Source organism: Mesorhizobium sp. XAP4, assembly GCF_029269325.1.
Taxonomy (GTDB): domain Bacteria; phylum Pseudomonadota; class Alphaproteobacteria; order Rhizobiales; family Rhizobiaceae; genus Mesorhizobium; species Mesorhizobium ciceri.
On sequence record NZ_JARIXW010000006.1, the window covers coordinates 422,501 to 478,652 of the forward strand.

Here is a 56,152-nt window from a genome sequence, read left to right on the forward strand (position 1 = left end):
TTCTGAGCCAGGATCAAACTCTCAAGTTTTGAAACTTTGATTGGCTTTTATCTGGTCACGCTTTGAATTGACGAGAACATTCACACCTAGACACTCACGTGTCTTGGTAGACTTTATTCTCTCAAAACGTGTCCGCCAAAGTCTCGTTCGAACCTCATACCCCTGGCGGGATAAGAGGTTCAGCAGGACTCTGCCGCCCACGTTTCTCTTTCTTCATTATTCAATTTTCAAAGAACAGACATCACTTCACGCAATGTCGTGGCCCGCTTCGCTTTTGGCTCCGGGGCCGTCCGAGTGTCGCTTACGCGGCTCTCTTGAATTTCGCTAAGGGCAGGCTTAGAAGCAAACTTCTTCGTCGCCAGCGGCGAGCCGCCCTCGTTCGTGAGGCGTATATAGTCGCCACCAACGACAACTGTCAACACACATCGAGAATGTTTTTGAACTTTTTGCGACAGAAATTTCGGACCCGATCTGTCGATAGCCAACTGCCCCAGGGGAACGCTGGCAACATGCGTGGCACGGCCCGGAAGGAGCCCTATTGCCGCCGCATTGCCGTTCGACACCAAAGCCATCGAATGTGGGCGCCGCCGATCGAGCAGCGCCTCTCTTAGGAGCCCTCCTATATAGGAGTGTGCGATGGGCCTTGCGGAGAAGGTACACCGCCCCGCCTGGTAGAGTGCTCTATAGGAGAAGTGCCTGGGGGCAATTCGGTCGGAGCCTGGCGCTTCGTTGACTTCACCTGCCATGACAGGCAAATGTCACGGCCACAACAAAAGCGACAAGCCGTTCCGCCCGGGGAAGAAGCAGCCTTTCTGGATGCCAGACACGGAAGATGTCATAGCCGAACTCGGCAATGAGCCGCCGCTGATCGCGGATGGCCGCAGTGGCCCGCCCGACCGGCGCGAGGTTTCTGCACGCTGGCTGTCGGGAACATTTCTCACCGGCGTGACCTCGAGCGTGTTGATGGGCGTGGCGCTGTTCGCCGCTCTTGACGGCCGCCAGCAGCTGGCCACCCCACCCGAGATCGCCGAGTTGATCAGCCTTGCCGGCAACGGAGATTCCGGCGAAGTCGCCAAGACGACCAGGCTGGTGGCGCCGCGTCAGATCGCAAAGGCCAAGGACCGCCGCCGCATGGAAGTGTCGATGGTCACCAAGGTCGGCGACCGCGACGTCATCCACACCATGCCTTTCGTGCAGATCAAGATGGCCCTTGCCGCCGGCCACACCACCAGCCGCGCCTACCCCCCCTTCGACCCGATGCAAGTGTTCGGCGACGACGGCGACGACAATGCCCAGCCGGCGACGGCCGCTTCCGGCCAGATCTACGGCGCCAAGGTCGAAAGCGAGATGAGTCTGAAGACCGTCGATTTTCCGATCGACACGGCTTCCTTCGACGAAAAGAGCGACCTCTCCGCCGACGAGGTGGAAAAAGTGGTGCGCGAGGCCGGCACCGACCTCAGCGACGGCGCCGTGCAGGTCGCTTCGCTCCACTATGTCGATCCGCAGCGATTCGGCGAAGCCTTTGCCGAGAGCATGGCCGGCTCCTACGACGTCAAGATCGTGCCGGAAAACGTCTCCGTGGCGCCGCGAGCCACCGTGGACGACCAGGCGCCGGCTTTCGCCGAGGAAATCATCCCCTTCACCAAGGATCTCGACGTCACCGAGGCTTTTGCTGATTCCGGCTACACAGGGGAAGACGCCACCGGAATGGCCGAAGCCATAGCCAAGTTGCTCAATGCGACGGCGCTCAAGGCTGGAACCGTGCTGCGCGTCGGCCTCGAGGTTCACGGCGATGCCGCCAAGGTCGTGCGCACCAGCGTCTACGACCGGACCCAGCACATCGTCACCATCGCGCTCAACGATCGCGGCCAGTATGTGCCGGCGCAGGAACCGGATCCGAACCCCGAATTGCTGACGGCCTTCGATGATTCGTCGGCGCCGGTGGTGGTGCGCGGCAACCTGCCCAACGTCTATGACGGCATCTACCGCGCCGCCTACTCCTACGGCATGTCCAAGGCGATGACGCAGCGGTTGATCAAGCTGCTGGCATCCGATGTCGACTTCCAGTCTCGCCTCAGCCCCGCCGACCGCATCGAAGTCCTGTTCTCGCAGCCCGACGGCGACGATCAGACCTCGGACAGCTCCGAGCTTCTCTACGTCTCGGCGACGTTCGGCGGCCAGACCCGTAACTTCTACCGCTTCCAGATGCAGGACGGCGGCACCGACTATTTCGATGAGGACGGTTCGAGCGCCGAGCAGTTCCTGTTGCGCAATCCCCTGCCCGCCGGGAAATTCCGCTCCGGGTTCGGCGCCCGCAGGCATCCGATCCTCGGCTATGTCCGCATGCACACCGGCGTCGACTGGGCAGCCCCCATCGGCACGCCGATCATCGCCGCCGGCAACGGCACGGTCGAGAAGGTCGGCTGGGCCGGCGGTTACGGCAAGCAGATCATCATCCGCCACGCCAATGGCTACGAAACGTCATACAATCACCAGAGCGCCTTTGCCAAAGGCATCGAACCGGGCGTGCACGTCCGCCAGGGCCAGACCATCGGCTTCCTCGGCCAAACCGGCCTCGCCACCGGCCCGCATCTTCACTACGAGCTGATCGTCAACGGCACCAAGGTCGATCCGATGCGTGTCCGCCTGCCGGTCGGCAAGGTGCTGAAGGGCGATGACCTCGTCGCCTTCAAGCGCGAACGCGAACGCATCGACGAACTGTTGAAGCAGGAAGACAGCGATTCGCTGAAGGTTGCGAGCGCCAAGATCGACGGTTGATCGGCTTCAGCCTGGCGTATCTTCGGCCTTTCGCGGCCATGGCAATCGATCACCGGGAATGGTCGTCCAGGCGATAACAGCCGCAAGCAGGCAAAGCAGCGCGGTCACCGAAGAAACCGCGGCAAACGCGGCGTCGCTGGCGGCGAGCCTTGTCGCATCGATGGCCGGGGCAAGCCCGGCTGGCGCCGGTTCACCAAATCCCGGGATGCCGGACGTTGCGCTCGCGTCCAGTGCATTCGCGTAGACCCACGCGGCAAGCGAGCCCATCGCCGCCACCGCGATCAGACCGCCGATGCGTGAGACGGCATTGTTGATGCCGGAGGCCGCCCCCGTGTCCTTGTCCTCCACCGCCGTCATGATCGCGGTCGACAAGGGCGACACGACCAGAGCCATGCCGAGCCCCATCAGCCCCATCAGCGGGAATGTTCCGGTCCAGAAATTGTGGATGCCGGCGTAGGTGAGCAAGGCCAGCCCGGCAAACGCAAAAGCCACGACCAGGCTGCCGCAGGCGATCGGAAAACGCGGTCCGATCCGGTCCGACAGCTTGCCGACAGGTCCCGACAAAAGCGCGATCGATGCCGCCAAGGGCAGGAAGATGAAGCCGACCTCGGCCGTGCTCAGCCCCCAGCCGGCGATCAGCAGCATTGGCAGATAGAAAAGGTTGGCCGACAGCGCAAAATAGAGGAAGAACGTCGCCACATTGGCGCCGGCGAAAGCACCGACGCGAAACAGGCTGAGGTCGATCATCGGCTCGCGCTGCCGAAGCTCGAAGACGATGAAGACAGCCAGCAATACGACGCCGGCGGCAATGCTCGGCCCTGCCATGAGGCCCTCGCCGCTGGCGCTCATCGAGGTCAGCCCATAGGCAAGCGCACCGAAAGCCAATGTCGCGAGCGCTGCACCGCCGAGATCCAGGCTGCGTTTCTCCGTCGGCGCATCGGCCGGAACCTTGGCCAGCAGAAGCCAGATCGAAATCAAGCCCAGCGGCAGGTTGATGGCGAAGATCGCCCGCCAGATGCCGTCGCCGAAGGCCGACAGCACGAAGCCGCCGAACACCGGGCCAAGTGCCGTGGTCAGCGCCGAAGCCGCCGCCCAGATGCCGATCGCGCGGCCGCGTTCTTTCTTCGGGTAGGCCTTGGCGATGATGGCGAGGCTGCCAGGCACCATGATTGCCGCACCGATGCCTTGCAACGCGCGAAATGCGATCAGCACAATTGCATTCGGCGCCAGCGCACAGGCAAGCGAAGCGAGGATGAACAGCGCAATGCCGGCCACGAAGGCGCGGCGCAGACCGAATCGGTCGCCGGCAGCGCCCCCGGCCAGGATCAGCGCCGACAGCGTCAACGCATAGGCATTGGAAATCCACTGCGCCTCGGCAAGGCTTGCGCCGAGATTGACGCGGATCGCTGGTGTAGCGATGGCCAGGATGGAGCCGTCTATGAAGCCAAGCGCCGAGGCCAGAATTGCCGCGACCAGCACAAATCGTCGCCGCGACTGCGGACAAAACGTTCCATTCGTGACCGGATTGGTCAGCGGGACGGCGGCGGCTTCACTTGGTGAATGCATGAAACCTTGCTTAAACCCCCAGCGCACCGGCAACAACCAGCCAGTGGCTTGCTGTCGCTGAAACCAGCCGTTTGGCCAGGGTCGCACCCTGTCGGATGCAAATGGCGGCAACCATGCTAGGTTTCCGGAAGGTGCCGATGGGGAAACATCGATGAAGCGGCCACTTGAAGCATCGGCTGAGGGACGCGGCCGTATCGTCGGGATCACCGACGGCGTATTCGCCATCGCGCTCACCCTGATCGTTCTCGAAATCAGGGTGCCGGCGCACGAGGCGATCCATTCCGAACGCGAGCTGCTCGCCGCGATCGCCGACCTGGCGCCGCGTTTCCTGACCTACGCCTTGAGCTTCCTGACGCTGACCATCTTCTGGTTTGGCCAGCAGGCGCAGCATGGTCTGATCGCCAAATCCGATCGACGGCTTGCCACGCTGAATCTTTGCTTTCTCGCCTTCATCGCCTTGCTGCCCTTCTCGACCGACCTTCTGGCCGACTTCCTCGAGTTCAGAACCGCGGTGCTGGTCTACTGGCTCAATCTGCTGGCGCTCGGCGTCACGCTGTTCGCGAGCTGGCGTTATGCGGAGAAAAGCGGCTTCGTAGCAGAGGATGTCGATGCGGAAACCAAACGCACGGTCTATCTGCGCATCATCAAGGCACAGATCCTGTGGGCGGCCGGCGCCGCACTCTCGCTTGTCAGTCCCTTGCTCAGCGTCGGCTTCATCCTGATCGTGCAGTTGGTCTATGCCGCCGCGCTTCGCGGTTCACTGCTGCGCAAGGTTATCGGCTGAGGGCCCGCCGACAAACTCCACCGTCACGCCCGGCGAAACCAATTTGGCCAGCTCCCGCGCATCCCAGTTGGTCAGGCGTACGCAGCCATGGCTCTCGGTCTTGCCGATCTTCGACGGATCGGGCGTGCCGTGGATGCCGTAGGTCGGCTTATCCAGGGCGATCCAGACCGAACCGACGGGACCGTTCGGGCCCGGCGGAATGGTCAGGACCTTGTCGTTTTGACCCTGCTTGAAATTGATGCTGGGATTGTAGGTGTAGTTCGGATCGAGCGCCACGCGCGACACCGTGTGTATGCCGGACGGTGACGGCGTATCCGACGAGCCGATGGTTGCGGGATAGGCCGCGACCAGTTTGCCGCCGGCGTCATAGGCGAAAACCTCTTTCTTGTCCTTGTCGGCGACGATACGCGCCACCGGCGTCGAAACCAGCCTGCCGAAATTGGCGACCTTGATGATCGTGCCGGGACGATTGAAATCGATCTCCGGGTTGAGCGCCTTGAGATAATTCTCGTCCATGTGAAAGCGCTCCGCGAGCGCCTCGGTCACCGACGTATAACCCATGCGGTCGAGTTGCGCCTTCTGGCTGTAGTCTTCCGGGATCGACGCGACATAAGGACCGGCCGCGTCCTCCGCTGTGATCGTGTAATTGGCGAAGGCATCGCCGCCGGATTGCGCAAGTGCCGCCTGGATGGCGACCGCGTCGGTCGATCGCAGATTGGCGCCGGTGATCTGGTTGTAGGCGGCGAGCGCCTTGTCGACATTCGAACCGAAACGCCCGTCGATGACGCCAGGCGAAGCGCCACCCCGGTCGAGCAGCACCTGAAGGGCGGCGACATCCTGGCGCGCTCCCAGCGAAAGTGCCGGGGCAACGGTGGTCTTGTCGCCGGCCTTTGGCGGCAGAGCCGCCTGATCGGCGGGTGTCGTCGGCTGGGCAGGGTCTATCGCGGCCTCGTTCAGCGGCTGGCGCTTGATTGTACCCGGCTTAGCCGGCTGCGGCGCGTCGGGATAATTTTCGTCGTAATTGCCATCGTCCTGCGGCGCCGGCGGGTAGGCTTCGGCGGAATTGTCCCCATAGGGATCGTACTCATCTGCCGGCGGCGGGATAACGCGGCCTTCCTCTTCCAACTGCTTGCGCCGGAACCGCGCCATGTCTTCCGGATCGTCGAGATAGTAGCGGTCGTCGCCTTCGGGGGCGCGGCCCAGTTCGCGCAGTCGTGTCTCGCGGCGCAAGGCGCGGCGGTCGAGCCGGGTCTGCGGCGGCTGGATGGCGATGACCTTGCCGGTATCGGCATCGACGATCACGCGGTTGCCCCTGGCGTCGTAGTAGATGTCGAGATTACCGTCCTGGGCGACAAGGATGCCCCCGGTGTCGGCAGCGCGGACAACCCTTGGCGCATTGTCCGTCGTCGGCGCGGCGAACGCCCCGGAAGACACAAGCCCGGCGGCTAGCGCCGAGAGGGCAAAGATCGTGCGGAACATGGTGGCCAAATTCTCCGGTCCGTAAATTTGCCGCCGCCGGCATTGTCTTCTGGCGAACCCCTTCGCCAGCAAACCAGTTACACCATCCTATGGTTCCAACATGAACCGGGCATGAAGATGGCGGTTTTCCGGCGCCTCAAGGAATATAGGCTAGCTTTCGGCAAGTCCCAATTCCTTGCGCGCCTGCCTGGTAAGCTTCAGGGCGACAAGGCGATGGCTCTCGCGCAGATAGTCCTTCAGCGCGGCATCATCCATGCTCTGGCTTGTCCGACGCTGGATCCATGTCATGCCGCGCGAGGCAAGATAGGGTGCGGGCCGTAGCCCCGGCTGTTCCTTGAGCACATCATAGGCGATTTCGGAACATTTGAAGGTGACGAAGAGCTGCTGGCCATCGTCCCAGCCGCCGATCGCGAAGACCTTGGCCCCCACCTTCCAAACATGGGCGCCACCCCACTGGACGACATGGGTCGTCGAAGGCAGCGAGTCGCAGAAGCTGTTGTAGTCGTCCAGTGTCATCCCCGCCCCACGTTTTATATGAAAACGCCGCGCGTCCAGGAAGGACGCGCGGCGCAGGATCAGGCTGCCGCTTCCGCCGCGACGATCGTCGGTTTGGAGCGGAAATTCAGCCGGTCGGAACCGGCTGTCACCTTGACGGTCGAGCCGTCGAGGATGTCGCCGAGCAGGATCTTCTCCGCCAGTGGGTCCTGCAATTCCTTCTGCATCACCCGCTTCAGCGGCCGCGCGCCATAGGCCGGGTCGTAGCCCTTGGCCGCCAGCCAATCCACCGCCTCCTGGTCCAGCGATAGCGTGATCTTGCGGTCGACAAGCAGGCTCTCGAGCCGCTTGAGCTGGATCTCGACGATGCGGCCCATATCCTGCCGGCGCAGCCGGTGGAACAGGATCACCTCATCGACGCGGTTGAGGAACTCCGGCCGGAACGATGCCCTGACGACGTTCATCACCTCGTCGCGCACCAGATCGACATCTTGGTCCTCGGTGAGGTTGACGAGATATTCGGCGCCGAGGTTCGACGTCATGATGATCAGCGTGTTGCGGAAGTCGACCGTGCGGCCCTGGCCGTCGGTCAGACGGCCGTCGTCGAGCACCTGCAAAAGCACGTTGAACACATCCGGATGCGCCTTCTCGATCTCGTCGAACAGCACGACCTGATAGGGCCTGCGCCGCACCGCTTCGGTCAGCGCGCCGCCTTCCTCATAGCCGACATAGCCGGGAGGCGCGCCGATCAGCCGGGCGACCGAGTGCTTTTCCATGAACTCCGACATATCGATGCGCACCATGGCGCTCTCGTCGTCGAACAGGAAGCTCGCCAGCGCCTTGGTCAACTCGGTCTTGCCGACACCCGTCGGTCCGAGGAACATGAACGAGCCGATCGGCCGGTTCGGATCCTGCAGGCCCGCGCGGGCGCGGCGCACCGCTTTCGACACAGCTTGCACCGCCTCGCCCTGGCCAACGACGCGCTTGCCGATCTCGTCTTCCATGCGCAGCAGCTTGTCGCGCTCGCCCTGCAGCATCTTGTCGACCGGAATGCCGGTCCAGCGCGAGACGATATGGGCGACGTGGTCGGGGGTAACCACCTCTTCGACCATGCCGGCTTTGCCGTCCTGGGCCTCGGCCTCCTTCAGCTTCTTTTCCAGTTCCGGAATCTTGCCATAGGCAAGCTCGCCGGCGCGCTGGAATTCACCCTTGCGCTGGGCAATGGCAAGGTCGTTGCGCGCCTCGTCGAGCTGCTTCTTCAGGTCGGCGGCGAGCCCGAGCTTCTGCTTCTCGGCCTGCCACTTGGCGGTGATCTCGGTCGATTCCTCCTCAAGGCCGACGAGTTCCTTTTCCAGGCGGGCGAGCCGGTCCTTCGAAGCATCGTCCGTCTCGACCTTCAGCGCCTCGCGCTCGATCTTGAGCTGCATGATGCGGCGATCGATCTCGTCCAGCGCCTCGGGCTTGGAATCGACCTGCATGCGCAGCCGCGATGCGGCTTCGTCGACCAGGTCGATCGCCTTGTCCGGCAGGAAGCGATCGGCGATGTAGCGGTTGGACAGCGTCGCCGCCGCCACCAGCGCTGAATCCGAAATGCGCACCTTGTGGTGCTGCTCGTATTTCTCCTTCAGGCCGCGCAGGATCGAAACGGTGTCTTCCACCGTCGGCTCGTCGACGAAAACCGGCTGGAAGCGCCGGGCAAGGGCTGCATCCTTCTCGACATGCTTGCGATACTCGTCGAGCGTGGTGGCGCCGACGCAGTGCAGTTCGCCGCGCGCCAGCGCCGGCTTCAACAGGTTGGACGCATCCATGGCGCCATCCGCCTTGCCGGCGCCGACCAGCGTGTGCATCTCGTCGATGAACAGGATGATGTTGCCGCTGGCCGAGGTGACTTCGGAGAGCACGGCCTTCAGCCGCTCCTCGAACTCGCCGCGATATTTGGCGCCGGCAATCAGCGCGCCCATGTCGAGCGCCATCAGTTGCTTGTCCTTCAGCGATTCCGGTACGTCGCCATTGACGATGCGCAGTGCCAGGCCTTCGGCGATCGCTGTCTTGCCGACGCCGGGTTCGCCGATCAGCACCGGATTGTTCTTGGTGCGGCGCGACAGCACCTGGATGGTGCGGCGGATCTCGTCGTCACGGCCGATCACGGGGTCCAGCTTGCCGGCACGGGCATCCGCAGTCAGGTCGCGCGCGTATTTCTTCAGCGCGTCGTAGCCCTGTTCGGCACTCGCCGAATCGGCGGTGCGGCCCTTGCGGACATCGTTGATGACCTGGTTGAGCGCCTGCGCGGTGACGCCGGCCTTGGCCAATATGCCGGCGGTCTTGGCCGACTTTTCCATGGCGAGCGCCTGCAAGAGCCGCTCGACCGTGACAAAACTGTCGCCGGCTTTCTTGGCCAGTTCCTCGGCGGTCGAAAACACTTTCGCCAGCGGCTGGGCCAGATAGAGCTGGCCATTGCCGCCCTCGACCTTGGGCATCGCTTCGAGCGCCGTCTCGACGCCAAGCTTGACGTCGCGGACGTTGCCGCCGGCGCGTTCGATCAGCGACGCGGCCAAGCCCTCGTCGTCGTCGACGAGCACTTTCAGGATATGTTCAGGGGTGAATTGCTGGTGGTTGCGGGAAAGCGCCATGGTCTGCGCGGACTGGATAAAGCCGCGCACGCGCTCTGAGTATTTCTCAAGGTTCATATCTGTCTCCTTCCATCACCGGCCCGCTTTGCGGCACCGGATCCGATTGCGGTGACGGACCCGCTCATTCGAGCCGGGTCCAGTTGAGGCTGATATGGTGCACAGGCCCTGAACCCTCAAGACGTCCCGATATCGGCAACCACATAATATTGCACGGCCGCCCAAACGAAAACGGCGGAGATTTCTCTCCGCCGTTCAATGCCTTGAAGTGCCGTTGGGTCAGTTGTCGATATCGACATTGACCGGTTGGGCGTTGCCGCTGTCGGCCGGGGCCGCAGCCACCTCGGCGGCGTCGGTCCCGGAATTGGCATTGTCACTACCGCCATCAACCTGATCGGCGTTGACGCGCGGACGACGCGGACGACGCGGACGACGGGCAGCACCGCTTTCGGCGGCCGCCTCGTTGAGTTCGGCCTGGGCGGCAAGACCTGCCGGGGAAAGGTTCTCGAACGACGGAGCCGGTTCGGCCGGCGCCACAGATTCGGCCGGCGAAACGGCTTCGCCCTGGACCGGGGTCTCGTTGCCCTGGGGCTGACCACCTTGCTCGGCGGACGATGAAAAGTCGCGCTGGCCGTTCTGGCCATAGCCGCCATTGGGGCGGCGATCACGATGGCGCCCGCCATTGTTGTCGCGGCCGCCATTGTTGCGCCCGCCATTGTTATCGCGGGCCTCGCGGCCACCTTCCCGGTTCAGCGCGACCTCGGCCGGCGTACCTTCGATAACCGGCTGCGGGCCGGCGCCATGGTTGACCACCGGGATCTGGACGTCGGAAGCAGCGTTGCTGTTGTTGCCGCTATTGTCGAAATCGTCGCGGTCCTCATCGCCGTCATCGTCGAAATCATCGCGATTCTGCTGCGTGTTCTGGATTGGCATCTGCGCCTGTGCGGCCGCAATGATGCGATTGTAATGCTCGGCGTGCTGGAGATAGTTCTCCGCCATGACCCGGTCGCCGGAGCTGTGTGAATCACGGGCAAGGGTGGCGTATTTTTCGGCGATCTGCTGAGCCGAACCGCGGATCTTCACGTCCGGGCCATTGCTCTCGTAGTTGCGCGTCAGGGGATTAGGCCCCTTGCGGTTGTTGTTGTTATTGTTGTTATTGTTACCACCGCCGCCGCCATTGTTGTTGCGACCGCGCATGCGCCTGTTCTGCTGTTGTGGCCTCATCAAACTCTCTTCATTTTGAAATTTTCGAAAAACTCTTCACGAACGGAGGCGCTCATGCAGCCAGCCGTTTCGTCTCTTCACCGGCGTTCGCCCGCATCGATTGCGTTGGCGCCACGTGTCATCCTGTTCCGGTTACATCACTTGCCGGACGATTCCCGCACGAAGCTTGGGCATCGTTTGCGCAAGAAGGCAGCTATTTCCAAGGAAAACCGAATCGCTAAGAGCACTGCCTGCTTCGTCTCATCCGGTTAAGGCGACCCTAGCCGCATTCCCCGGCATTGCCAAGCGCTTTTTTGCACTGCGTCAAGGCTTTATCCTTTCAAAGACAATAACCCTGTCGTTTCCACCGAGGTCACGGAAAACACTGCCCGGCACGTAGCCGGCTGCAGTGAATATCTCGCAGACCTCGTTGCGTTGCGTATGGCCGATCTCGACCGCAATTCTGCCTTCAATTTCCAAAAACCTTGCCGCTTCCGCAGCGATGGTTCTGTAGGGGTTCAGACCGTCCGCGCCGCCATCCAGGGCTAGGCGCGGGTCGAAATTGCGGACTTCGTCCTGCAGATTTCCAATGTCTTCGGAGGATATATAGGGAGGGTTTGCGACAATTACATGGTACCGGCCGGAAACTTTTTCGAACCAGTCCGACTGCAGCGCCGTGAACCGGCCCGCAAGGCCCAGTTGCCCGGCATTGCGGGCCGCCGTCGCCAGCGCACCCGCGGACAGATCGACGCCGGTGGCATTAGCCGTCGGCACGACGCTGAGCAGCGCCAGCGCAATGGCGCCGGTGCCGGTGCCAAGATCGAGGATGCGACACTCGCCTTCCTGCGTCGCAACCGCCTTGACGAAGGGCAATATCGCCTCGACCAGCGTTTCGGTATCCGGCCGCGGTTCCAGCGTTTCCGGCGACAGCGACAGGCGCAAACCGTAGAATTCACGATAGCCGAGGATGCGATGCACAGGTTCGCCGCCGGCGCGGCGTCTCAAGGCGGCATCGATTTCGGCAACAGCGCCGGCGCCGACCCTGCGTTCGGGGTCCGCAATGGCTTGCGTGCGCGTCGTGCCCGAGAAATGCTCGACGATCAGCCTCGCATCGAGCGCCGGGTCGTCGACGGTGCTGCCGAGCCGAGCCCGCGCTTCCCGCAGCAGCGGCCCGAGCGCGTTGGGCAGGTCAGTCATCGATGCCGATGTCGGCGAGCAGCTTGGACTGATGATCGGCGATCAGCGCGTTGATGATCTCGTCGAGTTCGCCCATCATCACCCGGTCGAGCTTGTAGAGCGTCAAATTGATGCGATGGTCGGTGACGCGCCCTTGCGGGAAATTATAGGTGCGGATGCGTTCCGAGCGGTCACCGGAGCCGACCTGTGACTTGCGCGATTCGGAGCGCTCCTCGTCAGCCTTGCCGCGTTCGAGATCATAGAGGCGGGCGCGCAGGATCTGCATCGCCTTGGCGCGGTTCTGGTGCTGCGATTTCTCAGCCTGCACGACCATGATGCCGGTCGGCAGATGGGTGATGCGGACGGCCGAATCGGTGGTGTTGACGTGCTGGCCGCCCGAACCCGAGGCGCGCATCGTGTCGATGCGGATGTCTTCGGCCCTGATGTCGATGTCGACCTCTTCGGCCTCGGGCAGCACCGCGACGGTTGCCGCCGACGTGTGGATGCGCCCGCTGGCCTCGGTCGCCGGCACGCGCTGCACGCGATGCACGCCGGATTCGAATTTCAGATGCGCAAAGACGCCCTTGCCCGACACCGTGGCGATGATTTCCTTGTAGCCGCCGGCATCGCCATCGCTGGCCGAGGCGGTCTCGAAACGCCAGCCGCGTTCGGCGGCGTAGCGTTCGTACATGCGAAACAGGTCGCCGGCGAAAAGCGCGGCCTCATCGCCGCCGGTGCCAGCGCGGATTTCGAGAATGGCGTTCTTGTCGTCGGCGGCATCCCTAGGCAACAGCAGGATTTGAATGTCCTTCTGCAGCGCCTCGATGCGGTCCTCGACCCCTGGCAGCTCGGCCTCGGCCAGCGCCCGCATCTCGGCGTCAGTGCCCTTGTCGGCAAGCATGGCCTCGAGGTCGGCCTGTTCATGCTCGGCCGCGCGCAGCGCCCTGACCTTGGCCACCATGTCCTGGATTTCGGCATATTCGGATGCCATCCGCACATAGGCGTCCGGCGCCGGGCCGGCCGACATCTGCGCTTCGAGCATATCGAAACGCTTGACGACTTGATCCATACGATCGCGGGGCAAATTGACCATGATGAGGCTGCTATAACGGGATCGAACGGTCGTCGGCAAAGGCCTGCAGCAGCGCCCGCATCGGCAGGCCCTGTGCCGGAGCCATCAGATTGTCGTCGAAAAACGCCTTCAATTCGTCTAGCGGCAGTTCCGTCAGCATCGCCTTGACCGGCCCGATCGAGGCCGGCGACATCGAGATTGAGCGGAAACCGAGTCCGATCAACGCCATCGCCGAGATCGGCTTGCCGGCGAGTTCGCCGCACAGCGTCACCGGCGTGTGATTGCGGACGCCGGCATCGGCGATCTGCTTGAGGACGCGCAAGAAGGGTGCCGACAGCGTGTCGAAGCGGTTGGCCAGTTGTGTGTTGCCGCGGTCGACGGCCATGACGAACTGGAACAAATCGTTCGAACCGACCGAGACGAAATCGACCGCCTTCATCAATTCGTCGAGCTGGAACAGCAGCGACGGCACTTCAAGCATCGCCCCCAGCTTCAGGCTGGTTGGCAAATGATGGGCAAAGCGCGACAAGTGCCGCACCTCGCGGTCGATGATCTCGCGCGCCTGGGTAATCTCGCCGAGCTCGGTCACCATCGGCAGCATCAGCTTCAGCTCACGCCCGCCGCTGGCCTTGAGCAAAGCGCGGATCTGGGTGCGCAGCAGGCCCGGCCGGTCAAGCGTCAGGCGGATCGCCCGCCAGCCAAGCGCCGGGTTCTCTTCCTGGATCGCGCCCTTGAAATAGGGCAGCACCTTGTCGCCGCCAATGTCGATGGTGCGGAAGGTGACGGGCTTGCCGCGCGCCGCTTCGAGCACGTCGCGGTAGAGCTTTTCCTGGGCCTCGGCCCGGGGAAAGGTGGAAGCGACCATGAATTGCAATTCGGTGCGGAACAGACCGATGCCGGCCGCACCCGCTTCGGCAAGCTGCGGCAGGTCGACGGCAAGACCGGCATTCATCAGCAAATCGACCTGTACACCATCCCTGGTCGTCGACGGCTTCTTGCGCAGTTCGCGGTAGACCTCTTGCCGGCGCGCCCTGAAACGCACTTTTTCGGCATAAGCGGCCTCGAGATCTGGCTGCGGCCGCAAATGGATCACGCCCTCCTCGCCGTCGACGATGATGGCATCGCCGTTTTCCGCCATGGAAACAGCGCCCTTCATCTGGCCGGCGACGGGGATGCCCATGGCACGCGCGACGATGACGACGTGGCTGGTCGCTGCACCGTCCTCGAGCACCAGCCCGCGCATCTTGTCGCGGGGATAATCGAGCAGTTCGGCAGCCCCCATCGAACGGGCGACGATGATGGCGTCCTTAGGCAGCGATGCCGCGACATCTTCCGGCCCGCGCCCCATCAGCTGGCGCAGCAGGCGGTTGGCGAGGTCGTCGAAATCGCTCATCCGCTCGCGCAGATAGGGATCGGTCATGTGCAGCATGCGGGCGCGCATGTCGCTCTGCACCTTTTCCACAGCGGCTTCCGCCGTCAGGCCGTTGCGGATCGCCTCTTCCAGCCGGCGCACCCAGCCGCGATCGTTGGCGAACATGCGATAGGCTTCCAGCACCTGGCGATGCTCGCCCTCGAAGGCGACGTCGCGGCGTTCCAGCATGTCGTCGATGGACAGCCTGAGCGAGCTGAGTGAGGTCTCCAACCGGCGAACCTCTTCCTCGCTGTCCTCGTTGAACAGATTGGTGACGACGATGCGCGGCTCGTGCAGCACGACATGGCCAAGCCCGACGCCTTCATTGAAGGACAGGCCGGTGAAGCTGACAGGACGGCGCAGATCGAGTTCGAGGCCGGGCCGGGTCAGCCGCGCCAGATCGCCGGTGGCGATCATCTCGGCGATCACCATCGCCGTGGTTTCCAGCGCCTCGACCTCGTCGTCGCGGTAGTGGCGCATGGTCTTGTTCTGCACCACCAGCACGCCCAGCGTGCGCCCTGCCCGCAACACCGGCACGCCCAGGAACGAGTTGTAGATCTCTTCCCCGGTCTCCGGCAGGTAGGCGAAGGCAGGGTGTTCCTGCGCATTGGACAGGTTGAGCGGCCGCGCGCTGGCGGCGATGGTGCCGACCAGGCCTTGGCCCAGCCGCAACTGCGCCAAATGGACGGCGTTCGGGTTCAGGCCTTCGGTGGCGTAGAGTTCGAGCACCGAATCGGCGCGCAGCACATAGAGCGAGCAGACTTCCGCGACCATGTTTGAGGCGATGTCGCGCACAATCCGGTCAAGCCGCTCCTGCGGCTCCAGCGGCTCCTGCATGAGCTCGCGGAGCCGTTTGAGCAAAACGCGCGGGCCACTGGCCTGATCACGCATCGCGGCTTGTTCTCCAATGGGCATTCTGCCCGCCGCAGTTTCCACCGCGACCGGCGCACACGCAACAACTCAAATCGTTCTCGCTACTGCTTATCCAGACCGTAGACGGAATGCAAAGTACGAACCGCAAGTTCCGTATACGGGCCGTCGATCAGGATCGAAATCTTGATCTCCGAGGTCGTGATGGCGCGGATGTTGATCGATTTGTCGGCCAGCGCCTTGAAAGCGGTGGCGGCGACGCCGGCATGGCTCCTCATGCCGATGCCGATGACCGAAACCTTCGACATGCCGGCTTCCGACTGCACGACATCGTAGCCGATCGAGGCCTTGAGGCGTTCAAGCACGGCCAGCGCCTTGTCGACATCGCCCGACGGCACGGTAAAGGTCATGTCGGTGAACTTGCCGTCCTCGGAAATGTTCTGGACGATCATGTCGACATTGATGTTGGCCTCGGCCAGCGGCCCGAAGATGCCGGCGGCAACGCCCGGCCGGTCGCCGACCCGGCGCAGTGAAATCTGCGCTTCGTCCTTGGCGTAGGCAATTCCGGTGACGACCTGCTGTTCCACGATCTCTTCCTCGTCGCAAATGAGCGTTCCGGGCGGATTGAGCAAATCCCCCATTCCGGGCGCATCGGGATCGTCGAAGGACGACCGCACGAAGGTACGCACCCTGTGCACCATGGCAAGCTCGACCGAACGCACCTGCAGAACCTTGGCGCCGAGCGAGGCCATTTCAAGCATTTCCTCGAACGAGATCTTGGCCAGCCGCCGCGCCTTGGGCTCGATGCGTGGATCGGTGGTGTAGACCCCGTCGACATCGGTGTAGATGTCGCAGCGATCGGCTTTGACCGCCGCGGCGATGGCGACAGCACTGGTGTCGGAGCCGCCGCGGCCGAGCGTGGCAATACGATTGTCCGGGCCGATGCCCTGGAACCCGGCAATCACCGCCACCTGGCCCTCGCCGAAGCGCTTGATCAGGAACGCACCGTCAATGTCGAGGATGCGCGCCGCCCCATGCGCATTATCGGTCTTGATCGGGATCTGCCAGCCCTGCCAGGAGCGGGCGTGCACGCCCATGTTCTGCAAAGCGATGGCCAGCAGGCCGGCCGTGACCTGCTCGCCGGAAGCGACGACCGCATCATATTCGCGTGCGTCATGCATCGGCGAGGCCTCACGCGTCCAGCCGACCAGTTCGTTGGTCTTCCCGGCCATCGCCGAAACGACCACCGCCACCTCATGGCCGGCGTCGACCTCGCGTTTGACGTGACGCGCCACGTTGCGGATGCGGGCGATGTCGGCGACGGAGGTTCCGCCGAATTTCATCACGATGCGCGCCATGGGAGCGAAATGCCTTTGACTGAAGCCGGATCCCAGCCAAAAGCCGGAATCCCGAAAAGCGGAAGGCCGGCTGACGCCGGCCGCTGAATGCGCGGCCTCCTTAGCCAAATGACGAAGGTTTCGCAAGGCTGGCGGCCAATTGCCGGCTCCAGAAGCCGGCATATTGCCTTCCGCCCCGGCGCCGCCTACGAAATGCTGCCTGCGGGGAATTCTTTTGGTTCGGCATAGCAGATGATGATTGCTCGGTTTCGACGTGCCATGCGATGGCAATCGCTCCCGCTTGTCGCAGGCTTTGCGGTGCTGGCGCTTATTGTCGGCAGCCGTGCCATGCTGGTCGAGGAACAGCGGGCCAACCGCGCCGCCGCGCGCGAGGCAATCGAATATCAGCAATTGCTTTCGGGTCTGCTTTCTCTGGCACAGGAAGCCGAGAACGGCCAGCGTGGCTACCTGCTGACCGGCGAGAAATCCTATCTCGAACCCTATCGGAGCGCTGTCGGCGCCATTCCGGGGCAACTTGCCCGTATCGACAGCTTGACCGCCCCCGACGACCAGTTCGTCCAGCCGATCAACCACATCAAGGACGCGCTTTCGCAAAAGCAGGCTGAACTGGCCGAGACGATTGCCCTGTACGACCAGGGCAATGCGACGAAAGCGCTGGATCTGATTCGCAGCGGCCAGGGCAAGGCAGTCATGGACGAAATCCGAACCAGCATGGATACGGTCCGACGCATCAGCGCCGCAGCCGTCGCCGCGCGCGACGCGCATACCGACCAGGTCGAGACCTGGCTACGCATCGGTTCGGTGGCGGCACTGCTGGCGATCTTCCTGCTTGCCGGCTACGCGATCAGGGAATCGCGCCGCCGCTTCCTTGAGGTGGTCGTCGCCCAGGAGGAGTTGGTGCGCAAGAACGTCGCTCTCGGCAGAGAGATCGAGACACGTGAAAAGGCAGAATCCCAGATCCGCCAGATGCACAAGATGGAGGCGGTCGGCCAGCTTACAGGCGGCATCGCCCACGACTTCAACAACATGCTGGCGGTGATCATCAGCGCCATGAACCTCGCCCAGCGCAAGCTGGCGCGCGGCGAGCACGACATCGCACAATTCATCGACGCGGCGATCGATGCCGCGACCCGTGCCGCCAATCTGACGGCCCGGCTGCTCGCCTTCTCGCGTCAGCAGCCGCTGGCGCCGCAGATCGTCGACGCCAACCGCCTGCTGACCGGGATGTCCGACCTGATCCGTCGGGCACTCGGCGAAACCATCCGCATCGAAACGGTGCTGGCGGGGGGCTTGTGGAAAACCCATGCCGACCCGAGCCAGATCGAGAACGCCGTTCTCAACCTGGCTGTCAACGCCCGCGACGCCATGGGCGATGACGGCAAGCTGACCATCGAGACCGCCAACAGCCATCTCGACGACAGCTACGCCGCCGCCCATGCCGAAGTCGCGGCCGGCCAGTATGTGATGATCGCCGTCAGCGATACCGGTTCGGGCATGACCCCCGATGTCATGGCCAAGGCCTTCGAACCCTTCTTCACCACCAAGCCGGTCAACAAGGGCACCGGCCTTGGATTGAGCCAGGTGTTCGGCTTCGTCAAACAGTCGGGCGGCCACGTCAACATCTATTCCGAGCCCGGCGAAGGCACGACAATCAGGATCTACTTGCCGCGGTATTTCGGCGCCGAAGAGCCGGCCGTGCCCACCGGGCGCGGCGACAACCCCGCCGCACCGGTCGCCGAAACGATCGTTGTCGTCGAGGATGATGCCCGCGTGCGGGTCTCCACCGTCGAGGCCATACGCGAACTCGGATACACCGTCATTGATGCCGCGAGTGGCGAGGAAGCGTTGCAGAAACTGGCGGAGAACCCGAAGGTCGCCCTGCTGTTCACCGACATCGTCATGCCCGTCATGAACGGCCGCAAGCTGGCGGAAGAGGCCGTTGCCCGCATGCCGCGGCTGAAGGTGATCTTCACCACCGGCTTCACCAGGAACGCCGTGGTCCACAACGGCGTGCTCGACCACGACGTGCATTTCCTCGCCAAGCCCTTCACCATCGAGCAACTGGCGGCGAAACTGCGTGACGTGCTCGGCACGACGCAAGTCGCAGCGGACTGATCACAATCGCTTCAGCCTGACGCAGCCGCGCTTCTCCACAGGCCGGGATAGTCGACAACGAAGCCGTGCGGCGAGACATTGAGGGTCTCGTCATAGCCGAACACCGGCGCGGCATAGGCATAGCGAACCGTGTCGAGACGCCGATAGGTCTGATCGAGGCGCACCAGGCTCAATTCAGGGAAAGTCAGGTAGGCGGCCGGGGCAGGCGACGCTTCGCCGATCCCGAGGCCATACCGGCGGATCGCCACCAGGTTCGATGCCGGTGTGAAGCCAAGATCAACGTCGACAAGGCCGTCGACGCCCTGCTGGACTTCGCGGTTCAGCGTCCACTGGCCGTTGAAATCGCGTTCGATCGCATAGTGCAGCTGGCGCGTGCCGAGAAAGCCTTCGACAAGCGCCGCCCGTGTGTGCCAGCCGGCATCGCAATCCACCCCGTAGGCGAGGCAGCACGGCTTGCCGTCCTGGATGAAGATGGCTTGTCCCTTGAGGCTGTGCCCGCCATCGGTCTGCGCAAGCAGACAGGCATCATGCCCCTCCACGTCCAGCCGATGCCAGAGGATCGAAGCCGTCATTGCTGTCATCGTCACCTCCTTCGAGTTCAAAACGATGATGTGTTCCTTCGCCCGCCAGGCCAATTGTGTTTCACCGCGGCGCACTCCAGCTGACATGCCCTGACAGAATCCGGCTCCCTGCCGGCAGAGGAAAATTGTTGCCTTGACATTCGCGGCTTCACGCCCGACTTCCTAGCGCATGGCCCCGAAATCGAAGTCGATTTCGGAAAGGATCATGCGCAGAATCTAAAGTGCTACAGCGTCCTTTGCGCGTCCAAGAGGACGCGCGGCGCTGTAGTGTCGAGGAGACCAACCTATGCCAGAGCCCCGACGATCGACGATCGATGCCGGAGAAGTGGAACGCTTTTCCGCCCTTGCCGCCGAATGGTGGAACCCGAACGGCAAGTTCCGTCCCCTGCACAAATTCAATCCGGTCCGGCTGGCCTATATCCGCGACCAGATAGCGACGCGCTTCGGCCGTGACCCACGCGCTGCAAGGCCTTTCGAGGGACTGCGCATCCTCGACATCGGTTGCGGCGGCGGACTTTTGTGCGAGCCGATGGCGCGGCTTGGCGCCGAGGTTGTGGGCGCGGATGCCTCCGAAACCAACATCGAAGTGGCCAAGCTGCACGCCGCCGAAGGCAATGTCAGCGTCGACTATCGCGCCACGACGGCCGAGGACCTTGCCGACGCCGGCGAGAAATTCGACGTCATCCTCAACATGGAAGTGGTCGAGCATGTCGCCGACATCGACCTGTTCGTCGCCAAATGCGGCGAGATGGTGCGGCCCGGCGGCATCATGTTCGTGGCCACCATCAACCGCACGCTGAAGGCGCTGGGCTTAGCCATCATCGGCGCCGAATATGTGCTGCGCTGGCTGCCGCGCGGCACCCACCAGTTCGGCAAGCTGGTGCGCCCGGAAGAGCTCGAAAAGGCGCTTGCCGGCGCCGGCCTGACCATCATCGACCGCACCGGCGTCACCTACAATCCGCTGGCCGACCGCTGGGCGCGGTCGAAGGACATGGACGTCAACTACATGGTCCTGGCGGAAAAAGGCTCGGTCTGATCTATTCAGAATTCAGCGGCCTGTAGCCGCCGCGCCAGTAGATCAGCGCCTGGCCGGCATCGGACGTGCGCACGGCCTCGACCGAACCGATGACGATGGAATGCGTGCCGCGATCGATCATCTCATCGAGGCTGCAGTCGAATGCGGCCACTGCATCCGAAAGCAGCAAAGCTCCGGTCTTGAGCGTCACCCATTCGGCGCCCTCATAGCGGTCCTTGCCCTTGATGCCGCCGAAGCCGGAGAACCGCTCGGCCACGCGCTGATGCTGGGGGCCAAGCGAATTGACGCCGAAATGCCGGTAGCGTTCGATCACCGGCCAGGTCGACGATGACCGGTTGACACAGGCGATCACCTTGGGCGGCTCGGCCGACAGCGAGACGACCGAAATGACCACCAGACCGGAGCGATCCTCGCCGGTGCCGGCGGTGATGACGCTGACATTGCCGACGATCAGCCGCATCGCGGCGCGAAAATCAGCTACATCGACGGCAGTCTCCTCGGATGTCTTCGGTTCGGTCATGGCTTGCTCCAGAGCACGATTCCAAAAAGGGAAAGGTCCTCGGAAAAGACCACGCTCAAACAAGAAGATAAAGCAGATCTGGATACAAATTCAGGTGAGATCGGCTCCAGGCGCGAAGGCAGTTCGGATCCCCTGCGACCGCTCACGCCTTCTGGCTTTGTGCCCTGGTGGTGATGAACACGCCGGCGGTGATGATGAGCGCGCCTGCCCAGGTCAGCAGTTGATAGTGCTCGCCGAGGAAGAGGGTTCCGGCAAACAGGCCGACGGCCGCCGCCACATAACCGATCTGGCTGAGATAGACCGGACCGCCGACCGCCTGCAGCCGGAAGAAGAACGCGAACATCGCCGATGCCGAAGCAACCTGCGCGACGACGACCAGCGGCACGCCGCCGAGTGGGACGAAAGCTTCGCCGCCGAACAGGAGGAGAATGCCGGCAAGCAGCATCGCCGCCGACGCCAGATGGCTGCCGACGGCAAGCTCGATCGGGCCGGTACCGTCCGGCCAGTCGACCGTGCGATAGATGTTGCCGGCGGCAAGGCTGACCGGGATGAGCAACCCCATCGCCACCCAGAACAAATCGGCCGGCTGGCCGGCCTCGCCGCGCGTCACCGCGACCATGACGGCGCCGACGAAGCCGACGGCGATGCCGGCAATGCCCAGCATGTTGGGGCGCCGGACACGCAGCAGGATCGAGAACACCAGCGTGATGACCGGCGACAGCGTGAACATGATGCCGGTATAGCCGGCGCCCAGATGCGGGATGGCCGAGAACATCAGGAGATTGGGGACAGCATAGGACACCGCGGCGGTGACGAAGAAATAGCGCAATTTGTGCGCGGTGAGCCGGACCCGCTTGCCGCGAGCCAAGAGCATGCACAGCAAGACCCCGCCGGCGCCGAGCGAGATGACGAAGGCCCAGACCATGGCCGGCACGCCGGCAGCCGTGGCGAGCTTGCCGAACGGCAGCGTCAGGCCGAGCAGGCCGCCGGTGACGACCAGCAGGCCGAGCGCCGAATCCCAGAGAAGCTTCATTGACTGAATCCTGTAGCGCGGCTCTTGGCCGGCATTGCATCTTGCAGTAAGATAACGGAAAGATTCTTAACGTCAAGATAAATGATGGTGAGACAGTTGGACAGGGCAGCACGGGCGATCGAGCAATGGAAGCGGGAACGACCCGATCTGGACGTCTCGCCGATGGGTGTGCTCGGGCGGCTGAACGAGGCCGCCTCGCTGATCGCCCGCGAGCGCCTGGCGCCGTTGTTTGCCCGTTATGGATTGCAGTCCGGGGAATTCGACGTGCTGGCAACGCTGCGCCGCTCTGGATCACCCTACGCCCTGACGCCGACCGCCCTCTATGAAGCGACGATGGTGACGTCAGGCGCCATGACCAACCGGCTCGACCGGCTCGAAACGTCCGGATTGATCCTGCGCGGGCCGCACCCCAACGATCGGCGCGGCATTGTCGTGAGGCTGACCGAAAAGGGCCTCGCGTTGATCGATGAGGCTATTGCCGCCCATGTTGCCAACGAGCATGAGATTCTTTCCGGCCTGACACCGGCCGAACGGGAGACGCTCTCTCGGCTGCTTGAGAAATTGATCGGGAGCGTGAGCTAAGCCGGGTCAGTTCGTAGGCTGCGGCGAGAACCGGCGCCGGTGTTTCCAGCGGCGGTATGATACGGTGAGGTCGACAAGCCGGGTCGGCATGTTGAGGTAGAGCAGAGCATCCCGCAAACCGCTGAGATAGCGCTCACTCATCGCCTTGTCGGAAAAGTCCGGCATGGCCTCGAGTGTCGCTTCGGCTTGCTGGCTCCGGCCCTTTCCGGTCGGCAATCTGGCCGCAAAGGCTATTTCTCGACGCAGACAGACCTGCTCCACGCGATCCCGCAGCGCCTCTTCGTAGCCGATACCACATCGCATAAGCCGCGCGTGGGTGGCTTCATGGACGATAATCGAAGCGACCAATTCCGGCGTCGTCCCTTCGCTGATGATATGGCGCTCGTCCAATTCGCATGCCTTAGAAGAGTTTGCCCATTGCGCGACGGAAGCAGGAAGGGTTGTGACAAATACCTGTCTTACGTCACCAAGCAGCCGTCTGTAGCGCACTGGATCAAAATCACGAATAAGCTGAAGCGCCTCGACGATCTTGTCGGTGCCCTTGTCGCTGATGATGAGCAACCCGTCGATCGTTCGGGTACCGCTAAGCTTGACGGCGCCCCAGCGGGCCAATCGGCCAACGACGGCTCTTATGCTGCGTCGCGGCTCAATCGCTTCTGGGTCGCGCAAAGCTCCCTCGGAACTCAGTTGCGGTCGTCCGGAAACACCGGGATCGGCATGAACTCGACGCCGTCCTCGACCAGGCTCTTGGCTTCGTCCAGCGTCGCCTCGCCATAGATGCCACGCGGGTCGCTCTCGCCGAAATGGATCTTTCGCGCTTCCTCGGCGAACTTGTCGCCGACATAATCGGCATTCTCGCGCACCTTCTCGGCCATCGCCTTCAGCTGCGCCAAAGCCTGCTTCTGCGCCTCGCCCATGGCCAGCGCTATGGTTTCCTGCTTGCGCGCCGTGGAGACGGCCGGCGCCATCAGTGCTTTCTGCACCTTGTGCGAACCGCAGCTCGGGCAATCGACGAAGCCGCGCTTCTTCTGGGTGTCGAAATCGTCGTTGCTGCGGAACCAGCCTTCGAATTCGTGCTCGTGCTCGCAGATCAGGGCAAAGCGGATCAAGAGGCAGCTCCCCTGAGCCGCGGCGCCTCGCCCGAGCCGGCATTGACGGCGAAATCCCGCGCATTCCTGAGATTGGGGATCTTCTTGCGCGCGGCAAGCGACTGCGCCGGGTCGATCTCGGCGACGATCACCGCCGGTTCGTCATGCGCGGCTTCCGCAATGATCCGGCCCCACGGATCGACGATCAGCGAATGGCCGTAAGTCTCGCGGCCATCTTCATGCAAGCCACCCTGCGCGGCGGCGACGACATAGGCGCCGTTCTCGATGGCGCGGGCCCTGAGCAGCACGTGCCAGTGCGCCTCGCCGGTCTGGCGGGTGAAGGCAGCCGGTACGGAAAGCAGGTCTGCGCCGGCCAACGCCTCGGCGCGGAAGAGTTGCGGAAAGCGCAGATCGTAGCAAACGGCGAAGCCGAGCTTTGCACCCTCGATGTCGGTGACGACGGCCTCGGTTCCCGGTTCATAGGCGGCGGACTCACGCCAGCTCTCGCCATTGTCGAGATCGACGTCGAACATGTGGATCTTGTCGTAGGCGGCGAGCGCAGCACCATCCGGCCCGAACAGCAGCGCCCGGTTGGCGAGCTTGCCGTCGGCGCGCAGAATGGCGGTCGAGCCGATATGCAGGAAGATGCCGAGCTCCCTGGCCAGCCTGCGCGCGGTCGCAACGACGATGTCCTTGTCCTCCGACGTGAACGATGCGGCGCGAGCTTCCTTGTCGCGGATCAGCGCCCCGGTCATTTCCGGCGTCTGGATGTAGGTGGCACCCAGGCTGGCTGCTTCACGCACCAGCCGTTCGAGATCGGCGGCGTTGCGCTCGGGGCTCTCGCCCGAACGCATCTGGATCGCAGCGGCTTTGAAAACACCCATCGTCATTCCCTCAATTCGTCGCGCCGTTGGCGAGCAATTTGTCCAGCCGGCCTTCGGCCTCCAGCTCGTGGAGGTCGTCACAGCCGCCGACATGCGTATCGCCGATGAAAATCTGCGGAAAGGTCGTGCGGCCATGCGCCCGGGAGATCATCTCCTGGCGCAATTCCGGCGAGAAGGAGGCATCGTGCTCGGTAAAGGCGACGCCCTTGCGCTCGAGCAGCCGCTTGGCTGCCGTGCAATAGCCGCACATCATGCGGGTGTAGATCGTGACATCGGTCATGACGAATTTCCGCTGTTCGTTGCCGACTTATATAGTCGCGGACTCGTCCGCCCGAAAGTCCCCCGGCAACACACGCGCAAAGGTCAGCACGTCGACGGCGGCCGCACCTCCCCTTTTCAGCGCCTTGGTGGCGGAACGCACCGTGGCGCCGGTGGTGTAGACATCGTCGATCAAAAGTACCCTGCGGCCGGCGATCTCGATTTCCGCCTCGGCGGGCACCCGGAACGCGGCCCGCACATTCTCCTCGCGTTCGCCGCGCTCCAGCCCAACCTGCTGGCGGGTGAGTTTCACGCGCCGCACCGCCGACGGGGCGAAGGGCAATCCGCTAAGTGCCGAGACCGCCCTTGCCAGTTCCGCCGACTGGTTGAAGCGCCGCCTGAAAAACCGCCGCCAGTGCAGCGGCACCGGCACCACCACATCCGCCTCGGCGATGAGATCGGCACCCGCACGCATCATCCAGCGCGCCATCCAAGGTGCCAGATCCGTGCGATCCTGGTATTTCAACCCTTGCACCATCTGGCGCGCAACGCCGGAATAGGCGACCGCCGCCCGCGCCCGCTCGAAAGGCGGCGGATCGGCAATCGCCTCGGCCGACAGAAAGCCTTCGCCCATATGGTGGGTGAACGGCGTACCCATGACAGGGCACCATGGCCGCTCCAGCAGCCTGAGCTTCGGCCAGCAGGCGCCGCACAGCACGCCCGGCTGCGAGACATGCCGGCGGCAACCGGCGCAGACCGGCGGAAACAGCATCCGCGCCGGCCAGCCGACAACCGACCGGGCCAGGTTCGTGATCCCGATGGACTTGATCTTGGGCATCGGATCGGCCACGTGGTTGCTCCTGCGCGCCACTATATCAACGATCTCGGAGCGTGGACAAACAAAGGATCTGCCCGTTGCAGCCAATAATGGATACCTCTCTGTGGCTGACGCACAAGCGGCGCGCGCTTGCCCGTCCGGTCGACGGCGCGGACTTCCTCATGCGCCGCACGGCCGAGGACCTTGCCGACCGGCTGGGCGCCGTCGAGCGCCGGTTCGGCAAGGCGGCCGTGCTGTTTTGCCAGACGCCGGCGGCGGCCGAAACGCTCGCTGAAAGCGGCAAGGTCGCCGACATTGTCCGCGTCGAGACGGATACGGCTTTCCTGAGCGGTGGCGATGCCGGCCTGATCGCACCGCTCGAAACCGTGCCGTTCGAGCCGGAAAGCCTCGATCTGGCGGTGTCGCTCTTGTCGCTGCAGGCCATGAACGACATCCCAGGCATGCTGATCCAGATCCGCCGCGCGCTGCGGCCGGATGGGCTTTTCCTCGGCGCCTTTGCCGGCGCCGGCACGCTTTTCGAATTGCGCGAAAGCCTGCTTGCGGCCGAGACCGAGCTTTACGGCGGCGCCAGCCCGCGTGTCGCCCCGTTCACCGACGTGCGCGATGCCGGTGCGCTGCTGCAGCGCGCCGGTCTCGCTCTGCCGGTCGCCGACGTCGAGACGGTGACGGTGCGCTATGCCAGCCTGTTCAACCTGATGGCGGATTTGCGGGCCATGGGCGAAACCAATGCGCTCACCGATCGCAGCCGGCGGCCGGGCTCGCGCAAGCTGTTTGCCCGCGCGGCGGAAATCTACGCCGAGCGGTTTTCCGACCCCGACGGCCGCGTCAGGGCAAGTTTCTCGATTGTCTGGATGTCCGGCTGGGCGCCCGACGCTTCGCAGCAAAAACCGCTGAAGCCAGGGTCGGCCAAGGTCTCGCTGAAAACAATCCTGGAGGCGCCCGACGGGCAATGATCCTGCCCCAGGGTGCGGAAAAGCCGGATCAGGGAGTGGGTGCGAAAGCGTTCGCAAGCTTGCTGTTGTTGTCGCTGAACAGCCAGATGATCCCGTCGCGGACCTCACCGATGCCGCCGACGATGGCAAGCGACAGCACGGCGATGATCACGCCATATTCGACGGCCGTGGCGCCGGTCTCGTCGTTCAGAAAACCCAGCAGCACTGCTTTCATGGCCTCAACCCCTCTGTCCGGGACCTTACAGCCGACCTGTTAAGAAAGGTTAACGGCAAAGGCTTAACAGGCGGTGAAACCGCCGCCTTTGCGAAATTTCTTAACCATGTCAGCAGTCGCCGCTGCTCCGGCCATTGGACCTGATGATGCAGACCGAGCTCGGCTGCGGCTGCAGCACGCTGCGGCGCAGCGTGTAGGTTTCGCGATGGCCGATCGAGCCTGTGGCCGCCATGTCGAGCCCGCCGAAACCGTCACGGGCCGACAGCGAGCGTGTCTGGCTGTCGAGGAAAGGGGTTGCGATCAGCGCCAGCGCCACCGCGGCCGAACCGAACAGAAGCGTTATGCGCAATATGCCCATGCCCGCATCGGCGGCGCGAAAGCCGCGCTCGGGCCTGATCGAGTCCCAATCCCTGTCTAGGCTCATGCTATCGCTCCCCGGCAAATCGACGGCTCGGCCGCGAACGGCCATGCTTCAATTTTTCACGACGAGATAAATCTTCCATTAATGCTGGCTGATACAACGCCTCGGCCAGGAACCGGCCGGACGGGAGCCTCAGAGAAGATCGATGAGGAACGGGATCAGCGGCTCATCGGCCGGCGGCATCGGGTAATCGCGCATCTGCTTCGGCCGCACCCATTTCAGCGTCTGCCCTTCCCTGGGCTGCGCGATACCGCGAAAGCGGCGACAGATGAACAGCGGCATCAGCAGGTGGAAATCGTCGTAGGAATGGCTGGCGAAAGTGAGCGGCGCCAGGCACGGGATGTCGGTTTCGATGCCGATTTCCTCATGCAGTTCGCGAATGATGCATTGTTCGGGCGTCTCGCCCGGCTCGACCTTGCCGCCGGGAAATTCCCACAGCCCGGCAAGTTGCTTACCCTGAGGCCGCTGCGCCAAAAGCACCCGGCCGTCGGCATCGACCAGCGCGCAGGCGGCGACCAGCAGCAGGCGCTTGCCGGCAATCACGACATCATTCATGACCCGGCGGCCGGCGGTAGTGGTAGCGATAGACTTCCTCGAAGCCGAGCGAATGGTAGAGCGCCAGTGCCGGCACATTGTTGGCCTCGACTTGCAGCCAGGCTTCCCGTGCGCCCCGCAGCCGTGCCCATTTCAGTGCCGACAGGATCAGGTTGCGGCCGTGGCCCCTGTTGCGTGCCGACTTGTCGGTGGCGACTTCGAACAGGCCGGCGAGATCGCCGTCATGCACGCAGATCAGCGTCGCCAGCGCTTCTGATCCATCTTCGAGCGCGAACAGCCCGGCTTCGGGCTGGATGGCGCCGATGATCTCCGACAGGCCGGGGCGCAGCGAAACATCCGAACCGCTGACCTTGAGCGACGCGCCGATGAAGCGGCTGATGTCTTTCAGCGGGATCTGGTCCATGGCAGCGTCGAGTTGCGCATCGGCCAGCGGCAGCCGCATGACCAGCGACTCGTCGAACCGGCTCCATCCCTCACGGTCGAGATGGCCAGCAAGATCGGGACCCGACAACGGCGACATGCGGAATGTCAGCGGCCTGCCATAGGCATCGAAACGGCGGCTGGCCCGGCCGATACGGTCGGCAATGTGCTGGATGTCGCCGGGATCGAGCGGATTGACCGAGTTCAGCCGCTTGGCCGGATGGCCGGCGGTCAGCCGCACCACCCAGGTGCCGTCATAGTGGACGGCGGCCGCCGGCCAGGCGCGAAAGCCGGCCGCCTCGTAACGGCGAACGATCGCCAGCATGCTTGCCGGATGCCTGGAGCTCAAAACCGTCAGCTCCGGTAATCGCCATTGATGGCGACATATTCCTTGGTGAGGTCGCAGGTCCACACCGTCGCCTTGCCGCGGCCGATGCCGATATCGGCGCGGATGCGGATATCGTCGCGCTTCATGTAGGCCGACGTCGCGGCCTCGGAATAGCCGGGGTCGCGCTCGCCTTCATGCGCCAGCCTGTTGTCGCCGAACCAGATCGACAGCCGGTCGCGATCGGCGGGTTCGCCGGCCTTGCCGACGGCCATGACGACGCGGCCCCAATTGGCGTCCTCGCCGGCGACTGCCGTCTTGACCAGCGGCGAATTGGCGATCGACAGCGCGATGCGCTTGGCCGAGCGCGCCGATTTGGCGCCGGTGACGGTGACTTCGACCTGCTTGCGGGCGCCTTCGCCGTCGCGCACCACCTGCAGCGCCAGCGATTTCAGCACCTTGCCGAGCGCCCGGCGGAACGTGCCGAGACGGGCATCCTTGGGATCGGTTATCTCCGGCGCGCCGCGCCTGGCGGCCTTGCCGGTGGCGAAGATCAGCAGCGTGTCGCTGGTCGAGGTGTCGCTGTCGACGGTGACCGCGTTGAAAGTCTTGGCCGTGCCGCGCGACAACAGATCCTGCAGGACAGGGGCGGCGATCGGCGCGTCGGTGGCGATGAAGGAGAGCATCGTCGCCATGTCGGGCGCGATCATGCCGGCGCCCTTGGAAATGCCGTTGATGGTGACATCGGTGTCGCCGAGCTTGACGGTCGCGGTCGCCACTTTCGGATAGGTATCTGTGGTCATGATCGCCTTTGCCGCTTCGGTCCACAGCTCGGGCTTGCCGTTGCTGACCAGCCCCGCGAGCAGATGGCTGAATTTGCTGGTGTCGAGCGGCTCGCCGATGACGCCGGTCGAGGCCATGAAAACCTCCGCTGCCGTGCAGCCGGCCGCCTTCGCCGCCGCCTCGCCGGTCAGTGCGGTCGACTCGCGGCCCTTCTTGCCGGTGAAGGCGTTGGCGTTGCCCGAATTGACGACCAGCACCCGCGCCTTGCCCGCGCCGAGATTCTGCCGGCAGAAATCGACCGGCGCCGAGGGGCATTTCGATTTCGTGAACACGCCGGCGACCGCAGTGCCTTCATCGAAGACCATGGTCAAAAGATCGGTGCGGCCCTTGTACTTTATCCCTGCCTCGGCGGTGGCGATGCGCACCCCCTCGATTTCTGGCATTTTCGGGTATTTCTTCGGCGCAAGCGGCGAAATCGTCGTGGACATGGAGGCCTCGGGCGGGAAAATCGCAAGGGAAGGCCGGTTTGCCCGATAGACCGCGCCGGCGCAAGGGCGTTTTCGTCGCTCTTGTCCGGGAGCTCGAACTCGCCCCTGGGAGCAGGGCTCCGAGACGTCGCAAGCCATGCAGTAGACATCGTCCGACGGCCGGTCCGGCGGTGTCAGCCAGTTTGCGCCGGCCGCGTTCATGTTAGTAGGAATTTATTCTTGACAGGGTGAGAGCAGCTATGCTACATTTTCGTCCATGGTGCTGATTTGCGCCAGTGACCCGCCTCCGGCGGGTTTTGCTTTTGGGGCCTCGCCAACCAAGACGCCGGTAAGGTTCCAGAAAAACGACCAACCCCTGCCCCGACTAGCCAGTCTCCAGAAGCTTGAAAACGCGCCGTTTCGTTTGAGCGTCGGGTCACCTATATTGCCGGCGAAGTGTTTGGCGAGGACGACAGAGATGGCCGAGGACGCCGATCCGGCGCGCAGATCGATCGGTGCGCGGCGCAATCCCGACAGCGCGGAGGCCATTCTCCAAGCCGCCGAGACCGTACTGGTCGAAGCCGGTTATGCCGGTTTCTCGATCGAGGCGGTGGCGCGGCGGGCCCGCGCCGGCAAACCCACGATCTATCGCTGGTGGCCGAGCAAGGCGGCGTTGCTGCTTGAGGTCTACCAGCGCCAGAAGCGCGTCGATGTCCCCGATACAGGGGTGTTGGAGGAGGATCTCGTCGGCTTCCTGAAGAACCTGTTCGCCCACTGGCGCGAGACATCGTCGGGAAGCGTGTTCCGGTCGCTGATCGCCGAGGCACAGTCGGACGAGACCGCGGCCGCGGCCCTTGCCGACTACTCACTGGGCCGGCGGTCCCATACCGCCCAGATCATCGAACGCGCCAAGGCAAGGGGCGAAATCCCGGCCGAAATCGATTCAGCTGTTGTCGCCGACCTGATCGCCTCCTTCGCCTGGAGACATCTGCTGACCAACCGGCTCGACGAGGACGAAGCGACCATCGGCAAGGCCGTCAACTACGTGATGCGAGGCATAGCGGCGCCTGCCTCGTAAAGACGGCAATGAATGAAAAGGGCGCGGCAACCCCTGGCTGCCGCGCCCCTTTTCAAAAAGCTGCCAGTCTTACTTGGCGCTTTCCAGCGTATCGACCGCCTTCTTCAGGTTGGCGTCGGGGATCTCGACCTTGGCGCCGGCGCGCAGCGACTTGACCAGCGCGAAATACTTGTCGCGGATGACGGCCTGCTTGGCCTGGTCCTTGACGTCGTCGAAGGCCGGCGGCTGCTTGGTGCGCTTGTCCTCGAGCTTGATGACATGCCAGCCGAACTGCGTTTGCACCGGCTGCTCGGTGTATTTGCCGACCTCGAGCGCGGAGGCCGCCTTGTCGAACTCCGGCACCATCTGGCCAGGTCCGAACCAGCCGAGATCGCCGCCGCTGGTCTTGCCTGACGGATCGCTGGTGTGCTCGTTGGCGAGCTTCTGGAAGTCGGCGCCGCCGTCGAGCTGCTTGATGATCGCCTCGGCCTCTTCCTTCGTCTTCACGAGGATGTGACGGGCATGCAGCTCGTTGGTGGGCGGCGTGTTGGCGATTTCCTGGTCGTAACGGGCGCGGACCTCGGCGTCGGTGACCTTGTCGACGACACCCTTCTCGACCATCTCGCCATGCAGCGCGCGCTGCTGCAGGAAGGCCATGCGGCGCTGGAAGTCGGGATCCTTGTCGAGCCCTGTGGTGACCGCCTGGGCGGCCATGACGCGGATCTCGATGGCAGCCGAAAGGGCGGCGGCACGGCGCTGCTCGGGCGGCAATTGTGCGAACTGCTGCGACAATTCCCCTTCGGCAAGCACCAGATCTGCTTCGGTCAGGGGCTGACCGTTGACCGTGGCGATAACCTTATTGGGATCGACCGGTGCCGCGGCTGGCGCTGCTGCATCCGCCGGAGCGGGAGCGGTTTGCTGCGCCGTCACAGGCGAGAGCGAAAGGGCCGACAGGCCGACGGCCAAGCCAAGGCTGGCGAGCGACGCGCGGCGAAACAACAGGGACATGGGGGGACTCCGGTGGGGATTGTTAAGAGGGGTGCTTCCAGATCGGCCAGATTGTGGCGGAATTTGGCGCAGCCAGCAGGGCCAGCGCGGCGTTGACATCAGTTGAGCCCCCTCTTATCTGTCCAACGACTTTGCGTCCAGAACCGTTTTCCGGGCGCTTTTTGTGTTTGTCCACGTTCACGTGGAATTGATGGGGCCGCCCGGCGCTCATCTCAAGATTGAGAATTCTATCGAAAGGACCATTGGATGGTCAGTCTCGGCGGTCTCGCCCGTAAGGTTTTCGGTTCCTCCAACGACCGTCGGGTCAAATCGACCCGGCCCCGTGTCGAGGCGATCAACGCCATGGAAAACGAGATGCGGGCGCTTTCCGATGAGGAATTGGTCGGCCGCACCGCGAAATTCCGCCAGGACATCGCCAACGGCGCTACGCTCGACGACCTGTTGGTGCCGGCCTTCGCCACCGCCCGCGAGGCCGCGCGCCGCGTGCTCGGCATGCGCCCCTTCGATGTCCAGCTGATCGGCGGCATGGTGCTGCACAATGGCGGCATTGCCGAGATGCGCACTGGCGAGGGCAAGACCCTGGTCGCGACGCTGCCGGTCTACCTCAACGCGCTTGCCGGCAAGGGCGTCCACGTCGTCACCGTCAACGACTATCTGGCCACCCGCGACTCCGAATGGATGGGCCGCGTCTACAAATTCCTCGGCCTCTCGGTCGGCGTCATCGTCCACGGCCTGTCCGACGAGGAGCGCAGCGCCGCCTACGCCGCCGATGTCACCTATGCCACCAACAACGAGCTCGGCTTCGACTATCTGCGCGACAACATGAAATACGAGCGCGCCCAGATGGTGCAGCGCGGTCACAATTACGCGATCGTCGACGAAGTCGATTCCATCCTGGTCGACGAGGCACGCACGCCGTTGATCATTTCCGGTCCGCTCGAGGACCGTTCGGAAATGTACAACACCATCGACACCTTCATCATCCAGTTGCAGCCGCAGGATTATGAGATCGACGAGAAGCAGAAGACCTCGATCTTCACCGAGGAAGGCACCGAGAAACTCGAGAACCTTTTGCGCGACGCCGGCCTGCTCAAGGGCGAGTCGCTCTACGACGTCGAGAACGTCGCCATCGTCCACCACGTCAACAACGCGCTGAAGGCGCACCGGCTGTTCCAGAAGGACAAGGACTATATCGTCCGCAACGGCGAGATCGTCATCATCGACGAGTTCACCGGCCGCATGATGCCGGGCCGCCGCTATTCGGAAGGCCTGCACCAGGCGCTCGAAGCCAAGGAGCATGTGGCGATCCAGCCGGAGAACCAGACGCTCGCCTCCGTCACCTTCCAGAACTATTTCCGCCTCTACAAGAAGCTGTCCGGCATGACCGGCACGGCGCTGACCGAGGCAGAGGAATTCGGCAACATCTACGGCCTCGAAGTCACCGAGATCCCGACCAATCTGCCGGTGATCCGCATCGACGAGGACGACGAGGTCTACCGGACGGTCGAGGAGAAATACAAGGCGATCGTCAGGGAGATCCGCGAAGCCAGCGCCAAGGGCCAGCCGACGCTGGTCGGCACCACCTCCATCGAAAAGTCCGAGCAACTGGCCGAGCGCCTGCGCAAGGAAGGTTTTACCGATTTCGAAGTGCTGAACGCCCGCCATCACGAGCGCGAGGCGGCGATCGTCGCCCAGGCAGGCAAGCCCGGCGCCATCACCATCGCCACCAACATGGCCGGCCGCGGCACCGACATCAAGCTCGGCGGCAATGCCGAGATGCGGATCGAGGAAGAGCTGGGCGACATGCCAGCCGGCCCCGAACGCGAGGCGCGGGAAAAGGAAATCATTGCCGACATTGAGCGGCTGAAGGAAAAGGCGCTGGCCGCCGGCGGCCTCTATGTGCTGGCCACCGAACGCCACGAATCGCGCCGCATCGACAACCAGCTTAGAGGTCGTTCAGGCAGACAAGGCGACCCCGGCCGCTCGAAATTCTTCCTGTCCCTGCAAGACGATCTGATGCGCATCTTCGGCTCCGAGCGCATGGACGGCATGCTGCAGAAGCTCGGCCTCAAGGAAGACGAGGCGATCATCCATCCGTGGATCAACAAGGCGCTGGAAAAGGCGCAGAAGAAGGTCGAGGCGCGCAACTTCGACATCCGCAAGAACCTGTTGAAATATGACGACGTCTCCAACGACCAGCGCAAGGTGGTGTTCGAGCAGCGCATCGAACTGATGGACGGCGAAGGCCTCTCCGAAACGATCGCCGAAATGCGCGAAGGCGTCATCGACGAGATCGTCGCCAAGGCCATTCCCGAAAACGCCTATGCCGAGCAGTGGAACGTTGCCGGGCTGAAGGCCGAGATCGCCGAGTTCCTGAACCTCGACCTGCCGGTCGAGGACTGGGCCAAGGAAGAGGGCATCGCCGAGGACGACATCCGCGAGCGCATCGCGCAGGCCGCCGAAGCCGCCGCCAAGGAGCGCGCCGAGCGTTTTGGCCCCGAGGTGATGAATTACGTCGAGCGCTCGGTGGTGCTGCAGACGCTCGACCATCTGTGGCGCGAGCACATCGTCAATCTCGACCATCTGCGCTCGGTCGTCGGCTTCCGCGGCTACGCCCAGCGCGATCCGCTGCAGGAGTACAAGGGCGAGGCGTTCGAGCTGTTCCAGGCCATGCTCGGCAATCTGCGCCAGGCCGTCACCGCGCAGCTGATGCGCGTCGAACTGGTCCGTCAGGCCGCCGAAGCGCCGCCTCCGGAAGCCCCCGACATGTTCGGCACCCATATCGACGGCACCACCGGCGAAAACGACTTCGAAGGCGGCGAAACCGCCCTCCTGGTCCGCCCGGAGACGACCGCAATCGTCGCTCCCGAAGACCGCGACCCCGACAACCAGGCCACCTGGGGCAAAGTCGGCCGCAACGAAGCCTGCCCCTGCGGATCGGGAAAGAAGTACAAGCACTGCCACGGGGCGTTCGCGTAAGGGGCGCTTTTCCTTCTCCCGTCACTATACGGGGAGAAGGTGGCCCGCAGGGCCGGATGAGGGGCGGCGCCGGCGTTCGCGATTAGCCAATCTCCCCACCTGAGGGGGAGATGGCCGGCGCAGAACGCTGTGTTTGATCTGGTTGTCGCTCGTGTTTGATCACTTTGGGACCGCTTCTAGAAAGGCGACCTCACCGAGAGCACACCAATTCCAGCGGCTTCCTATTCAACAATAAATTCCTCCAGCCGCTCGGATCTTAAAGCTTCCGAAAGTGACTAACGGGCTCATTCATGGGCAAATCGCCTCTTTTTATGGCCTCAAAGCGCGCGTAGGATGCATTATGGCCACGCCAGACCCAAACACGGTCATTGCTGCTTTCACTATTGATCAGACCGCTCGTCTGACCGGTGTGAGCAAGCGCCAACTTGGCACATGGGATCGTGATCAGTTCTTTGTTCCGAGCATCGTCTATGGCGGTGATCATCGGACCTATTCCCGCCTGTATTCCTTTGGCGACCTGCTTTCGCTCAAGGTTCTCAATCAGCTTCGGAATGAGACGCGGATAACGCTTTCGCATCTGAAAGAGGTTAAGGGCGATCTCGCACACCTTGGCGATGATATGTGGGTTAAGAGCACGCTGTATGTTCTAGGCAAGCGAGTCGTCATTAGAAGGGACGACGAAACGCTTCAGGAAGCGGGATCCGGTCAGGCCGTTCTGCAAATTCCTCTAAGGATTGTCGTCGGCACTCTGCGTGAGCAAGTCCAAGCGATGAATAAGCGAGACAGCGATGACATTGGTAAGTTTGACCGCCATCGCGGCGTGGCTAACAACCAGATTGTCATTGCCGGAACTCGCATTCCCGTCCGGAGCGTAAAGGCATTCCATGATGCCGGCTATTCCGTCGAGGATATTAAGCGCGAATATCCAACTCTCACGGAGGCGGATATCGCGGCGGCCATAAAATACGATGCCGCTGCTTGAGCGAGAAGAAGCCCACGCTTCGAACCTTTCTGGACGCCGGTGTTCCTGATTCTGTTGGCAGAAAACTCGAAGAATTCGGGCACACAGTAATCTATCATAGGAACGCCTTGCCGGAGCGTACGCCGGACGATGTGGTATGCATAACCGCCATGGAAAACGACGCAATTCTTGTCGCGATAGACGGCGACATGAAGCAGCTTGCAAAGCGATATGGCATTACCCCGAAAGGCGACAAATTCGACAAGTTGAGCATCATTCGCTTGTGCTGCAATGAAGTTCTGGCCGCAAAGCGATTAGAGCAAGCGCTACCGCTGATCGAAATGGAATGGGACTACGCGACTGTCAAAACCGCACGTCGCATGTGGATAGATATCTTTCCTCACGCCATTCAGACCAACCGCTGACTGCTTCTAAGATGGACGGGACCCGTGATCTCCCGATTGGCAATCGGGCGCTCTATCCGACTGAGCTACAATATTGGATATTGCAAGCCTCCTTTCGCCGGCCGGGTGCCCGTTGCCTCCGGCCACTCCCCGGCGTCCGGTCGCCTTTCGTCATGCCGTCGACATGACGAAAGCGCGTGCCGCTTCGCTCTCCCCGCCCACGTTTTCTTAATGTGTCTCCGCTACACCAACGCCTGAAAAGAAGCGGAAAACGGAGAGAAATCGGGGTGCGCTTTTCCGCGGCCACGACTGCCGGGCGGTTCTTGCCGCAGCGTTGGGCGCTGCGCATGGGGCCGTTGCTTGGCCGCATCGATGCCGTGCTGTTCACCGCCGACGAGCGCGGCGAGGCCAGCCGCATGTCGGTCATCGCCTTCTCGGTCCGCATCGTCAGCGCCGTCATCGCCTTCGTCAGCCAGGTGCTGATGGCACGCTGGATGGGCTCGTTCGAGTACGGCATCTTCGTCTTAGTCTGGGTGACGATGGTCATCGTCGGCAACCTCGCCTGCCTGGGCTTCCACACCTCGGTCATCCGCTACATTCCCGAATACCGCGAGCGCGGGCTGATGGACGAGTTGCGCGGCATCGTGCTAGCCAGCCGTCTGTTCGTGCTGATCGCCTCGACGCTGATCGCCGGGCTCGGCGCGCTCGGCGTCTGGCTGGCGGCACCCTGGATCGAAAGCTACTATGTGATCCCGTTCATCCTCGGCGTCATCTGCCTGCCGATGATCGCCATGTCCGACCTTCTGTCGGGCCTGGCACGCGCCAACAGCTGGGCGCTGTTTGCCCTGTCGCCGACCTATCTGGTGCGACCGGTGCTGATCCTGCTGTTCATGGCGCTGATGCTGTTTGCGGGCTACGCACCCGATGCCAGGACCGCGATCTTCGCCTCGATCGCCGCCACCTACGCCACAACGCTCGGCCAGCTTATCGGTGTCACCCAGCGCATGGAACGGCAGATCCCGGCCGGGCCGATGAAGGTCCATTTCGCGCAATGGTTCGTCGTCTCGCTGCCGATCTTCCTGGTCGAGAGCTTCTTCTTCCTGCTGACCAATGCCGACGTGCTGATGGTCGGCGCCTATATGGACCCCAATGACGTCGCCGTCTATTTCGCCACGGTGAAGACCCTGGCGCTGGTGCATTTCGTCTACTTCGCCGTCAAGGCCGGCGTTGCCCAGCGCTACGCCCAGTTCACCCATGGCGACCCGCAAAGGCTCGCCGCCTTTGCCCGCGAGACGGTGTCGTGGACGTTCTGGCCTTCGCTGTTGATGGCGCTGCTGGTGCTGGCGCTCGGCGAGCCGATGCTGGTGCTGTTCGGCCTGGAATTCAGCAGCGGCTATCCCTTGCTGTTCCTGCTCGTCTTCGGCGTCGCGGCGCGCGCCGCCGTCGGCCCCTGCGAAAGCCTGCTGACGATGAGCGGCAACCAGAACATCTGCGCCGCCGTCTATGCCATGACGCTGGCCTTCAACATCGCCCTCAACGTGATGCTGATCCCGATGTTCGGCCTGTGGGGCGCGGCCATGGCCACCGCCTTTGCCATGATCTTCGAAGCCGGCGCGCTGTCCTTCACGGTGTGGCGCAAGCTCGGCATCGTCATGCTTATCTTCGTGCCTGCGAAAGGAGCCGCGTGATGGCTGCCATCCCGTTGCTTGAGGAAACCAGTGGCGGCACCGCCGGCGCCATGGTGTCGGGCCTTGCCGGGCTGACCCGTGACGCCGACCCCGCCCATATCGAGATTCTCGCCAACAACCGGCCCGAGCGCAAGCTCGCCATCTACCCGGCATCCGCCGGCTTCGACCTGGTCGAGGAACTGGATTATCTCTGCGCCCGCACGGTCGAGCCCAACGTGTTCTTCAACCCGCGTTTCCTTGCGCCCGCCATGCCGCGGCTGGAAGATCGCGAGGTGCGGCTGGCGGTCATCCGCGACGGCGACGAATACCGCAACCGGCTGCGCCTTCTGGTGCCGTTCTCGGTGGAACGGCCGGTGGTGCCGCTCGGCGTGCCGGTGATGCGCACATGGTCGAGCCCGTTCGGTCCGCTCGGCACGCCGCTGGTCGACCGCGACGACCCGGTGGGCGTCGTCGAGGATTTCTTCTCGATGCTGTCGCGCCCGCATCTCAAGCTGCCGAAAGTGTTCGTCCTGCCCGATGTCCGGCTCGATGGCCCGGTGGCGAGCCTGTTTGCCACCGTGGCCGAGACGCGCGGCCTGATGCTGGTCACCACCGGTCAGACCCTGCGTCCGGCGCTGGAGAGCGAGCGCGACGGCGATGACTATCTGAAGGCCTCGCTGCGTTCGCACCATTATCGCGAGTTCCGGCGGCTGAAGCGGCGCCTTGGCGACCTCGGCAGGCTGGAGCATGTCGTGGCGCGCGGCCCCGAAGACATCCGCCACGCCATCGAAGGCTTCCTGACGCTGGAAGCGGCCGGCTGGAAGGGCCGCGAACGCACCGCCATGGCGATCGACCGTTTCCGCGCCGCCTTCGCCCGCGAGGCCGTGCACCGGCTGGCCGAGCAGGACATGTGCCGCATCCATTCGCTGACGCTCGACGGCCGCACCATCGCCTGCCTGATCGTCTTCGTCGAAGCCGGCATCGCCTACACCTGGAAGACCGCCTATGACGAGACGCTGGCCAGCTATTCGCCGGGCACCTTGCTGATGATCGAGGTGACCAGGCAGCATCTCGACGATCCCAACATCATGATGACCGATTCCTGCGCCGTGCCCGACCATCCGGTGATGAGCCGGCTATGGGCCGAGCGCAAGCCGATGGGCACGCTGGTGATCGGCCTGACGCCGGACGCCGACCGCCTCACCCGCCAGGCCGCCTCGCAACTGCACCTCTACCGCGAAACCCGCAACATGGCCCGCCTGCTGCGCAACCGCATGAAGAGCTTGTTGGGGCGGCGCTGAGAAAAGGCAAGGGTGCGGTTCTGGAAGGATGGCACATTTTCGCTGCAATATTTGACACAGAGGTGGCCGGGACTTTACTTCGATTGCCCAAGAGGCAAGCGCTAAGATCGACTTCCGCTTCAAAAAAACGAGATTTTTTGCAGCAATTTTCCGGTGAAACCCGGCAAGATCTACTCGCATTCTTGTCCTTGATGCACGATAGTCTAGTGATTCGGTCCGCGATGAGAGAAAAATGTCGCTGAATCATGAGGCCAACGGCGCCCGGCACATCAGTGCGAACGACAGCGCCGTTGTCCGAAGGGCCGACGAAGACTTCGAAGAACTGATTCGAAGCATCCGAGCCGCCACGCATCAAGCTTTGCCTCTCTTCGAAGAGGAGCCCGTGACCGGATTGGCCCAGTCAGACACGCTGGCCGCCTCCCTCGGCTCGACTTCGGCCCGGACGGGCTCGAGCCAGGCCCACGCCATGCGCGGCTCCTCGCTCTTGTCCAACGATGACGACTTGGCGTGGTCGCTGGTTGAGGACTATGTGGCCAGGCTCGATGCGCAAACGCACGATGCCGACGCTCCCGATACGGACAAATGGGACTTGCAGGAAGAGGTGGCGAAGCTGCAACGCTTGCAGGATCGCACCTCGAAAGAGCTTGGGCGAAAATCGCGCGAGCTATCGATCGCAAGCAAGACCATCGCCGACCTGGAGGTCCAACTCAACAGGGCACGGCAGACCATTGCGCAGGCAGATAGGCATGCCGGCCAGCGCGCAACACGGTTCCTCGAAGCGAATGTCGAGGTCGAGCGCCTGGGACGGAACCTGGCGCGCGTGTCGGGGCAACTCCGCGACGAGACCATGGCCAGGCAAGCCGCCGAGCAGGCGCGTGAGGACGTTGCATCGCGGCTCGCCAGCTTGCAACAGGCCGCCATGCTGCTTCGTTCCAAGGTCGCGGACTACCAGATCCACAACGAACGACTGACCGGCAAACTATCTGCGCAGATGCTTGTACAGCAGGACCTGCAGGCGCGGCTGTCCACGGTCGAGCATCAGCGCGGCGTTATCGGCGATTGCGCCGCCGCCGCGCAGGAACGGGCCGTGGAACTTGAAAAGAGGTTGCGCTCGCTCCAGCGCAGCGCCCCCGATCAAAGCGTGGTTCGCGCAACGCCGAGCGCCGGGCAGCGCGCCGAGGACGTGGCCGAGCATCGGCGCCAAACCTCGGAAACCGAGATTGCGAATTTACGCCAGGAGCGCGACGCGGCGCGCCGAGACTGTGGCGCGGTGAAGGTTCAACTCGCCGATCTCCGCTTGCGCGGCATGACCGACGAACTCGCGCATGCCCGTTGCCGCAACGAGAACCGCCAGCTTCACCAAAGGCTGGAAACGCTGACACGCCAGGATCCGCCCAGCGGACCGGCAGCCGATGACAGCGCCGACCTAGAACGGACATTCGACGAATTGCTGGCAGCTGGCGAGATCGGCCCGGCCAATGACGGCGACCCCAGCGTGGCGCGCAAAGCGTGTTGATCGCCTGCTGAGACGTATCGGGAACCAAAGCGACCGTGACGCCCTTCGTCTATTGAACTTCGAGTGGCCCGCCACCCGAAGCTCGGAGAGCGAAGGGTGGTGCCCCTAGCCGGGATCGAACCAGCACTCCTTGCGGAACTCGATTTTGAGCGGCCGGATATGGCCTATCCTAACTATATCCGGCGGTATCCAATTGTACGATAACCGATTGTAGCCACTAGCTTTTTCGGCCCGTCCAATCATCCATGCCTAACCGGATATACGCCACGGTTTGATTTCTGGGTGCACCCATACTGCACCTGAAATCAACCTCAACGGAGGTTAGGAATGCCCAAGATCAAGCTCACAAAGACGGTCGTTGATGCCGCGACGGCCGACCAGGAACCCTACGAGTTTCGAGACACAATAGTACCGGGGTTCTTGCTAAAGGTCACCCCGACGGGCCGCAAGATATTCATGGTGGCCTACGTCGCCGCCAATGGTCAGCGGCGCAAACCGGCCATCGGACGCTTTGGCGAAATCACGGTGGAACAGGCTCGAACGATTGCGCAGGACTGGCTTGCTGACGTCCGCAAGGGCAAAGACCCAAGCGCCGAACGCAGCGCCGCTCGAAAGGCCGCGACGGTCAAGGAACTCTTCGGTCGCTTTATCGACGACTATTCCGAAAGCCGGAACAAGCCGTCAACCGTCAAATCCAATCGAGGATACGGTAAGGTCCACATCCTCCCCCACATTGGCCAGATAAAGGTGCCCGATGTGACGCGCGCAGACATCGCGAACCTCATGAAGAAAATGTCGAAGACTCCGACGAACGCGAACCTCAACAGTCGGTCCAGCGTACCCAGCAGCTGCTGACACAGGCGCAGAACATCGCCTTCGACGTCCAGCAGATCGACCAGGCTTTCCAGACGACCTACGGCAATGCGTCGCTCTCGGCATCCGACCAGCAGTTGATCGCTGGCGCCCGCGCGCGTTGGCAGAACACTGTTGGTGGCCTCCAGGATGCCATGCGCGTGCAGGCCGGCGTCGTCGGCAACATCGACACCAATCGAACCCAGATGTCTGCCCTCATCGGGCAGAGCCAGGGTGCCACCGGCGCGTTGCAGGCCGCGCAGGCCGGCAATCAGCTCCTCGGTCTCCAGGCACAGCAGCTCGCCGACCTGACTGCCGTGGTCGCCGCGAACGGCCGAGCGCAGGCGCTTCAATCGGCCGAGCAGGCCGCAGCCGCCGAACAGGGCCGCGAGCAGCGCCGCCGCTTCCTGACGCCCGGCACCGGCTACCAGCCGGGCAACGCCCGCATGTTCCAGAACGGCAACTGAGGGCGTAATCATGGACGGAAAAATGCTTGCCCGGCTCGGTGCGATCGGATTCGTCGGGATCGCCATCGCGGCGACAGCGATCGGACTGAGCCGGAAAGAAGATAGCTCCGCGGCCACCTCGATCGGCCGATCGGAGGCCGCCAGCGCCGATCCGCTGCGCGGCGAGTTCATCCGCTGCCGGGAGCTTGGCGAACCAGGCACGCGCGATCCTGCATGCCTGCGGGCCTGGACCGAGAACCGCCGCCGCTTCCTCGCGCCCGCGCCGCCGACGATCGATCGACGAGAGGCCCAATAGCACCATGGGGGGCACCGGCGTCATCGATCACTTCCTCGAAGTCTTCACCCGCTACATCGATTCAGGCTTTGGCCTGCTCGGTGGCGAGGTCGCCTTCATTGCCACCACGCTAATCGCGATCGACGTGATTCTGGCAGCGCTGTTCTGGTCCTGGGGCGCCGACGACGACATCATTGCGCGGCTGGTCAGGAAGACGCTGTTTATCGGCGTCTTCGCCTACATCATCGGCAACTGGAACAATCTCGCCCGCATCGTCTTCGAAAGCTTCGCCGGCCTCGGGCTGAAAGCCTCCGGTACTGGCTTCACGACCGCCGATCTTTTGCGGCCCGGAAAAGTAGCCCAGACGGGGCTGGACGCTGGACGCCCCCTGCTCGACTCCATCTCCGGCCTGATGGGCTATTGGTCGTTCTTTGAGAATTTCATCCAGATCGCCTGCATGTTTCTGGCCTGGGCACTGGTGCTGTTTGCCTTCTTCATTCTGGCCGTCCAGCTCTTCGTCACCCTCATCGAATTCAAGCTGACCACGCTGGCCGGCTTCGTGCTGATCCCCTTCGGCCTCTTCGGCAAATCCGCCTTCATGGCCGAGCGCGTGCTTGGCAATGTCATCTCCTCCGGTATCAAGGTGCTGGTGCTCGCCGTCATCATCGGCATCGGCTCGACGCTGTTTTCCGAATTCACCGCCGGCTTCGGCGGAGCGACACCCACGATCGACGACGCCATGGCGATCGTGCTTGCCGCGCTCGCGCTGCTCGGCCTTGGCATTTTTGGGCCTGGCATTGCCAACGGCCTCGTCTCGGGCGGACCACAGCTCGGCGCCGGCGCCGCTATCGGCACAGGTCTTGCTGCCGGTGGGTTGGCGGTGGCGGGCGGAGCAGGCCTTGCCGCGGCCTCCGGCGGCGTCGGCGCTCTGGTAGATGGGGCTGCAGCCGCTTCGCGCGGTAGCGCAGCACTCGCTGGCGGTGCCGCGACATCCTACACCCTTGCTGCTGCCGGCCAGACGGGTGCTGCCGGCGTGGCCTCCGGCCTTGGCGGTATCGCGCGTGCCGGCGCTAGCGCCGCCACATCGCCGTTCAGAGCCGCCGCGTCGCGCGCTACTGAGGCTATGAAGCAAAGCTTCTCTGGCGGCGCGGTATCCGCTTTCGAAGCCACCGGTGGCTCATCGACACAAGGCCCTCTCGGCAGCGCGGGAGCAACCCCAGGCGGTCGTTCCGCTCTCACGGGCTCCTCGGCCGCACCAGACTGGGCCAAGCGCATGAAGCGCTCCCAGACGGTCAGCCATGGGGTCTCCGCCGTCGGCCACGCCGTCCGGTCGGGCGACGCCCATGGCGGCGGCTCATCGATCAATCTCTCTGAAGGGGACCGCTAATGTTTCGACGCTCATCCACCCATTACGGCAAGACGCCCCAACCCGAGACGCCGTACCAAAAGGCCGCACAGGTCTGGGACGAGCGCATCGGCTCGGCGCGCGTCCAGGCGAAGAACTGGCGCCTGATGGCGTTCGGCTCGCTGCTGCTTGCCGGCGGCTTCGCGGCGGCGCTGGTCTGGCAATCGGGGCGCGGGACGATCGTTCCCTGGGTGGTGCAGGTTGATCGGCTCGGCCAGGCACAGGCGGTCGAGCCGGCCGTCGCCGACTATCGCCCGACCGATCCGCAGATTGCCTGGCACCTGGCCCGCTTCATCGAACAAGTCCGCTCGATTCCCGCCGATGCGATCATCGTTCGCCAGAACTGGCTCAGGGCCTACGACTTCACAACCGATCGCGGCGCGCTCGCTCTCAACGACTACGCCCGCGCCAACGATCCTTTTTCCAAGGTCGGCAAGCAGCAGATCGCCGTGGAAGTGTCGAGCGTCATCCGCGCCTCCCCGGATAGCTTCCGCGTCGCCTGGATGGAGCGCCGCTATCAGGACGGTTCGCTTGCATCCACCGAGCGCTGGACCGCGATCCTCACCGTCGTCATCCAACCGCCACGCGACGCTGAGCGGCTGCGCAAGAATCCCCTCGGCGTCTTTGTCAACGCCATCAACTGGTCGAAGGAGCTGGGCCAATGATTCTCTATCCCCATAGAGCCGTGAGACCGGAACCCCGGAAAGCCGGATTTCCTCACTTCCGTAAATCCGTGTTTCCGCTACTACTGCTCTCCGCAACGGCGCTTGGTGGCTGTGCCACCAAAAAGCCGCCGCAGATCTCCTACGACGATCCGCAGCCAGCAGTGTTCGCGCCGGCGCCGCCGGCGCCGGTCCAGGTCGTTGAACTTCCCCGACCTCTGCCCTTGCCGGGCCAGTTGAAGCCAATCAAAGAAACCCGCCAGGCCCCCGAGCCCGCGGAGCCCACCGTCCGGGTCAACCAGGCCAACGCGGCCGCTCGCATGCAGCCTGTTCGAGACGGCTTCATCAATGCGATGCAGGTCTACCCGTTCACAGAGGGCGCCCTCTACCAGGTATATGCCTCAGTCGGACAGATCACCGATGTCGCCCTGCAGCCCGGCGAGCAACTCGTGGGCTCTGGCCCCGTGGCCGCTGGCGACACGGTGCGCTGGGTCATTGGCGATACTGAGAGTGGCTCGGGCGCATCGCAGCAGATCCACATCCTCGTCAAACCGACCCGCGCGGATCTGACGACGAACCTTGTCATCAACACCGACCGCCGCACCTATCACATGGAGCTCCGTTCGACCGAGAAGACCTACATGGCTTCGGTCTCCTGGCAGTACCCGCAGGATGCGCTCATCGCGCTGCGCCGGCAGAGCGCCGAGGCGCAGGCCGCCCAACCCGTCGCCACCGGCGTCGACCTCGCCTCGATTAATTTCCGATATTCGATCGAAGGTGACCGCCCGCCATGGCGACCGCTGCGGACCTTCGACGACGGCCGCCAGGTCTTTATCGAATTCCCGCGAGGCGTCGGCCAGGGCGAAATGCCGCCTTTGTTCACCGTCGGCCCAGAGGGCGATACTTCCGAACTCGTAAACTACCGCGTCCGAGGCAATCACATGATCGTCGACCGGATGTTCGCTGCGGCCGAGCTGCGCTTCGGCAGCGGCCGCCGGCAACAACGCGTTCGCATCGCCCGCACCGACGGAAGGCCCGCGTCATGAGCGAGGACCGGGAAGAGGAAGAACAGGCGCCGGCCGGAGGCGGAGCGCCTTGTCCCGCGCCCATGCGTCTGCGTGGCGAGGCGCCTCGCGTCACCCGCCTGTCCCGGCGTGTGCTGGCCGGGCTCGGCTTGGTCGCCAGCCTCGGCATTGGCGGCGCGCTGATTTACGCGCTGCAGACACGTCATGGTGGCCCCGGCAACGAGGAACTGTATTCGACCGACAACCGCACCACGGCGGACGGTCTTGCCGGCCTGCCACGCGACTATTCCGGCGTGCCTCAACCTGCTGTCCCTCAACTCGGGCCTCCGCTTCCTGGTGACTTGGGGCGTCCGATACTGAGCGCCCAGAACCGTGGTCAACCCGTCGTAGGCGTCAGCGCCGAAGAACAGCGCAGGCTTCAGGAGATCGACGCTGCGCGCACCAGTCGGCTATTCGCCGGCACCGAAACGCGATCCGCACCGACCACTCCGCCACCCGCGCCGAGCGAAACGCCGGCCACGGAGTCGCCAACGCTCGCGGGCTTTGGCCTCGCGCCAGAGCCTGCGACCCCTACCGCTCAGGAACGACAGGCCGCCTTCCTCAACGCCGCCGTCGACCGCCGCACGGTCAGCCCCGATCGCGTCGCAGCGCCGGCCTCGCCCTATATCCTGCAGGCAGGTTCGATCATCTCGGCCGCCCTCATCACCGGCATCCGCTCCGACGTGCCCGGCCAGATCACCGCGCAGGTGACCGAGAATGTCTATGACAGCCCGACTGGGCAGATACTCATCGTTCCGCAGGGCGCACGGCTCATCGGGCAGTACGACAACGGCGTCGGCTTTGGTCAACGCCGCGTGCTGCTGGTTTGGAACCGCATCATCATGCCGAACGGCAGGTCCATCGTGCTGGAACGGCAACCGGGCGCTGACTCTGAAGGCTATGCCGGCCTCGAGGACGGTGTCGATTATCACTGGCGCGAACTCTTCAAGGCTGCCGCGCTCTCGACGCTGCTAAGCATCGGCGCAGAGAGCGGATCGTCGAGCGGTGAAAGTGATGTCGTCCGCGCGCTGCGCCAGGGCGCGTCCAACAGCACTAGCCAAATCGGGCAGCAAATCGTTGGCCGCCAGCTCGATATCGCCCCGACGCTCACCATTCGGCCGGGCTTCCCCGTCCGCGTGATCGTCACCCGCGATCTCGTCCTCGAACCATATGGGGGGTGATCGATGGCGAAGCTGAAACTTGGGGCCGTTGCCGACGACAAACCGGTCAAGATCTCGCTCGAACTGCCCGCCACTGTGCATCGCGATCTCATAGTCTACGCGGAGGTTCTCGGCCGGGAGACAGGCCAGCCCGTTGGCGAGCCGGCCAGGCTGATCGTACCGATGATCGAGCGCTTCATGGCGACGGATCGGGTGTTCGCGAAGGCGCGGCGGACTCGGCAGCCCTAGATGACGACAAGGGATAGCGCTCTTCCAACAGCTTGAGGAAGTGCCCCAGCGCCGGGTTGTCGTTGTTGCTCTGCCAATAGGCGGCGTAGCTGATCCGGCTCGGGCCGTTGCCGTCCTGCACGTCGCGATAGACGGCGCCGGCGTAGCTGGCGCCGATGTCAGCCTCGCATATCAGGCTGACCCCAAAACCCGCGCCAACCAGGCTCATGATGTCTTCGCGGCTGACGTCATGGATGACGAGTATAGGCTGGACGCCGGGCGAACCTAGTTTCGCCAGCAGAATGTCCCGGAATTCGGGGCCGGGGTCGCGCTGGCTCAGCAAGAAAGTTTCGCCTCTGAGGTCGGTCCAATAGACGATCTCGTTCGCTGCCAGCGGATGGCTCTCCGGAAGCGCGACCATGATGCGTTCTCCCCACAAGGCCATTGCTCCCCGCTCGTGACCGGCGGGCTCGCCGGTGACGATGGCAACATCTAGCGTGCCATGCTCCAGACCTGCGAAAAGACTCGCTCGCGCTCCCTCGACCGTGCGGATCTCCACCTCAGGGAATCGTCGCGCATGTTCCAAAAGACTCGCCCGCAAATTCCCAGCCGACAGCGATGTGTAGAAGCCGATGGCCAGCCGACCAGCTTCTCCCCGGCCTGCGGCCTTGGCCGACGCCATCATGCGGTCCAACCCATCGACCAGATGCCGGGAAGCGCGCAGGATTTCAGTGCCGGCGTCTGTAAGCCGCACGCCGCTGCTCGATCGCTCGAACACAGCGACTCCCAGACGATCTTCCATTTGGCGAATGCGGCGGCTCAGCGATGACTGCTTGACGCCAAGCGCCTCCGCCGCGCGGCGGAAGCTTCCATAGCGCGCGGCGGCGACAGCGTAACGAAGATGGCGCAGTTCTATGGCCATTGTTGACGACCAGCAGCCGTGCTCATGCCGCAAGTTGGGCAGAGCGGGTCGCCAGCACGGGCCTTTGGATCTGCCCAATCTCACGTACACTCGTCAGCGCGGATTCAGTGATCGGCAGGTGTCCAGCCAACGCCTTTGTGTCGTCAATCTGCATGGGCGGAGCAAAGCGCTCCAACGGCCATCCAGCTCGTCTCAGAATGCGCTCAAATCGAACGTCCGTTACTGTGACCACCGTCTCTTGGCCGTTCGCTAGCCCCCATTCAAGAATCCCCGCAAGCAGGCTGAATGTCACGTCGCGAAGGCCGGTTGCGCTCACGCTGTCAGCAGAGCTGGTATCCACACAGAAGCGCGAGCTTTCGAATATTTTGTCGCTTCGCGGAGAGGGATTTGATCCAAGTAGCACTGGGAAAGTGTTCGCCAGCATCATTGGCCCTGTTGTTGGCAGTAACCTCGCGCAGCCGATTACCGAGCCGCTGTCGTCGACAGCAATGATATATGTCGGCTTGAGTGCGTCGTAAGCGTCGATCTCCATATCGCCCGAAACAGAAACATCCCAGTTCAGACGATCCCGAAAAACGCGATAGCGCAAGCGGTGCATCCCCGCGATCAGATCGGGAAATTCAGAGTAGTCAGATTGAGCAATTGAAATTACACGCATAGAAATAGGCTCCTTTGTTTGCAGAAAACAAAGATCACAGCGAGACGATCCGCGTAGCTGTAAAGTTTTACAGGGGAGGTAGGCGAGCAAGCTCTGGCGTAAACTTCGCCTACGACAGTCATTGCTACAGTAGCAATGGCTGGTGAATCTGCGGAGACGTCGGTCAGAAGGCAAGCCGCCACATCAGCGCGCCCGTGGCGGTCTTACGGGATGTAGCGTCGAACGCTTCCTCAGGACAAGATCACGCCGCAGCGCACAGCCTCGGCTACGGCTTGGGTCACTGTGGATGCGCCCAGCTTCGACCGGGCATTTTCGAGATGGAAAACTACTGTTCGTGTCGTGATGCCGAGGACCTTCGCAGTTTCGGGCATCTTCTTGCCGCGTGCCGCCCAGGAAAGGCACTCCCGCTCCCGTTGGGTGAGCGGCGCATCCGCAAGACGGGTCAGGCCTAGTTGCAGCTTCGCGTAGACGTGCGCATGATAGTAGAGCCCGGCAAGGTGCAGGGTATCCATAACCTCGGTCGGACGACGCTCAAGACTTGCGTCTCGATTGCCCGCGAGCGTGAACGCTGCGAAGCGCCCAAAACCGCCGCGAATAGGAACAGTCGCGCCACTGTGAATCCCGAATTTGGCGGCCTCAGCGAAAAAGCGCTGCTGGGATGCTGACGGCAGTCGCAACGTCAGCCGATCCCATTGAAACAACCGCTGCGATGACCGAGCCAACCTGACGATAGGGTCAATATCTTCGTATCGTTGCTCGATGTACTGCCGCGCCCATGAACCTGGATATGAAGAAAGAACCTTGAGCGCTGGTTCCGAAAACCCAAGATAGGCAAACCATCTGTAACCCAGCCGCGCGGCAAAGCGGTCGGCGGCAACTTTGAAGCCAAATTCGTCGTGAGCCGTTTCAAGCGCGTCGACAAATTCTCGGAACGCGAGATCCAGAACGGTCATCGATCCCAAGCCACGAGCCGCCGTGGTATCGCGGTCCTCTCCTCGGAGCGAATTTTCGCGAACGTCTGCATATGATTTCTTTCCGACCGCTCGGTCAATTCCTGTTACGTGTGTCGTCGTATAAGCCGTTCAACGTCTTGCACTCACCGAACACTCCGACTGGCATTCTGACGCTGCTACATGCAGCAACGTCAGCCATGGCACCTCACGGCGACTAGAAACCCGGTGTCGCAGGGTAGATCTCGGCCATGCAGGGTCCGGCATAAAATCGCCGTCTCGCGTTCGTCCACAACCTACGTGCACTGTGTTCATTGTCGGACCGGATGCATGAGTGACGTCTGCTGCATTGGATTGGGAGGCGTCGCGCGCTGAGAGCAACAGCCGCTGCACCCCTGTTCTGTTGCTGCGGCGACGGCGCACGGCATTAGAAATCTCGAACAGCCACGTAGGCCATCGTCGCTACGATGCTCGCAGGCACGCCTATTCGTTCGTTTGTGCAAGCCGCTACCCGGAGGCATTGAGCGTCGAAGTGGCGGAGTCGAGCCTGCCGCAGGCTCGACTCCGCCACTGCGCGCCCATCCGGGAGGAAATGACGGCGCGCTAGCTGCAGACGCGTGCGGACCGCAATGGCCTCGGTGCACGCATCGGTCGGAATAAACCGGATATAACTCGGCGCGTCTAAACCACGCCTCCTCAGAGGCGATCTGCTTCTGTCGACGCGATCGACTGGCACCGCCGGGCTCTCGGTCGTCGGGGTAAGCAGAGCGTCGACATCGCCCAATGCGTCGGTCATCGCGGCTGCCATGTCCCCCCGCAAAAGCGGTTCACTCCAATGTGTTACTCGGATTATCGTCGCTGATGACGAAGCTCCCCTCTCTCCGTGAGATCGAAGTCAGAAGACCCAATCGATTAACAACTCGCCGCCGGAGACTTCGAGCACCGTGCCGGTGACGTACGGGTTGGTCATGAGAAAGACGGCGGCGTGCCCGACGTCGGCTGCCGTTCCCAGCCGCCTGACCGGGAAGTTAGTGCGGACCTTGGCACGGATTTCCTCCACGTCTGCCGGAGGCAGCACGTCCCAGAAATCGGTGTCGATGAATCCGGGTCGGATCGTGTTGACGCGGATCGGGGCTAACTCCAAGGCGAGCGATTGCGACAGGGATTCGACAGCCGCAAAGGTCGGCGTGACCGCGGCCAAGCCGAGCTTCGCCCGAGCCCCGGTGCCGCCCGAGAGGAAGGTCATTGAGCCACCGGCCCGCAGGTGCGGGGCGGCATGGCGGGCGCAGGCCCAGGTGCCTAGGAACTTGCCCTCCAGATAGCTGCGGACACCGCGCATGTCGGAGTCCATGAAGGATCCCCAGGATCCCAACTCCGGTCCGGCGGTGACGACGAGGTGGTCAAAGGGGCCGATGGCCTCGAACGCGGCCTGCACGGCCGCCTCGTCGCGGATGTCCAGAACGACCTGTTCAAACGCGGCCAAGTCCGGCCGCTCCTCGGCCGAGACATTGCGGCGGCTAGCAACAGTGACGGCGGCGCCCATGGCGTGGGCGGCCTGCGCGACCCCGAGGCCGATCGCCTTTTTGCCGCCGACGACGACGACGTGCTTGCCGGTAAGGTCGAACGACGGTGTCGGCGGACGTGCTTGCACGGATGCGGGATTGCTCATGACTAATGTTCTTTCATTTTAAGAGGAAAGACGGTGCGCGTGCGCTTCGACGCGAAGGTCAATTGTTATCCGGCTCGACTGGGGGTGAAGGCTGATGACGGTCAGGCTTGGGCGCGATTGTCCTCCTCCGCCGCGCGAGCCAGGGTTTCCACCCACTCCTGGTGGTAGCGATACAGGAGGCCGGGATTTTTGCGTCCGACCATCTCCAAGAAAAAGGGGCCCTGCTGGGTCTCTTCGGTGAGGACGTGGCAGCCCCGCGCCGTCGGAGTGATGACCCAGCCGTGGTAGGCGGTGGAGCCCGTGTCGTCACCGTCGACCGTGGTGGCCCATGCGAGCCTTTTGCCAGGGACGCATTCAGTGACTTCAAGGCTCATCGGATAGCCCGCAGTCACACGGGTGAGCTTGGTACCGAGGGCAAGTTCCCGCTCACCGCCGAGAATTCTCACTTGGTTCTCAGGGGTGAAGTGACGGTGCCAGTTCTCGGCATCGACGAGCAGCTTCCAGACGGTCTGGACGGGCGCTACAACGTCGATATCGTTCAGCCCGTAGATCGCCGAGATCTTGGGGTGGAACTGCTCAGGCCAGATAACGTGGTCGTACATGCGTCAGCGCTCCTTCTTGAAGAGGAATTGGAAGATTTTCTGGGCACAACTGCTGTTGCGCACCTGAAACAGCTCGGCTTCGTCCGACCGCCCGCCGAGGTTGGGCAGCCCGAAGCTGAGCCGATCGACGATCCTGCCGACTACTCCGATCCAGACCTGATGATATGCACACCGTTGATGGGATATCGCCGAGCGACAGCTGTGCGATGAGCTCCATCTCATCTGGGCCGCTCTGCGAGGTCAGCGAACACCAGCGCCTGGCGCCATCCGGCAGGGCTGGTCCTCATGGCCTGGCGGAATGCGTCGGCCATCGTTTCTGCCAGCCATGCCGCGTCCAGTCCCCCGAGATCCACCGCCCCAAGCCCTGCGTCCGCGGCCAGCGCAGCCGCCACCGTCTTCGCCTCCGCGTCGTCGCCAGCCAGCAACACCTGTGCGCCTGACGCCGTCAGCCGTTCTGGATTTTCCCTCAGCAACCGCATCACTATGGTATTGAATGCTTTCACCACGCGCGCCTCCGGTGCGGCTGCCTGGATCTGCTCGGCGAAGCTCGGCCCATGGGGGCGCGGCGAGGCGTAATCGCAGCCCGGATCAGGCTCGCGGTTGTTGGGGTCGAGTACGATCTTTCCGGCGAGTATGTCCGGGTCGGCGGGCATCACGCCGCGCGGCGTCCACAACACAATTTCGCCGAACGCCGCCGCTTGTTCCTGAGTCGTCGCGTGCGCACCGGCAAGGCCCATCACCGCCGCCGCTGCCCGAACAGGGTCACGCGAGCCGAATGCCACCTCGTGACCCGCGCGCGCCCAGATGGTCCCCAAGGTTTGCCCCACCGGCCCAACGCCTACGATCCCAATGCGCATCATCTCTCTCCCTCTTGATACCCAAAAGGTAAGAGCGGGCAGTCGATCGTGGAAGGACAAATGGTGTTGTAACTGACACAACAGAATGTATAGAATGCGGCATGGACACTCTCCGCGCCGCCGTCGTCGTTCTCCGCGTTGCCGAGGCTGGCTCCTTCGCCGGGGCCGCGCGCTTGCTCGGCGTGACCCCGGCCGCCGTCGCCCGCCTCGTCGGCCGCTTCGAGGCCGCGCACGGTGCGCGCCTGTTCCGTCGCTCGACCCGCACACTCTCCCTCACGCCGGACGGTGAGCGCTTCCTCGCTGAGGTCCGAGGCCCCGCCCTCGCGCTGGCAGCGGCTGCCAGCCGGCTCGGCGCACCCGTCGGGGTCGCGGGTACGGTGCGCGTGACCGCCGCCGCCTCGCTTGCTCCGACCCTGCTGCACGCACTGGCATCGCTTCTGGATTGTCATCCGGCGCTGCGTGTGGAGCTTGCCTTCGATGACCACTTCGCCGACCTTGGCGGCGGCCGTTGGGATCTCGCGGTGCGGATCGCGCCCCGCATCGCCGACGCGAGCCTCCTCGCCCGGCGCCTCGCACCCTTGCCGCTCGTCACCCTCGCCGCGCCCGCCTACCTCGCCAAGCATGGCGTGCCACAGACGCCCGACGACCTCGTAAGGCATCGGCTAATCGGCGTGCGGTTTCCGGCGACGGGGCGCATGATGCCCTGGCTGTTTCGCGCGCCTCGCGGTACGCGCCGTCTTCAACCCGACTTCGCACTCGTCGTCGACGGATCGGACGCCATGCGCGCAGCGGCGGCGCTCGGATCTGGAATCGCGCAGGCTGGCTCGGAGGGCACGGCGGCGCTCCTGGCATCTGGCGGTCTCGTGATGGTGCTCGAAGCCTACGCACCGCCTCCCTGGGCCGTGTGGATGTTGCGCGCGCCGGGCCCCGCAGGATCGGCGCTTGCCGCAGTCATGGACGCGTTCGCAGCGGCGTTTCGGCGGGAGGAGAAATAACGGCAGAAGCCACTTTGATTGCGGGCTGACGCCATGGTCCGGCATCCCCGTCGTTGGTGTCGCGGCGCGGAGGGATTCAGACCGCTTTGGGATCGGGTCCCAACTCTGCTGATGCCGGAAACAAGATGCGATCACTCGACGGCGTTTCGATGAAATGTAATACAGATCATGCGTCAGCAACACCTCGGCGCTCTCATGCGGCCGACTTCGATCCGTAACGGCGCTTGGCGCGGTCCCGGCGCGTGGCCCGACGGGAACTTCAATTTTCCCGCATGGGCCAAGTGATCGCCGCGCTTGGGCTGCAAAGTTCGAAGTCACTGCTGATCTGGGAGCAATAGGCCGTGTCGTACGGGCGGAATGCCGATGGGTTGGCCGACTGGATACTCTAGTTTCCCGCCGAGCCAAGCTTGAGAGAAGCACCCTCAATGAGCGCGTCGTTGATCCAGCAAAAGTTCATAAAGTCTTCCCGCACCGGTTTTCCGGCTGAGCGGATCGCCAGTTTCGCGCGTTCGACCTTTTCCGTCACCGACGCATGCGTGCGGTCGCCGACGCACCCTAGATCCTGCGAAAGATCGTGCAGGCCAAAGCTCAGGTAGTCGATGCCGGGAACGCGTGCTATGTCGGCGATATTGTCTAGGCCGGCTCGGCTTTCTATCATCAACGACACAGAGATACGCGCGTTGAACTCGGCTGCGTAGTCACTGAGGCTGCCTGAACCCTTACCATATTGGGGACGACCGAAGCCGAATGAGCGCTTTCCAAGCGGCGCGAAGTAGGCCGCGGCGACCACCTCCTCCGCGTCTTGTACGGTCTCGATGTGCGGAGCTACGATACCGACTACGCCGCGGTCTAGATAGCGGGTGATCGTGGAGACGCTGCGGTCCGGTACTCGTGCAATCAGCGTCAGGCCCCAGCGCTCGGCGGTGATACTCGCCGTACTGATGTCGGACCAGTCAAAGCAGCCGTGCTCTCCGTCGAGATAGACAAAGTCCAGCTTCACCGCCCGCGCCAGCACTTCGATGACGGCTGGGGCTGGGTAGGTCATAAAGACGCCACGGATTCTTTCGCCACTTGCCGCTGCGGCCTTCACGGCATTTCTGATGTTCGTCACGATCGCGTACTCCGTCGGTGTTCAGGGTCGATTGAGCCGGCGTCGGGCGTATGGTCCGACAACCGCCCCTCGTCAAAATGCGTCCCGTGTCCATTGGGGGTGGGCGCCATGGGAACATGGCCGAACGATAAACGTGCCGGTTTGAGAAGAAAAATTGATAGTATTGGGCCATTACCGTAGGAGAAACCTATGATGTCGGATGGTCCTGGTGGCACGCGATCAAGCTTTGAGCATTTTCTCTAAGGAGCTTTCTGTCGATTTGCGGGATCGACTTTCCACGCGCTCATGATGGGCCACTTCGCCATCCGCGGTATGATCCAAGAGGCGGCTCAGAAGCCAGATAGCGATCCGATCGGTTGTCCTTCGTTCACGCCGGCCTAGTCATCCGCCGCAAAGCTTCTCCGCTTCCCCAGCATTCCTTCCCCGACAAAGGTCAGCCTTCAATGAGGCCGTGTTCGGAAAGATCCTTCAGGAGATCGCAGGCCGTAAGCGGGGTCGAAGTTGGCTTGTAGATTGCGGCACCGAAAGCGTCGTTGGCGTTGTGATCAGTTCTATGAAGGATGTCTGACGCACCTACATGCTGGCCAACAAGAGCCCGCCGGTAGAAACCTATTCCGGCTCCATCTAGAATCGGCCTCGACATCGGCGTCACCGGCCTAACCGCGATGCAATGGGCTGCGCTCACCAAGAATGACGGCTAAGAAACCGTCGCACTCGGCGGCAACTATGTCGGCATGTCGGGCGAGGTCAGCGCGGCTGCCGGCACCGGCGGCAACATTCTGATCGTCGGTAACAGTGGCGTTACACTCTCCAGCCGGTGATCATCCAGCAGCAAGCCTGCCTCAATCTAGCGATCGGCGTCCAAAGCTTCGAACTGAAGCAGACACTCGGCCGATCCCGGCGCGTTTGATAAATCGGCGCGCCTACCGTCCTCGCAAATCCCATGAATCCAATCACAGGCGATCAAGCCACCGTCGTCTCTGCAAGCCTGACGGCTCTCAGTGATCCATGGCCTTGACGATTTCCTCGGTCATCTTCTTGGCGTCGCCGAGCAGCATCATGGTGCCGTCCTTGTAGAACAGCGTGTTGTCGATGCCGGCATAGCCGGAGCCGAGCGAGCGCTTGACGAACAGGCAGGTGCGGGCCTTGTCGACGTCGAGGATCGGCATGCCGTAGATCGGCGACGACTTGTCGTCGCGCGCGGACGGGTTGGTGACGTCGTTGGCGCCGATGACATAGGCGACGTCGGCCTGCGCGAACTCCGAGTTGATGTCCTCCAGCTCGAACACTTCGTCGTAAGGCACGTTGGCTTCGGCGAGCAGCACGTTCATGTGACCGGGCATGCGGCCGGCGACCGGATGGATCGCGTACTTCACGTCGACGCCGTTGGCCTTGAGCTTGTCGGCCATTTCGCGCAGCGCGTGCTGCGCCTGGGCGACCGCCATGCCATAGCCGGGCACGATGATGACCTTCTGCGCGTTCATCATCAGG

53 protein-coding genes, 1 tRNA gene, 1 rRNA gene and 1 pseudogene (2 of these 56 cut by a window edge) are annotated in these 56,152 nt (G+C 63.3%); 22 read left to right on the top strand and 34 right to left on the bottom strand.

Features of this window, described 5'->3' with window-relative positions; translation table 11 throughout:
* Positions 1 to 29, bottom strand: a 16S ribosomal RNA gene (locus P3C39_RS25945) (it extends 1,456 nt beyond the left edge of the window).
* A gap of 198 nt (positions 30 to 227) precedes the next feature.
* Positions 228 to 572: a hypothetical protein gene (locus tag P3C39_RS25950; RefSeq protein WP_050580470.1), complete on the bottom strand. Its 345-nt coding sequence runs from the start codon at positions 570 to 572 to the stop codon at positions 228 to 230.
* A gap of 244 nt (positions 573 to 816) precedes the next feature.
* On the opposite strand from P3C39_RS25950, the gene P3C39_RS25955 reads away from it, so the two are divergent.
* Positions 817 to 2,778: a M23 family metallopeptidase gene (locus P3C39_RS25955; protein ID WP_063173803.1), complete on the top strand. Its 1,962-nt coding sequence runs from the start codon at positions 817 to 819 to the stop codon at positions 2,776 to 2,778.
* A gap of 6 nt (positions 2,779 to 2,784) precedes the next feature.
* Here P3C39_RS25955 and P3C39_RS25960 read toward each other — a convergent pair whose 3' ends face one another.
* Positions 2,785 to 4,344, bottom strand: a complete 1,560-nt coding sequence (locus P3C39_RS25960; RefSeq protein WP_275954553.1) for an MFS transporter — start codon at positions 4,342 to 4,344, stop codon at positions 2,785 to 2,787.
* A 151-nt stretch (positions 4,345 to 4,495) separates the two neighbouring features.
* On the opposite strand from P3C39_RS25960, the gene P3C39_RS25965 reads away from it, so the two are divergent.
* Positions 4,496 to 5,128 (top strand): TMEM175 family protein, encoded by a 633-nt coding sequence (locus tag P3C39_RS25965; protein ID WP_275954554.1) that lies wholly within the window; start codon positions 4,496 to 4,498, stop codon positions 5,126 to 5,128.
* Here the strand turns inward: P3C39_RS25965 and P3C39_RS25970 are convergent.
* The 8 genes from P3C39_RS25970 to P3C39_RS26005 all read right to left on the bottom strand — a co-directional run bounded on the left by P3C39_RS25970 (position 5,102) and on the right by P3C39_RS26005 (position 16,819).
* Positions 5,102 to 6,607, bottom strand: coding sequence for a L,D-transpeptidase family protein (locus tag P3C39_RS25970; RefSeq protein WP_275954555.1), 1,506 nt, complete (start codon positions 6,605 to 6,607; stop codon positions 5,102 to 5,104). The two genes, P3C39_RS25965 and P3C39_RS25970, sit on opposite strands and share 27 nt — an antisense overlap.
* Before the next feature lie 150 nt (positions 6,608 to 6,757).
* Entirely contained in the window at positions 6,758 to 7,123 is a 366-nt protein-coding gene (locus P3C39_RS25975) for an MmcQ/YjbR family DNA-binding protein (protein WP_275954556.1), read from the bottom strand.
* A gap of 59 nt (positions 7,124 to 7,182) precedes the next feature.
* A complete protein-coding gene (clpB, locus tag P3C39_RS25980; RefSeq protein ID WP_275954557.1) occupies positions 7,183 to 9,789 on the bottom strand; it encodes an ATP-dependent chaperone ClpB in 2,607 nt (868 codons plus the stop codon).
* A gap of 219 nt (positions 9,790 to 10,008) precedes the next feature.
* A complete protein-coding gene (locus P3C39_RS25985; protein WP_275954558.1) occupies positions 10,009 to 10,953 on the bottom strand; it encodes a DUF4167 domain-containing protein in 945 nt (314 codons plus the stop codon).
* Positions 10,954 to 11,256: 303 nt separating this feature from the next.
* A complete protein-coding gene (gene prmC / locus P3C39_RS25990) occupies positions 11,257 to 12,129 on the bottom strand; it encodes a peptide chain release factor N(5)-glutamine methyltransferase (RefSeq protein ID WP_027163520.1) in 873 nt (290 codons plus the stop codon).
* Positions 12,122 to 13,201, bottom strand: a complete 1,080-nt coding sequence (prfA, locus tag P3C39_RS25995) for a peptide chain release factor 1 (protein WP_275954559.1) — start codon at positions 13,199 to 13,201, stop codon at positions 12,122 to 12,124. The genes prmC and prfA overlap by 8 nt, the downstream gene beginning before the upstream one ends.
* Positions 13,202 to 13,211: 10 nt before the next feature.
* Entirely contained in the window at positions 13,212 to 15,482 is a 2,271-nt protein-coding gene (gene ptsP, locus P3C39_RS26000; protein ID WP_063169068.1) for a phosphoenolpyruvate--protein phosphotransferase, read from the bottom strand.
* Positions 15,483 to 15,565: 83 nt separating this feature from the next.
* A complete protein-coding gene (locus P3C39_RS26005) occupies positions 15,566 to 16,819 on the bottom strand; it encodes an aspartate kinase (protein ID WP_275954560.1) in 1,254 nt (417 codons plus the stop codon).
* 258 nt (positions 16,820 to 17,077) lie between these two features.
* Here P3C39_RS26005 and P3C39_RS26010 point away from each other — a divergent pair, with 258 nt between their 5' ends.
* Positions 17,078 to 18,934, top strand: a complete 1,857-nt coding sequence (locus tag P3C39_RS26010) for a CHASE3 domain-containing protein (protein WP_275954561.1) — start codon at positions 17,078 to 17,080, stop codon at positions 18,932 to 18,934.
* Between the two features lie 11 nt (positions 18,935 to 18,945).
* Here the strand turns inward: P3C39_RS26010 and P3C39_RS26015 are convergent, their stop codons facing one another.
* The gene (locus P3C39_RS26015; RefSeq protein ID WP_275954562.1) at positions 18,946 to 19,515 is read right to left on the bottom strand and encodes a putative glycolipid-binding domain-containing protein; all 570 of its coding nucleotides are present in this window, start codon (positions 19,513 to 19,515) and stop codon (positions 18,946 to 18,948) included.
* 286 nt (positions 19,516 to 19,801) lie between these two features.
* On the opposite strand from P3C39_RS26015, the gene ubiG reads away from it, so the two are divergent.
* Entirely contained in the window at positions 19,802 to 20,551 is a 750-nt protein-coding gene (ubiG, locus tag P3C39_RS26020; RefSeq protein ID WP_013529456.1) for a bifunctional 2-polyprenyl-6-hydroxyphenol methylase/3-demethylubiquinol 3-O-methyltransferase UbiG, read from the top strand.
* Between the two features lies 1 nt (position 20,552).
* Here the strand turns inward: ubiG and P3C39_RS26025 are convergent, their stop codons facing one another.
* Positions 20,553 to 21,071 carry a flavin reductase family protein gene (locus tag P3C39_RS26025; RefSeq protein WP_063173138.1) on the bottom strand — a complete coding sequence of 173 codons (519 nt, stop codon included), beginning with the start codon at positions 21,069 to 21,071 and terminating at the stop codon, positions 20,553 to 20,555.
* Between the two features lie 142 nt (positions 21,072 to 21,213).
* Positions 21,214 to 22,104 carry a DMT family transporter gene (locus tag P3C39_RS26030; RefSeq protein WP_013529454.1) on the bottom strand — a complete coding sequence of 297 codons (891 nt, stop codon included), beginning with the start codon at positions 22,102 to 22,104 and terminating at the stop codon, positions 21,214 to 21,216.
* A 96-nt stretch (positions 22,105 to 22,200) separates the two neighbouring features.
* On the opposite strand from P3C39_RS26030, the gene P3C39_RS26035 reads away from it, so the two are divergent.
* Entirely contained in the window at positions 22,201 to 22,686 is a 486-nt protein-coding gene (locus tag P3C39_RS26035) for a MarR family transcriptional regulator (protein ID WP_013529453.1), read from the top strand.
* Positions 22,687 to 22,692: 6 nt separating this feature from the next.
* Here P3C39_RS26035 and P3C39_RS26040 read toward each other — a convergent pair whose 3' ends face one another.
* From P3C39_RS26040 to P3C39_RS26060, 5 genes are read right to left on the bottom strand one after another with little or no spacing between them, the layout of a single operon-like run.
* Complete coding sequence (locus P3C39_RS26040; protein ID WP_275954563.1) at positions 22,693 to 23,355, bottom strand: hypothetical protein; 663 nt, start codon at positions 23,353 to 23,355, stop codon at positions 22,693 to 22,695.
* 14 nt (positions 23,356 to 23,369) lie between these two features.
* A complete protein-coding gene (locus P3C39_RS26045; protein WP_013529451.1) occupies positions 23,370 to 23,795 on the bottom strand; it encodes a DUF1178 family protein in 426 nt (141 codons plus the stop codon).
* The gene (locus tag P3C39_RS26050; RefSeq protein WP_013529450.1) at positions 23,792 to 24,658 is read right to left on the bottom strand and encodes a carbon-nitrogen hydrolase family protein; all 867 of its coding nucleotides are present in this window, start codon (positions 24,656 to 24,658) and stop codon (positions 23,792 to 23,794) included. The genes P3C39_RS26045 and P3C39_RS26050 overlap by 4 nt, the downstream gene beginning before the upstream one ends.
* 10 nt (positions 24,659 to 24,668) lie before the next feature.
* Positions 24,669 to 24,938, bottom strand: coding sequence for a glutaredoxin 3 (gene grxC, locus P3C39_RS26055; RefSeq protein ID WP_024503792.1), 270 nt, complete (start codon positions 24,936 to 24,938; stop codon positions 24,669 to 24,671).
* Between the two features lie 27 nt (positions 24,939 to 24,965).
* Positions 24,966 to 25,766, bottom strand: coding sequence for a ComF family protein (locus P3C39_RS26060; RefSeq protein WP_013529448.1), 801 nt, complete (start codon positions 25,764 to 25,766; stop codon positions 24,966 to 24,968).
* A 65-nt stretch (positions 25,767 to 25,831) separates the two neighbouring features.
* On the opposite strand from P3C39_RS26060, the gene P3C39_RS26065 reads away from it, so the two are divergent.
* Positions 25,832 to 26,707 (top strand): methyltransferase domain-containing protein, encoded by an 876-nt coding sequence (locus P3C39_RS26065; protein ID WP_013529447.1) that lies wholly within the window; start codon positions 25,832 to 25,834, stop codon positions 26,705 to 26,707.
* 28 nt (positions 26,708 to 26,735) lie between these two features.
* Here the strand turns inward: P3C39_RS26065 and P3C39_RS26070 are convergent, their stop codons facing one another.
* The 5 genes from P3C39_RS26070 to argJ all read right to left on the bottom strand — a co-directional run bounded on the left by P3C39_RS26070 (position 26,736) and on the right by argJ (position 29,913).
* Complete coding sequence (locus tag P3C39_RS26070) at positions 26,736 to 26,921, bottom strand: Flp family type IVb pilin (protein ID WP_013529446.1); 186 nt, start codon at positions 26,919 to 26,921, stop codon at positions 26,736 to 26,738.
* Between the two features lie 109 nt (positions 26,922 to 27,030).
* Entirely contained in the window at positions 27,031 to 27,345 is a 315-nt protein-coding gene (locus P3C39_RS26075) for a hypothetical protein (RefSeq protein ID WP_013529445.1), read from the bottom strand.
* Positions 27,346 to 27,474: 129 nt separating this feature from the next.
* Complete coding sequence (gene mutT, locus P3C39_RS26080) at positions 27,475 to 27,897, bottom strand: 8-oxo-dGTP diphosphatase MutT (RefSeq protein ID WP_127365839.1); 423 nt, start codon at positions 27,895 to 27,897, stop codon at positions 27,475 to 27,477.
* Positions 27,890 to 28,642: a GNAT family N-acetyltransferase gene (locus tag P3C39_RS26085; RefSeq protein ID WP_032899301.1), complete on the bottom strand. Its 753-nt coding sequence runs from the start codon at positions 28,640 to 28,642 to the stop codon at positions 27,890 to 27,892. The genes mutT and P3C39_RS26085 overlap by 8 nt, the downstream gene beginning before the upstream one ends.
* A gap of 29 nt (positions 28,643 to 28,671) precedes the next feature.
* Positions 28,672 to 29,913, bottom strand: coding sequence for a bifunctional glutamate N-acetyltransferase/amino-acid acetyltransferase ArgJ (gene argJ / locus P3C39_RS26090; protein WP_013529442.1), 1,242 nt, complete (start codon positions 29,911 to 29,913; stop codon positions 28,672 to 28,674).
* A gap of 457 nt (positions 29,914 to 30,370) precedes the next feature.
* Between argJ and P3C39_RS26095 the strand changes: the two genes are divergently transcribed.
* Positions 30,371 to 30,970, top strand: a complete 600-nt coding sequence (locus P3C39_RS26095) for a TetR/AcrR family transcriptional regulator (protein WP_013529441.1) — start codon at positions 30,371 to 30,373, stop codon at positions 30,968 to 30,970.
* 69 nt (positions 30,971 to 31,039) lie between these two features.
* On the opposite strand, the gene P3C39_RS26100 is transcribed toward P3C39_RS26095, so the two are convergent.
* Positions 31,040 to 31,957, bottom strand: a complete 918-nt coding sequence (locus P3C39_RS26100; protein ID WP_027163508.1) for a peptidylprolyl isomerase — start codon at positions 31,955 to 31,957, stop codon at positions 31,040 to 31,042.
* A gap of 246 nt (positions 31,958 to 32,203) precedes the next feature.
* On the opposite strand from P3C39_RS26100, the gene secA reads away from it, so the two are divergent.
* The 3 genes from secA (at position 32,204) to P3C39_RS26115 (ending at position 36,322) form a co-directional block, all read left to right on the top strand.
* On the top strand, positions 32,204 to 34,936 hold the full coding sequence (secA, locus tag P3C39_RS26105; protein ID WP_127384731.1) for a preprotein translocase subunit SecA: 2,733 nt from the start codon (positions 32,204 to 32,206) through the stop codon (positions 34,934 to 34,936).
* A 340-nt stretch (positions 34,937 to 35,276) separates the two neighbouring features.
* Positions 35,277 to 35,918 carry a DUF433 domain-containing protein gene (locus tag P3C39_RS26110; protein WP_275954565.1) on the top strand — a complete coding sequence of 214 codons (642 nt, stop codon included), beginning with the start codon at positions 35,277 to 35,279 and terminating at the stop codon, positions 35,916 to 35,918.
* A complete protein-coding gene (locus tag P3C39_RS26115; protein WP_275954566.1) occupies positions 35,915 to 36,322 on the top strand; it encodes a DUF5615 family PIN-like protein in 408 nt (135 codons plus the stop codon). Before P3C39_RS26110 ends, P3C39_RS26115 begins: the two co-directional genes overlap by 4 nt.
* Positions 36,323 to 36,328: 6 nt before the next feature.
* On the opposite strand, the gene P3C39_RS26120 is transcribed toward P3C39_RS26115, so the two are convergent.
* Positions 36,329 to 36,398, bottom strand: a tRNA-Gly gene (locus tag P3C39_RS26120).
* 190 nt (positions 36,399 to 36,588) lie between these two features.
* On the opposite strand from P3C39_RS26120, the gene P3C39_RS26125 reads away from it, so the two are divergent.
* From P3C39_RS26125 to P3C39_RS26175, 11 genes and pseudogenes are all read left to right on the top strand, one after another.
* Entirely contained in the window at positions 36,589 to 37,989 is a 1,401-nt protein-coding gene (locus tag P3C39_RS26125) for a lipopolysaccharide biosynthesis protein (RefSeq protein WP_275954567.1), read from the top strand.
* Complete coding sequence (locus P3C39_RS26130) at positions 37,989 to 39,269, top strand: GNAT family N-acetyltransferase (protein WP_063173145.1); 1,281 nt, start codon at positions 37,989 to 37,991, stop codon at positions 39,267 to 39,269. Before P3C39_RS26125 ends, P3C39_RS26130 begins: the two co-directional genes overlap by 1 nt.
* Before the next feature lie 232 nt (positions 39,270 to 39,501).
* Positions 39,502 to 40,785 (top strand): hypothetical protein, encoded by a 1,284-nt coding sequence (locus tag P3C39_RS26135; RefSeq protein WP_275954568.1) that lies wholly within the window; start codon positions 39,502 to 39,504, stop codon positions 40,783 to 40,785.
* Between the two features lie 327 nt (positions 40,786 to 41,112).
* Positions 41,113 to 41,640, top strand: a complete 528-nt coding sequence (locus P3C39_RS26140) for an integrase arm-type DNA-binding domain-containing protein (protein ID WP_275954569.1) — start codon at positions 41,113 to 41,115, stop codon at positions 41,638 to 41,640.
* A pseudogene (gene trbJ / locus P3C39_RS26145) lies at positions 41,598 to 42,104 on the top strand (P-type conjugative transfer protein TrbJ); the annotation flags it as partial. The gene P3C39_RS26140 and the pseudogene trbJ, both read left to right, overlap by 43 nt.
* 10 nt (positions 42,105 to 42,114) lie before the next feature.
* On the top strand, positions 42,115 to 42,399 hold the full coding sequence (trbK-alt, locus tag P3C39_RS26150; RefSeq protein ID WP_275954570.1) for a putative entry exclusion protein TrbK-alt: 285 nt from the start codon (positions 42,115 to 42,117) through the stop codon (positions 42,397 to 42,399).
* Positions 42,400 to 42,403: 4 nt separating this feature from the next.
* The gene (trbL, locus tag P3C39_RS26155; RefSeq protein ID WP_275954571.1) at positions 42,404 to 43,765 is read left to right on the top strand and encodes a P-type conjugative transfer protein TrbL; all 1,362 of its coding nucleotides are present in this window, start codon (positions 42,404 to 42,406) and stop codon (positions 43,763 to 43,765) included.
* Positions 43,765 to 44,448, top strand: a complete 684-nt coding sequence (gene trbF / locus P3C39_RS26160; RefSeq protein WP_275954572.1) for a conjugal transfer protein TrbF — start codon at positions 43,765 to 43,767, stop codon at positions 44,446 to 44,448. The genes trbL and trbF overlap by 1 nt, the downstream gene beginning before the upstream one ends.
* Complete coding sequence (gene trbG, locus P3C39_RS26165) at positions 44,445 to 45,491, top strand: P-type conjugative transfer protein TrbG (RefSeq protein WP_275954573.1); 1,047 nt, start codon at positions 44,445 to 44,447, stop codon at positions 45,489 to 45,491. The genes trbF and trbG overlap by 4 nt, the downstream gene beginning before the upstream one ends.
* Positions 45,488 to 46,690, top strand: a complete 1,203-nt coding sequence (locus tag P3C39_RS26170) for a TrbI/VirB10 family protein (RefSeq protein WP_275954574.1) — start codon at positions 45,488 to 45,490, stop codon at positions 46,688 to 46,690. Before trbG ends, P3C39_RS26170 begins: the two co-directional genes overlap by 4 nt.
* Before the next feature lie 3 nt (positions 46,691 to 46,693).
* A complete protein-coding gene (locus P3C39_RS26175; RefSeq protein ID WP_275954575.1) occupies positions 46,694 to 46,918 on the top strand; it encodes a DUF2274 domain-containing protein in 225 nt (74 codons plus the stop codon).
* Here the strand turns inward: P3C39_RS26175 and P3C39_RS26180 are convergent.
* From P3C39_RS26180 to P3C39_RS26205, 6 genes are all read right to left on the bottom strand, one after another.
* Entirely contained in the window at positions 46,866 to 47,819 is a 954-nt protein-coding gene (locus P3C39_RS26180) for a LysR family transcriptional regulator (protein ID WP_275954576.1), read from the bottom strand. The genes P3C39_RS26175 and P3C39_RS26180 overlap by 53 nt on opposite strands.
* Before the next feature lie 22 nt (positions 47,820 to 47,841).
* Positions 47,842 to 48,477, bottom strand: a complete 636-nt coding sequence (locus P3C39_RS26185) for an acyl-homoserine-lactone synthase (RefSeq protein WP_275954577.1) — start codon at positions 48,475 to 48,477, stop codon at positions 47,842 to 47,844.
* A 230-nt stretch (positions 48,478 to 48,707) separates the two neighbouring features.
* Complete coding sequence (locus tag P3C39_RS26190) at positions 48,708 to 49,430, bottom strand: LuxR family transcriptional regulator (protein ID WP_275954578.1); 723 nt, start codon at positions 49,428 to 49,430, stop codon at positions 48,708 to 48,710.
* An 892-nt stretch (positions 49,431 to 50,322) separates the two neighbouring features.
* Positions 50,323 to 51,096 carry an SDR family oxidoreductase gene (locus tag P3C39_RS26195; RefSeq protein ID WP_275954579.1) on the bottom strand — a complete coding sequence of 258 codons (774 nt, stop codon included), beginning with the start codon at positions 51,094 to 51,096 and terminating at the stop codon, positions 50,323 to 50,325.
* Between the two features lie 101 nt (positions 51,097 to 51,197).
* Positions 51,198 to 51,698: an SRPBCC domain-containing protein gene (locus tag P3C39_RS26200; RefSeq protein ID WP_275954580.1), complete on the bottom strand. Its 501-nt coding sequence runs from the start codon at positions 51,696 to 51,698 to the stop codon at positions 51,198 to 51,200.
* Between the two features lie 218 nt (positions 51,699 to 51,916).
* The gene (locus P3C39_RS26205) at positions 51,917 to 52,555 is read right to left on the bottom strand and encodes an NAD(P)-binding domain-containing protein (RefSeq protein ID WP_275954581.1); all 639 of its coding nucleotides are present in this window, start codon (positions 52,553 to 52,555) and stop codon (positions 51,917 to 51,919) included.
* A 101-nt stretch (positions 52,556 to 52,656) separates the two neighbouring features.
* Between P3C39_RS26205 and P3C39_RS26210 the strand changes: the two genes are divergently transcribed.
* Positions 52,657 to 53,550 (top strand): LysR family transcriptional regulator, encoded by an 894-nt coding sequence (locus P3C39_RS26210; RefSeq protein ID WP_275954582.1) that lies wholly within the window; start codon positions 52,657 to 52,659, stop codon positions 53,548 to 53,550.
* Between the two features lie 385 nt (positions 53,551 to 53,935).
* On the opposite strand, the gene P3C39_RS26215 is transcribed toward P3C39_RS26210, so the two are convergent.
* Together P3C39_RS26215 and P3C39_RS26220 are read right to left on the bottom strand one after the other, a co-directional pair.
* A complete protein-coding gene (locus P3C39_RS26215) occupies positions 53,936 to 54,661 on the bottom strand; it encodes an aldolase/citrate lyase family protein (RefSeq protein ID WP_275954583.1) in 726 nt (241 codons plus the stop codon).
* A gap of 998 nt (positions 54,662 to 55,659) precedes the next feature.
* Positions 55,660 to 56,152 carry the end of an NAD(P)(+) transhydrogenase (Re/Si-specific) subunit beta gene (locus tag P3C39_RS26220; RefSeq protein WP_275954584.1) on the bottom strand. It continues 914 nt past the right edge of the window, so only the last 493 of its 1,407 coding nucleotides appear in the window; its start codon lies off the right edge, out of view; it ends in the stop codon at positions 55,660 to 55,662.

What these genes read in the sequence shown, in the direction of transcription:
- P3C39_RS25960 (WP_275954553.1), bottom strand. Translation starts at nt 4,344, where the DNA reads ATGCATTCACCAAGTGAAGCCGCCGCCGTCCCGCTGACCAATCCGGTC.
- P3C39_RS26005 (WP_275954560.1), bottom strand. Translation starts at nt 16,819, where the DNA reads ATGGCGCGCATCGTGATGAAATTCGGCGGAACCTCCGTCGCCGACATC.
- P3C39_RS25950 (WP_050580470.1), bottom strand. Translation starts at nt 572, where the DNA reads ATGGCTTTGGTGTCGAACGGCAATGCGGCGGCAATAGGGCTCCTTCCG.
- mutT (WP_127365839.1), bottom strand. Translation starts at nt 27,897, where the DNA reads ATGAATGATGTCGTGATTGCCGGCAAGCGCCTGCTGCTGGTCGCCGCC.
- grxC (WP_024503792.1), bottom strand. Translation starts at nt 24,938, where the DNA reads ATGACCGATGTCACGATCTACACCCGCATGATGTGCGGCTATTGCACG.
- P3C39_RS25955 (WP_063173803.1), top strand. Translation starts at nt 817, where the DNA reads ATGCCAGACACGGAAGATGTCATAGCCGAACTCGGCAATGAGCCGCCG.
- argJ (WP_013529442.1), bottom strand. Translation starts at nt 29,913, where the DNA reads ATGTCCACGACGATTTCGCCGCTTGCGCCGAAGAAATACCCGAAAATG.
- ubiG (WP_013529456.1), top strand. Translation starts at nt 19,802, where the DNA reads ATGCCAGAGCCCCGACGATCGACGATCGATGCCGGAGAAGTGGAACGC.
- P3C39_RS26180 (WP_275954576.1), bottom strand. Translation starts at nt 47,819, where the DNA reads ATGGCCATAGAACTGCGCCATCTTCGTTACGCTGTCGCCGCCGCGCGC.
- secA (WP_127384731.1), top strand. Translation starts at nt 32,204, where the DNA reads ATGGTCAGTCTCGGCGGTCTCGCCCGTAAGGTTTTCGGTTCCTCCAAC.
- P3C39_RS26100 (WP_027163508.1), bottom strand. Translation starts at nt 31,957, where the DNA reads ATGTCCCTGTTGTTTCGCCGCGCGTCGCTCGCCAGCCTTGGCTTGGCC.
- clpB (WP_275954557.1), bottom strand. Translation starts at nt 9,789, where the DNA reads ATGAACCTTGAGAAATACTCAGAGCGCGTGCGCGGCTTTATCCAGTCC.
- P3C39_RS25985 (WP_275954558.1), bottom strand. Translation starts at nt 10,953, where the DNA reads ATGAGGCCACAACAGCAGAACAGGCGCATGCGCGGTCGCAACAACAAT.
- P3C39_RS26050 (WP_013529450.1), bottom strand. Translation starts at nt 24,658, where the DNA reads ATGGGTGTTTTCAAAGCCGCTGCGATCCAGATGCGTTCGGGCGAGAGC.
- P3C39_RS26140 (WP_275954569.1), top strand. Translation starts at nt 41,113, where the DNA reads ATGCCCAAGATCAAGCTCACAAAGACGGTCGTTGATGCCGCGACGGCC.
- P3C39_RS26135 (WP_275954568.1), top strand. Translation starts at nt 39,502, where the DNA reads ATGTCGCTGAATCATGAGGCCAACGGCGCCCGGCACATCAGTGCGAAC.
- P3C39_RS26010 (WP_275954561.1), top strand. Translation starts at nt 17,078, where the DNA reads ATGCGATGGCAATCGCTCCCGCTTGTCGCAGGCTTTGCGGTGCTGGCG.
- P3C39_RS25970 (WP_275954555.1), bottom strand. Translation starts at nt 6,607, where the DNA reads ATGTTCCGCACGATCTTTGCCCTCTCGGCGCTAGCCGCCGGGCTTGTG.
- P3C39_RS26025 (WP_063173138.1), bottom strand. Translation starts at nt 21,071, where the DNA reads ATGACCGAACCGAAGACATCCGAGGAGACTGCCGTCGATGTAGCTGAT.
- P3C39_RS26015 (WP_275954562.1), bottom strand. Translation starts at nt 19,515, where the DNA reads ATGACAGCAATGACGGCTTCGATCCTCTGGCATCGGCTGGACGTGGAG.
- trbL (WP_275954571.1), top strand. Translation starts at nt 42,404, where the DNA reads ATGGGGGGCACCGGCGTCATCGATCACTTCCTCGAAGTCTTCACCCGC.
- P3C39_RS25975 (WP_275954556.1), bottom strand. Translation starts at nt 7,123, where the DNA reads ATGACACTGGACGACTACAACAGCTTCTGCGACTCGCTGCCTTCGACG.
- P3C39_RS25965 (WP_275954554.1), top strand. Translation starts at nt 4,496, where the DNA reads ATGAAGCGGCCACTTGAAGCATCGGCTGAGGGACGCGGCCGTATCGTC.
- trbF (WP_275954572.1), top strand. Translation starts at nt 43,765, where the DNA reads ATGTTTCGACGCTCATCCACCCATTACGGCAAGACGCCCCAACCCGAG.
- P3C39_RS26210 (WP_275954582.1), top strand. Translation starts at nt 52,657, where the DNA reads ATGGACACTCTCCGCGCCGCCGTCGTCGTTCTCCGCGTTGCCGAGGCT.
- P3C39_RS26075 (WP_013529445.1), bottom strand. Translation starts at nt 27,345, where the DNA reads ATGAGCCTAGACAGGGATTGGGACTCGATCAGGCCCGAGCGCGGCTTT.
- P3C39_RS26110 (WP_275954565.1), top strand. Translation starts at nt 35,277, where the DNA reads ATGGCCACGCCAGACCCAAACACGGTCATTGCTGCTTTCACTATTGAT.
- P3C39_RS26195 (WP_275954579.1), bottom strand. Translation starts at nt 51,096, where the DNA reads ATGAGCAATCCCGCATCCGTGCAAGCACGTCCGCCGACACCGTCGTTC.
- prfA (WP_275954559.1), bottom strand. Translation starts at nt 13,201, where the DNA reads ATGGTCAATTTGCCCCGCGATCGTATGGATCAAGTCGTCAAGCGTTTC.
- P3C39_RS26200 (WP_275954580.1), bottom strand. Translation starts at nt 51,698, where the DNA reads ATGTACGACCACGTTATCTGGCCTGAGCAGTTCCACCCCAAGATCTCG.
- trbK-alt (WP_275954570.1), top strand. Translation starts at nt 42,115, where the DNA reads ATGGACGGAAAAATGCTTGCCCGGCTCGGTGCGATCGGATTCGTCGGG.
- P3C39_RS26175 (WP_275954575.1), top strand. Translation starts at nt 46,694, where the DNA reads ATGGCGAAGCTGAAACTTGGGGCCGTTGCCGACGACAAACCGGTCAAG.
- P3C39_RS26190 (WP_275954578.1), bottom strand. Translation starts at nt 49,430, where the DNA reads ATGACCGTTCTGGATCTCGCGTTCCGAGAATTTGTCGACGCGCTTGAA.
- P3C39_RS26095 (WP_013529441.1), top strand. Translation starts at nt 30,371, where the DNA reads ATGGCCGAGGACGCCGATCCGGCGCGCAGATCGATCGGTGCGCGGCGC.
- P3C39_RS26170 (WP_275954574.1), top strand. Translation starts at nt 45,488, where the DNA reads ATGAGCGAGGACCGGGAAGAGGAAGAACAGGCGCCGGCCGGAGGCGGA.
- prmC (WP_027163520.1), bottom strand. Translation starts at nt 12,129, where the DNA reads ATGACTGACCTGCCCAACGCGCTCGGGCCGCTGCTGCGGGAAGCGCGG.
- P3C39_RS26185 (WP_275954577.1), bottom strand. Translation starts at nt 48,477, where the DNA reads ATGCGTGTAATTTCAATTGCTCAATCTGACTACTCTGAATTTCCCGAT.
- trbG (WP_275954573.1), top strand. Translation starts at nt 44,445, where the DNA reads ATGATTCTCTATCCCCATAGAGCCGTGAGACCGGAACCCCGGAAAGCC.
- P3C39_RS26070 (WP_013529446.1), bottom strand. Translation starts at nt 26,921, where the DNA reads ATGAAAGCAGTGCTGCTGGGTTTTCTGAACGACGAGACCGGCGCCACG.
- P3C39_RS26205 (WP_275954581.1), bottom strand. Translation starts at nt 52,555, where the DNA reads ATGCGCATTGGGATCGTAGGCGTTGGGCCGGTGGGGCAAACCTTGGGG.
- P3C39_RS26085 (WP_032899301.1), bottom strand. Translation starts at nt 28,642, where the DNA reads ATGCTGGCGATCGTTCGCCGTTACGAGGCGGCCGGCTTTCGCGCCTGG.
- ptsP (WP_063169068.1), bottom strand. Translation starts at nt 15,482, where the DNA reads ATGCGTGATCAGGCCAGTGGCCCGCGCGTTTTGCTCAAACGGCTCCGC.
- P3C39_RS26030 (WP_013529454.1), bottom strand. Translation starts at nt 22,104, where the DNA reads ATGAAGCTTCTCTGGGATTCGGCGCTCGGCCTGCTGGTCGTCACCGGC.
- P3C39_RS26130 (WP_063173145.1), top strand. Translation starts at nt 37,989, where the DNA reads ATGGCTGCCATCCCGTTGCTTGAGGAAACCAGTGGCGGCACCGCCGGC.